Source organism: Candidatus Binataceae bacterium (genome assembly GCA_035308025.1).
Classification (GTDB): domain Bacteria; phylum Desulfobacterota; class Binatia; order Binatales; family Binataceae; genus JAJPHI01.
Map to the genome: position 1 here is coordinate 1 of DATGHL010000008.1, position 57,671 is coordinate 57,671.

Below are 57,671 nucleotides of genomic sequence, written 5' to 3' on the forward strand. Positions count from 1 at the left end.
CTCCAATTCTTTTTGCGACCGGCTCAGCTCCGTCTGGGCAATCGCCTTTCGAGAGGTAACCGCGAGCCAGTCCTTCCTGTGCGATCGATGGCGGTAGGCAGGCTCCAACCAGCTCGCCGCGCTCAACGAATACTCCGGGCACCATTCGGTAAATCCCCGCCGGCGCGGCGCTGTCGGTTAGTGAAATACGCAGTCCAAGAACCCATGCCAGCGAGACCAACAGAGCCATGGAAAAGGCTGAACCGACCATCGCCAAGACGGGTCTCCGAGCGTGCCGAAGACCCTCAAAATGCAGCCTTCGATCGGCTGGGCCTGAGGTGCTTTTCGCCGTACTGTGCAGTTGGCCGACCAGGATGCTCTCAAGTGGGGGAAAGGCCGTGAGAATGTTGGAGAAAACGCCGGATCTGCGGCACTGCACCGCAGATGCTTTATCTTGCTCTACGAACGAACGCCCTTTACCCCACTTCTTCACCCCTCCGAACACAGCACTCACAGCCCTCCGTCCGCCCGCACCAGATCTCAACAATCTGATCACAGATCTCACTCCATCCCGAACTCCGACGCACATCGCTTTACACTCCGCCCTGACCATCAGGAGCGCTGGCGGGCAGTTTCCGATCTGAATGTGCCAGCCCGTTCGTTGTTGCAGGCTTTCGAGAACGGTCTCTCCCCGCGGTCTTCCCGTTCAAGCCATCGATCTCGTCGCGCATCTGTCGCGTCAGGCGGGTGATCGACTCGCAGATTGTCGCGTTCAGATCGAAACCCGCCTCGCTTGTGCTCTCTCGCAGCCGATCGATCTCCGCCTTCACCGAAGCTGGTACACGCAACGTGATCGTCTGGGTCGGTTCTTCCTTGCGTTTCAGCACTCCCATCGACCTTCTCCTTGAAGCGGTTTTGTGTACGTTTTCATCCTCGCTCGCGCATGTGCTCCGTGTACAATTTGTGTACGTTCAGCCTTTGTAGGCCGCCGGAAACACGAGATCCTCTGTGACCATCACGTTGAACTGGTAGCCGGGCCGGATCTCGATCGTCGGTGGGCGATTCATCCCCTGGCCGATCATCTGCTGACCCACGGCGCCGAACTGTCCCGACGCAGCAGATCCGGCCGTCTGACTCGCCATCGCCCACTGGTTCGGCTGTGAGTAGCCGTAGGGTCCGTAAGTCGCGCCGGCTCCGAACGTCGCCATCTGCCCTACCATCTGGCCGGCGCTGATAAGACTCATGAGCGCCGCGGTGCCGAAGGTTCTCATGTAGTGGTTGTTCACTTCGTCGGTGAACCCCGCGTAGCCGCCCTGATCAGCTCCCGGCATCTGCGGGAGATTCATGCTCGAGGTGTTCGGGAAGATGAGCCGCTGCCATGCGATCTCGACCCGTTGCTGACCATAGGCGGAGGCGTTCTGGTATATGCCGATGAGTCTGCTGCCCTGCGGGACCAGCAGGTATTTTCCGGTGGCGCTGTCGAAGACGTTCTCGCTGACCTGGGCGAGAATCGGCCCCGGCAAGTCGGAGTTGATCCCACTTACGAGTACGGCTGGAATCACGCTTCCCGCCATCACCGAGAACGCCGATGCGGGCGGGTGGAGTGTCACGGTGGGATCAGTGGAATTGCCAGTGTTGAAGTTCGTGCTCTGTTGGCCATTCGCGTGGGCGATTTCCAGCGTGCCGCCGCCGTGAAAAACGGAGACCATCTGCGGCGCTTCAAGCGCCTTCATGTACTTCTCTTCCGCCCATTGCGCGTAACGGGTTGGCGGTCGCGGCGGTGCGTTTTGGATCGGCGCTTGCGCGGTCGCGACCACAACGGGAGGCGGTACGAAAGCCGGTGCTGCGAGTGGCTTGCCGCCGTGCGCGGCGAGGTCTGCAATCTCTCCGCTGTTTCGTGCCGATGCTCCCGGATCGTCAACCTGCTTCTGTACACCCGAGGTCCCGAAACGGGATGACTCTACGCCCAGCGCTACCACCACGCCGCTCACAATCGCGACGACGGCGAAGGTAATCAGTATGAGCCGGTTGAATCGACCGCCTCCGGGGTGCTCCTGGTCCAGCAAGCCTTCCGATTCGTCCCGAAGATCGCCCTGGCCGTCCAGTCTCATATCCTCAGTCGCCATGGTGCTCACCTCGCCGCTCCCGCGTAGCTGATCGTCACTCGGTCCTGATCGCGCCCGACTCCCGAGACGAGGATTGCGTCGGTGACTAAGCGGTCGACGACGTAGTAGTTTCCCTTGACCCTGTAGTTCACCATCTGGGTTCCGCTGCCTGCGTTAACGAGCAGCGCCGGCGCTTCACTCGACTTCATTCCCGGTGGCATCTGGATGTACACGTGCGAGCCGTCATCGAAGGCGCGAATCGGCTTCCACGGAACGTTCGCTCCGCCCACGGTGTACGCGAAGTTGAGTTGTGCCGGATTGACGTTGGCAACCTTCACGACGTTGCCGGAGTCGTCGCCCGGCGGATCGGCCGTGGTATCCTGTTGTGCCTTGGGGGCGGAGTCGGCATTTTTCATCGCCGTTATCAGCTCGTCGGGGTAGTAGAACTCGACCTCCTGCACCGCGTGGCTTCCGCGCGAGCGGAGCAGGATGTGGTAGATGTGCTTCGTTGTGTAGATCGTAAGGTTGGTCTGGATGCCCGGAGCTTGCGGCTTAACTGCGAGATGCGGCACAGGGTTTCGCGGGTCTCCCGAGGAAGCGGGCGTTGCCATCCAGCGCTCGCTGTCACCAATCGCAACGTCGGTGATCGTCTCGCCTGGCTGCAGCTGAATGTCTGAAGTTCGCAGCGGCTCGCAATCGACTGCCGGCTGGGGACCTTGGTTATACGGATAGAGCGTGTACCCCGGTGTCCTGTAGATCGCCCAATCGCCGCTCTTGTCGTGCGCTTTGACAGCCTCCTGAACCTCGGGCGGCTGCTCGGCAAGGATCTGCTCTGGAGTTGGCGGAGCTGGCGACGCCGCCGTTGCGGGTTCCGCCTCGGTTACGAGTTTGAGCGGAGGAGGTGCTGGCTGTTTCGTCGCACAGGCTCCTAAAGTTAGCGCCAGGGCGAATGCTCCTGCGATGGCGGTCCTTCTCATCGCTCTGCCTCCCTGCGGGCGTTGTTGCCGGGTTAACCTTGCTGTTCGGTCCAGCTAATCTGCGTTACGCAAAAGCCGAGAGGATTGCTGACGATCGCGTCGTCGGAACTCGGCGGTACAATTTCGGTTTGCAGCGCAGCTTCCCAATGGGACGGTGACCCGACCGCGATGCCGTTTAGGTCGCGCTGCTGCTCGGTCCAGCGCACCTGGTAGCTGCGGGTTGAGAGCCTAAGGATCGAGTCGATTTGAACCGAGACGGTCTGCTTCTCGGCGATCTTGAACGGGTTATGGGTGAAGTTGTCGGAGTGGTAGTACTCGTCGAGAAAGCGGTCCGCGGCGCCGCGTGTATGCGCGAGCAGTGCGTTGAGCGTCTGATGCTCTACCTGGGGATCGCTGGTGACCGAGCGGGCGTCGCGGATGAAGGCCGCTAGCTCGTAGCGTTCCATGCGCGCGGTTACGTCCGGCAGGGCAATCGGCGTGAGGGGTTGCGGGACCGTCAGGGCGTATCCCATCTTGTCGACTTCAACGACGTAGGGGATGTAGCGGCTGCGATTGCTGATCCAGACGATACCGCTGGCGAGAATCAGGCTCAGGAGCAGGAGGCCGCCAGCGGCGATCTGCCAGTTGCGTTTTCCGAGAACGAGGTCAGCGTATCGTTCGTCCCATTCGCGACGCGCTTCAAGATAAGGATTGCTCTCCATGCGAACGCCCTCACGGTGAAAATCTGAAACTCACACATCAAAGTGCGGCTCGCTGGCTTTTCCTATTGAGCAAGTTCCTTGCCGGAGTCTCGATCTTGGCGTCATCCGAGAGACAGTGCCCAACGAATTTAGTGCAGTACGGGAGTGCTCAGTTACGCGACGATGGAGATTTCGTCGAGCGACTCAGATGGTTAAGTCTGTCAGCCAGCGGTGTTCAGATGGTGGGGTTTCAAACTCGAGAAAGTGTCCACGAAGTGTCCAAAGTGTCCACTTATGAGACGAACTGAGCCGATCACTCGGCTCAGAAAACCCTTGATTTTCCTACGCAGTCTGATCTGAGATGATCCGAGATTACCCCTTGCGCGGGATTCCTAATCCTGGGGCCGTGGGTTCGAATCCCGCAGGGGGCGCCAGATTTCCCGCGAATAAGTTGGGCTTATAGCGCCGACCGTGGTCGTTGTCAAGCGAAGAACAAGGTGACTTTGGCTGTACTTTGGCTCGCCGGCATTATCGATATGGTTTTTGCAACAACGCGGGTCGGGCGACGCGGTCACGACTGGGGACGAACTGTCTTCGAGAAGCTGAACGAACAGGGTTGAGGGGAAAAAGAGCTGTCGATGCGGCTGCTTGGCGTCTTCAGCTTGCTAAATGCAACCGCTGTAGTCTCTTTGCGTTTTTCGCTCAATCCATTATATCTGCGGCAGTAGACTGGCTTCGTCTATACCCTTCTTTTTGGAACTGACGACGGGGGGTCCGATGGACGCCATGGGGACTCGGCGAACATCCAACCTAGAGTCGTGAGCACGGGAGGGTGCACTCTCTCTTTGGGGAGGCTTCCATCATGCCGCGTCGAAAGCCGAAGCTCCGCGTGCCCAGCGTCGATGATCGACTAATTTACTCGACGACCCTCCCTCGTTCACTCTCTTCTCGACTCAGCGAAACGGGCTGGGGCATTGGCATCCTCATTCAGCGGCTTCACCCGACACGGGTGCTTCCAGGCGAAGTCCGCGCGGCACAGCCGACTGTCTAAACAATTGTGAGTCACGGGAGACACCAGTATACGAGGGAGCCAATGGAAACCCCATTTCAGATTCGCCGTCCGCGAAGCGACGACCGTCCGTTGTGGGACGTGTACTTCGCACTCCAAGGCAGCGCCGCCATTCTCGCGGCGCATAAGCTCAAAGTGTTCGCGCTGCTGGGCGAGCGCCCGCGGAGCTTGTCGGAGGTTTGCGACGCTCTCACACTGGCGCCGCGCCCGGCAGAAGCGCTCCTTTCCATAAGCGCAGCGGCGGGATTCGTCGAACTGCGAGAGGGACGTTACCGCCTTACTTCGGTAGCGGAAGATTACCTCCTCGAATCCAGCCCAACTTACTTCGGTTCGCATTGGCAGAATATCGTCATCGACTTGGAGTCGATGTACTCGATCAGCAGCGTAGTAAAAGCTGCGCAAACCGATTCGCCCCAAGCATACGGCGGAGGGGACTGGACTAAGTCGCATGAGGAGCGCGCAGAGCTCGCTCATGCCTTCACTCTCGCGATGCACAGCTGCAGTATGGGACCGGCGCTCGCCTGGCCGGACAAGCTTGACCTCTCTGCGAATCGACAGATGCTCGACATCGGTGGTGGCTCTGGTGCGCACTGCATAGGCGCGCTCACGCGATGGCCAAACCTAAGGGCGACTGTCTTCGATATGGAGCCGGTTTGTAATGCAGCCCAAGAGATCGCCTTGCGGAACGGCCTGACGGATCGGATTGGAACTCATATCGGGGATCTTTGGCAGAGCAACTTTCCGAAAGCTGACCTGCACTTCTATTCGATGATCTATCACGACTGGCCACCCGACAGATGTAGTTTCCTGACCGAGAAAAGCTACGCGAGCCTGCCGAGCGGCGGGCGCATTGTAATACACGAGATGCTCTTTAACGATGAACGCACCGGTCCATACGCAGTCGCGGCATTCAATATAACAATGCTGCTGTGGTGCACAGGGCAGCAGTATTCAGGGGGACAGCTGATACAAATGCTGAGTCAAGCGGGTTTCGGTAAGCTCGAAGTGATACCAACCTTTGGCTACTGGAGCATCGTTACGGGTGTGAAGCTCTAACCCTTCCCAATTGCCGTCATGTATGAACGCATCGTTAAAAATTACGAAACTATCGGACGGCGAAGCGGAAGAAGCAGGGCAGACACTCGCTCGGGCTTTCCACGACGATCCGCCCTTCGTGCACTTCGTTCCGGAGGCGGCGCAACGGGTTAGGGTATTATCGTCCTTTTTCAGTCGCTTCGCCCGATACGGCATGGTATCGGGCGAGGTGCAAGGCACCGCCGACCGTAGGGGTATTGCGATCTGGCTTTCGCAGGAGCATGCAAGCTCTAAACTCGCGACGCTCGCCGGACTAGACCAGCTGTCAGTGATATTCGGCGACGTAGGGTTCGCGCGCCTATCGGCATTTCTCACTTTCATGGAGAAGCTGCATCACGATTCGATGGCCGCAACCCATTGGTACCTGGCATTCATTGGAGTTGACCCTACTCATCAGGGCAAGGGCGTTGGTACTGCTTTACTGAAACCAATGCTCGACCGGGCCGAAGCAGAGGCTCTCCCCTGCTACTTGGAGACGTTCCTGGCGAGGAACGTACCCTTCTATCGGAAGAACGGATTTAACCTGCTGTCGGAAGGTGTCGAACCATCGAGTAAATGCCAGTTCTGGACGTTTGCGCGAGACCCGAAGTCGGGCGGTTTAGGGGAGACGTCATTCCGTCGACCGCAGAGCGGCTAGCGCGAACTCTAGCAGGATGCGGAAAAAGGATCGCATTTCTGTTTGGTGAGATGTAGAGGAGTAAATAAGCGGCGGCGGAGGGTGAGGTGATGCGGGGTACGGACCACGAGCAGAGCGGGATGTTCAGTTACGTTTCGGCCGAACGGCGGGTGCCCAAGGATCATCCGTTGCGACCGTTGCGCGTGATGGTCGACGAGGCGCTGAGGGCCCTGGGGCCGCGCTTCGCTAGGCTCTACGCCACGAGCGGGCGACCTTCGATCGCGCCGGAGAAGTTGCTGCGAGCGCTGTTGCTGCAAGTGCTCTACAGCGTTCGCAAGTGAGCGCATGCTGATGGAGCAACTTGATGACAATCTGCTGTTCCGCTGGTTCGTCGGACTCAGCATGGACGACGCGGTGTGGGACGTCACGGTCTTCACCAAGAACCGGGAGCGCCTGCTCGCAGGCGAAGTGGCACAAGGCTTTTTTCAACAAGTGGTGGCGCAAGCGCGGGCTCAAGGGTTGCTCTCGGCCGAGCACTTCACGGTTGATGGCACCTTGATCGAGGCCTGGGCCGGGCACAAGAGCTTCAAGCCCAAGGACCGCTTATCGACGCCGCCGGATGAACCCGGTAATCCAAGCGTGGATTTCCGCGGCGAGCGACGCGCCAACACCACCCATCAATCGACCACCGACCCGCAAGCGCGACTGTACAAGAAGGCCAACGGGCAGGAGGCCAAACTCTGCTGCCTCGGCCACTTGCTGATGGAGAATCGCAACGGTCTGGTGGTGAACACGCGGCTGACGCAGGCGACGGGACGCGCCGAACGCGAGGCCGCGCTGGCGATGGTAGCAACGCTCCCGGCTTTGGGCGCGTGACGCTCGGCGCCGACAAGGCCTACGACGCCCAAGCGTTCGTCCGGGAGTTGCGCGATCATGCCGTCACGCCGCACGTCGCGCAAAAGCCAGCCACTGCGATCGACCGCCGCACCAGCCGCCATCTCGGTTACGCGCTCAGTCAGTGGCGGCGCAAACGGGTCGAGGAAGCCTTCGGGTGGCTCAAGACCGTCGCTTTGTTGCGCAAGACCCGGCATCGCGGCGTAGCCCGGGTCGGCTGGATGTTTACCTTCGCCGCCGCGGCCTACAACCTCGTGCGCATGCGCACCCTCTCGGTAGTTACTACTTGAATCGCAGCGCCGATGACTGCCGCGGACCCACTCGACTCTCATCCGCGCGGTAATTCAGATGATCATCGAATCTTGGAAGCTAAAGAAACTCGTGACTGCAACAGCATTTTTCCGCAGTCTGCTAGAGGCACTATCTGACCCCAACCACGAAGAACACGGCCACATGAAGAGTTGGGTCGGGCGGCCGTTCGATCCAAAACGTGCCAGCCCTCCTGTTGTTGCTGGATCGCGCGGATTTCTTTCTGGTCTTGGCGAGCGCGCCGGGCACGAAACGTGTTTTGCGCAGTCAGGTGAGCAGGCTTTTTGGTCTTTACGGTGTGGCAGGAAAGGGGCGGCGCAAATTTAAGCAGGAGCGCAGATTCCAAACATCTGCCTGCAGAAGGCAGTTGATGAAAATACCGAGGCCATCCGCTGAGAGGTAGGCTCCGCCACCCGTCAGGCGGCCAGATCCAACTTCACCAACGTCGAGCGGTCCACGACGCGGCGGTCACCTCTAACCGCATGGGCGGCAACAACGCAACCGCCATCGCCTGAACGAAGGGGTTACTATAGAGAATTTAGGGTGCTGCGCTCGAGGATTCTCGCCATCACTGTCGCCCTGCCCGGCGCGATCCTTTTGTGGTGCTGCGTCGCGCGAGCCCAACTCAGCTATGACAACGCTCAGGACACCGTTTTCCCGCACTCGCAAACCCTTCCGGTGTGGCTCTCCGGCCAGGGCAATTTCATCTTTCAATGGCATCCGCGCTTTCCAGCCCAATATAGCGGTCCCCACAGCTTCGAGCATGCCTCCGAGCAGGCGCTTTCCGAAGTAACCACGCTCTACACCGGCGTGCGGTTGGACCAGACTACTGAGGCCATTCTGGACCTCGAGAGCGCCGGTGGCAGCGGCCTCAGTCAGGCCCTCGGACTGGGAGGTTTTACCAATGCGGATGCGACCCGCAATCCACAGTTGGACGCGACGCCTTATCTGTCGCGGCTTTGGCTGCGCAAGGTGATCGCGTTGAGCGACGATACTGAGACGGTTGAGCGCACGCCACTCTCGATGCTGACGACGCTACCGGTGCGCCGGCTCGATATCCACGTGGGCAAACTCGATCTCGTCGATTTCTTCGATCTCAACAGTGTCGCGAATGATAGCCACACGGACTTTATGAACTGGACCGTGGTCAACAACGGCTCCTACGATTATGCCGCGGACACCCGTGGCTATACCTACGGAGCGATTTTCGATTACGAAGATCGCTCGTGGGGCTTTCGTTTCGGCGAGGCCTTGCTCTCAAAGCGCGCCAATGGATTGAACCTCCAAAAGAACTTGCAGGATGCTCATTCCGAGAACTACCAAGTCGAATACCGCCCGCACCTGATCAAAGGCAGGAGCAGCGTCATTCGCCTGCTCGCCTTTACCAATTTCGCCAACATGGGCAACTACCATCAGGCGATTGATCGTTTTCTGCATCACGCAACGCCGACCCCAGAGATCAGCGCGCATCCGCGTCAGACCAAGCTCAAATACGGTTTTGGTCTCAACGCCGAGCAGGCATTCACTGACTATATTCGTGGTTTCCTTCGCGTCGGATGGAATGAAGGTCAGTATGAGTCTTTCAACTATACCGAGGTGGACGCGACCGTTGCGTTTGGCGGCGACTTAAGCGGCGCGCTCTGGAGCCGCCCGCGGGACAGGTTCGGAGTCGCTTTCGTCGGCAACGCGATCTCACGGCGGCATCAGCAGTATCTCGCCTTGGGCGGACTGGGTTTTATCCTCGGCGACGGCCGCCTGACCTACGGCCCCGAGAAGATCATGGAGTGTTACTACAGTCTTCCCATACCGATTCACAGCGGCTTCTTCGCCGCACCCGATCTGCAGTACATCGACAATCCCGGCTACAATCGCGACCGCGGCCCGGTGATTGTGCCGGGCCTCCGCTTGCATATCGAACTCTGAGTATCGCCGACCCGCCCCGAGAGCGCTCTAACTCAGCCGCGCTAGTGTCGTGTAACGTAAATAACTTCTAACCATACGGCTGCAAACGTCTTGTATTTGCGACCGCCCCTTCGGGATTCCGCATGTAGATAAATAGGTTACATGACACTAGAACATCCGCGGCGGCTCGAGTCCGACGCCGAGCGTGGCCTTGAAGACCTTGAACAACTGGTCGATATCCCACGGCCCCTGATTCATCAGCACGCGGTCCGGCGCCATGTGCGTGTAGCGCGTGATCCGATAGCCTGACGCGCCAAAACACTGGCCGGTGACGTTGGCGGCTTCGTCGCTGCACAGGTAGACGATAATCGGCGGCACATTCGCTGGGTCCATCGGTGTCCCCGCGACCGACTGACTATCGCTCGGCGCATTCGGCATCCGCCCGCCCGGTATCGTGTCGGTCATTCGCGTCGCCGCTCCCGGGAAGATCGCGTTGACTGTGACGCCGTACTTTTGCATCGAATTCGCCGCGCTGTAGGTGAGCCCGAGAATGCCGGCCTTCGCCGCCGCGTAATTCGGCTGACCCGGACTGCCCTGCGCCGAGTTCGACGAGAAATTGATAATCCGCCCGAACTTCCGCTCGCGCATGTGCGCCGTCGCCGGACGCATTGTGCAGAAGTGGCCGCGCAGATGGACCCGCACGACGGCGTCCCATTCCTCGACCGTCATGTTGAAGATCATGCGGTCGCGCAGGATGCCGGCGACATTCACCAGAATGTCGAGCTGGCCGTAGTCTTTGATCGCCTGGTTGACCAGCCCTTCGCCGCCCTCGGGCGTCGAGATGTCCAGGTGATTTGCCGCCGCAAGGCCGCCTGCAGCCGTGATCTCCTTCACTACGTCGTCGGCCGGCGATGAGGTTTCTTTCTGCCCGGCGACGGTCACCCCTAGGTCGTTGATCACCACCGTTGCGCCCTGCGACGCGAGCGCTTTTGCGACTTCGCGGCCGATCCCGCGCCCACCGCCGGTTACTGCGGCGATTTTGCCTTCAAGATGACGTGCCATCATGTCTCCTTCAACGGCGCCTCGCGCCTGTCCGTGGAATTGTTGTCACGCTTATAGCGCAAAAACGCTCGATCCGCCCACTCCACCGATGGCTGACGACGATTATTGCCCCGCACCGTGCGCGGATTTCCGAAATTACCGAGTCACGCTGACGGCGTCAGCGGGCGAAGCGTTGTCCTGAGCTGAGCCTCCTCGATTCGGCGATCCAACGGATGCGCGGACGGACTCAGGAGGCCAGCCGGAGGGAAATTCGGTGAGGAATCCGGCCGTGGTCAAACGGCCGATTTTGCCGGTCGGCTCAGTGAACCACAGATTCTTGTCGGAGCCGGCAGCGATCAAGGCCGGCATCACCGAGTCGGCAAAGCGAAAGGCCGTCGCCTGGCCATCGCGTGCGACGCGGCAAACGGTGTGCGCGGCTGGAATCGTCACCCAGAGCTCACCGTCCGGCCCGGCCGCGAGCCCCATCGGCGGACCCGCCGCGGGTAGCGCGAACTCGATCATGTCGCCCGCCGGCGTCAGCCGCCCGACCTTTTGCGCGGCGACCTCGGTGAACCAGAGATTGCCGTCCGCGCTGCTAACGATCTCATTGGGTGCGCTCCCCGGATGGGGCAGCGGAAACTCCTCGAGTTGCCCGTCCAGAGAGATTCGCCCGATCCGATTGCTCGCGTTCTCCGCAAAATAGAGTTTACCGCCGCGGCCCGTCGCGATACCTGCGGGAGCGCTCGGACTCGTCAGCAAATACTCCGTCACGGTCCCAAGCGGCGTTACCCGTCCGATCCGGCCGGCAGCGTGTTCCGTAAACCAAAGATTCCCGTCCGGCCCCAGAGTGATGCCGGCCGGACCGCTGTTCTCTGTCGGCGCCAAAACGTAGGTGACCGCGCCGCTGGGGTCGATTCGACCGATTCGGTTCGACGAGGGATCGGTGAACCAGATTGCCCCGTCCGGGCCGTTAGTCATGCGCTCGGCAATTCCACCCTCCTTGACGACCGTGAGCGTCACCGTGCCGTCCGGCGCAATTCGTCCGATTTGATTGGTCAGAAACTGACCGAACCAGATCGCCTGGTCCGGTCCCGTCGTGATCGCGAAAGGCGCTGAGCCGGCGGATGCGCCCGGCCCCGCTTGATCGTCCGAGCCGGGCGTCGGAACCGGTGTCGCGTAGCCGGCAACTCTCGGCGGATCCGGCGCGGCCAGCGCGTCGCCGACGCTGTCGGAGGAGCAGCCGCTCAGCGCGATCGCGAAGCCCAGCAAAAGCGTGATCGGCAGAGGACGCGCACGGCGCGATATCGCTTTGACCCGCAACTTCACGAAGCCGCGTGCGGGTTCGCCGCCACCAGATTGTCGAGCAGAAAGACTCGCAACGGCCCATCGACCCGCGCGCCGAGATCGTGTGCGCCCTGCGGAAAATAATGGGTCTCGACCCGCGCGCCGCGATCCTTCAAAGCCTGCGCCAGTTGCTCGGCCTGCCCCACCGGCATCTTGCTGTCGCGCTCGCCGTGCAGAATCAATACGCTGCAGTCGAGCTTACCGGGCAGATTCTCGACCACGCTGCGCTCCTTCAGCAGCCGCTTGGACGGCCAGACCTGCCGCAGGATGCGCAGTTTGGTGCGCAGCGGCGCTTCGGGCCACAGCTTGAGCAGATCGTAGGCGCCCGATTCCAAAATCACCGCGCGCGGCCGCGCATCCGAGTCCATCAGCAGCCCGGCGGCGACGGCGCCGTCGGCCATCCCCCACACCGCGAGGCGCTGCGGATCGACGTCCGGCCGCGCCGCCAACAAATCGAGCGCGCGCCGCGCCGCACCTACCGCCTGCGGGCCGACGAAACGGCTCGGTCCCGACGATTTGCCGAAGCCCGGAATACTGATACAGGCGACTTGAATCCCGATCGCCGTAAAGCGCCGGGTGCTATCGATACAATGGTGCGCGTCGCCGTTTTCGCCATTCAGGACGAGCAGCGCGGGAAGCCGTCCCGGTTTATCCGGCCGCGCGATAAAACCCTCGATATGATACTGATTGCTGCCGGAAACGATCTGAAACGCAAAGGGTCGAACCGCGCTCTGCGGCGCTGGTGCGGCTACCACCTTCGGCGCCCGCCGAGTGCATCCGCTGACCACCGCCGCGAGCACAATCACTAACAGGGGCGTCAGCAAGCGCCGCTTCCCGAACTCCGTCATGAGCGCCTAATCTACGCTTCATGCGACCCTTTTAATATGCTGCCGGCCGATCCGTTGACCTCGCCGAGACGGCGTTGAATCGCGCACTCCTTTCGCCAATACTCGATAGCCCAGCAAAAAAATGAAAAAATGAAAAAATGGCTAAATCTGCAGAAATTGATTTCGACAAGAGCGGCGGCGTCATCCCGGTAGTGACGCAGGACTATGCCAGTGGGCGGCTCCTAATGGTCGCCTATATGAATCGCGAGGCCTTCGAGGAGACCGCGCGTACGGGCCGCGCCTGCTACTTCTCGCGCTCGCGCAATCGCTTATGGCGCAAGGGTGAAGAGTCCGGCAACCATCAGACGGTGCGCGAAATCCGCCTCGACTGCGATGCCGACACCATCCTCTTGCGCGTTGATCAGCACGGCGACCAGGTCGCCTGCCACGAGGGCTTCGAGTCCTGTTTCTTCCGCCGCCTCGACGGCGACGCCTGGGTCACCGTCGATACGCGCAAAGTTGATCCCTCGAAATACGGTCCCGGCTACGGTCATCAACCCAAGGCGAGCGCCTGATCCGATGCCTGACCAAAGCATTCTCAAATTCGGCATTCCCAAGGGCAGCCTCGAGGCCCAGACCCTCGAACTGATGCGCAAGTCGGGATGGCGCATTTCAGTCGGCGAGCGCTCCTACATCCCACGCTCCGACGACCCGGCCCTGAGCTGCCGCCTGCTGCGGCCGCAGGAGATGCCCCGTTACATCGCCGATGGCACCCTCGACGCCGGCATCACAGGCAGCGACTGGATCGTCGAAAACGCCGTCGATCTCGTCCAGGTCGAGAGCTTCATCTACTCGAAGGTCTCGCTGCAGCCGACCCGCTGGGTGCTCTGCGTGCCGGAGAAATCTCCGATCCAGCGCCTCGAAGATCTCGCCGGCAAGCGCGTCGCCACCGAGATGGTCGAGTTCACGCGCCGCACGTTCGCCCAGCGTAAAGTTAAAGTAGATGTTGAATTTTCTTGGGGAGTGACCGAGGCCAAAGCCGCCGACGGCCTGGTTGACGCGGTCGTCGAAGTGACCGAAACCGGCTCGTCGCTGCGCGCCAACGGATTGCGGATCGTCGAGGAGCTATTGACCTCGACGCCGGTCCTGGTAGCGAATCAAGCGGCTTGGCTGGATGACTGGAAGCAGGCGAAGATTCGCCAAATCGCCGTGCTCTTCAAGGGCGCGCTTGACGCCGAGCGGCGCGTCGGAATCAAAATGAACGTATCGCACGAGCACCTCGAAGCCGTGATCGCGTTACTGCCGTCGATCACTGCCCCAACGGTCTCACCGCTTTATCCCTCGCCCACCCTGAGAGGCAAGGCGTGGTGCGCGGTCGAGACCGTGATCGCCGAGCAGACCGTGCGCGAGCTTTTCCCACGACTGCTCGAAGCCGGCGCCGTCGGCATCGTCGAGTTTCCGCTCAACAAGATTATCGGCTAACACTGATAAAGCGCATGTAACGAGCAGCTCTTGAGGGAAGAGGTGGTCGCCTCTTCCCTCGGGTAAGCCTATGCGTTGTCAAAGGTGTGGAACCGAAAGCGCGCCCGGCAAGAAGTTCTGTGCCGAGTGTGGCAGCCCGTTATCTGCTGCAGCGGCTTCAACTCAAACCGCTGCAACGGCTCTCCAGCATAGCGACTCGTCGGAGCAGCCGGACGATTCGGCGTTGCCGGAGGGGGAGCGGAAGATTGTGACGGCGCTATTCGCGGATCTCAAGGGCTCGACCCAGTTGATGGAGGATCTCGATCCCGAGGCAGCGCACGCGATCGTCGATCCGGCCCTGCGCATCATGGCCGAGGCGGTCCAGCGCTATGGAGGCTACGTCGCGCGGACCACCGGCGACGGGATCTTTGCGCTGTTCGGCGCGCCGGCGGCCTATGAGGACCATCCGCAGCGCGCGTTGTATGCCGCGCTCCAGATGCAGCAGGAGTTACGCGCGGATGGGCAACGTCGCACCGCCAAGGGGCTGCAATCACTCGAAGCCCGCGTCGGCGTCCACACCGGTGAAGTGGTGGCGTATTCGGTCGAGACCAGCGGGAAGGTGGAGTACCGGCTGGTCGGCCATACCGCCAATCTGGCGGCGCGGCTGGAGTCGCTGGCGCCGGTCGGTTCGATCGCGACCAGCGAGTATACGCGCCAACTCTGCGAGGGCTACTTCGAGTTGCGCGAGTTGGGACCGGTCACGGTCAAAGGCCTCAGCACACCAATCGAAGTATATGAAGTGACCGGGCTCGGCCCGCTGCGATCGCATTTTCAGCTGGCGGCGCGGCGCGGGTTGACGAAGTTTGTCGGCCGTGAGCACGAGCTTGCGCAGATGCGCCGCGCGCTCGAACTCGCGATTGACGGGCAGGGGCAGATCGTCGCGGTGATGGCCGAGGCGGGGACCGGTAAGTCGCGGCTGTTCCACGAATTCAAGGCGACGATTCGGCCGACCTGCAAAGTCCTCGAAGCCTACTCAGTCTCGCACGGCAAGGCGTCGGCGTGGCTGCCGGTGCTGGAGTTGCTGCGCGGCTATTTCGGCATTCACGATACCGACGATGCGGCGGCGCGCCGCGCGAAGGTGGCGGCGGCCCTGTCTGCGCTGGACCCCGCACTGGAAGACACGGAGCCGTACTTGTTCGGTTTGCTCGGCCTCGTCGAGGGTCCCGATCCGATTGCCCAGATGGATCCGCAGATCAAGCGGCAGCGGACGCTCGACGCGATCAAGCGGATCGTCCTGAGAGAAAGCCTGCAACAACCGGTCGTCGTGATCTTCGAGGATCTGCACTGGATCGATGCGCAGACCCAAGCCTTGCTCGACCTGCTGGCCGACGGCATCGCCCGCGCGCGCGTCTTGCTGCTGGTGAACTACCGCCCCGAGTATCGGCACGAGTGGACCAACAAGAGCTACTATGCGCAGCTCCGACTGGATCCGCTGGGCGGCGCGGAGGGGGCCGCGATGCTGGCGGCGCTGCTGGGCGAGGGGGTCGAGCTGGATCCGCTCAAGCGGCTAATTGCGGAGCGCACCGGCGGGAATCCGTTCTTTATCGAAGAGATCGTGCAGGCACTGTTCGACGCGGGCGCGCTGACGCGCAACGGCGTAGTGAAGATGACACGCTCACTCTCGCAACTGCGCTTGCCGCCGACGGTGCAGGGGATGATCGCCGCGCGCATCGATCGGCTGGCAGCCGAGCAGAAAGAATTGTTGCAGACGCTCGCGGTGATCGGGCGGGAGTCGCCGCGGGGCCTGTTAAGACAGATCGCCTCGCTCGCAGATACTCAATTCGAGCGAACGCTCGCCGATTTGCAGGGGGATGAGTTCATTTACGAGCAGCCGACCACCATCGATGTCGAGTACATCTTCAAGCACGCGCTGACCCAGGAGGTCGCCTACAACTCGTTGCTGATTGAACGGCGCAAGCTGCTGCATGAGCGCGTCGGCCAGGCGATCGAGGCGCTGTTCCCCAATCAATTGGAGGACCGCGTCACCGCGCTCGCGCATCACTACAGCCACAGCGACAACGCTGACAAGGCGGTCGAGTATCTAGGGCGCGCCGGCCAGCAGGCGATGCGGCGGTCTGCGCATTTGGCGGCAATCGGCAATTTGAAGCTGGGATTGGAATTCCTGGCGACGTTGCCGGAAACACCTGAACGGGATTGGCAGGAACTCGCATTGCAAGCCGCTCTCGGACCCTCCCTGATGGAAACCAAAGGTGATTCGACACCGGAAGTGGAGGCAGTTTGTAGCCGAGTAGCAGAACTCGGCGAGCGAATTGACGAGACTCAATATGTCTTTGGGGCGCGAGGAGGCTTGTTTCTCAATCGCATGAATAGGGGGCAATTTGAGGCCGCGCACGGAATCGCAACGCAGCTTCTCAGCCTCGCGCGGGCCTCGGACGATCCGGACAAGCTGCTCGTTGCTCATACGTTCATGGGAATAATCCTGTTCTGGACAGGTGAGCTGACAAGCGCTCACGCCCATTTCGAGCAAGCCGCTGAGCGCTTCGATCCGCCGCGGCAGCGGCGTCTTATAGCGCTCTATGGAATGGACATCGCCACGGGTTGCTCCGGGTACGCCGCGTGGCCGCTCTGGATGCTCGGCCGTCCAGACCAGGCTCTCCATAGGACCCGACGAACATTGTCGCTAGCCCAGGAACGAGGCCACTTAAGCAGTTCGGCAATGGCGCTACACCATGCGGCGTTTTGCCATGTATTCCGCAGAGAACCCCGGATTGCACGCGAATTGTTGGAGGCCGGACTGGCGCTGGCAAACGAGCACGGATTTGGGTTCTGGACAGCGCTGGATAATATTCTGCTGGGTCGGGCGCTTGCACAATCCAGTCAGGAACCAGAAGGTATCGCGCACATGGAGGAGGGGCTCGAAGCTGCGCGCGCGAGAGGATTAGGTCTCGAACTGACCTACGGCGCGCTTGCTGAAGCGTATGCGAATACGGGACGAGCCGCCGAGGGTCTGAGATTGATCGGAGAGACCTTGGCGACCGTGAGCGGTATTGGGCAGAACTCGACTGAGCCGGAACTGCATCGGATAAAAGGTGAGCTCCTACTCCTGGAAGATCGCTCCGAGCTTGGGGAGGCAGAGCGTTGTTTTCGAACCGCCATCGAAAAAGCGCAGCGCATTGGCGCGAAGTCCTGGGAATTGCGTGCGACTACCAGTCTGGCGCAGCTTCTTGGGAAGCACGGCCGTCGCGCCGAGGCGCGTGCGATGCTCGCAGAGATCTACAACTGGTTCACCGAGGGCTTCGACACCCTCGATCTCATCGAAGCCAAGGCCCTGCTCGACGAACTCAACCAAGAATCTTGACGCAGCTCCAGGGGGCGGCCGAGTCCGCGAGGCGCGGTCAAAGTAAAGACTCGCCTGCTCGCTCCGCGCGGCAACTGATCCTGGCCGCGCGTCGCAGACTCCGCCGCCCCCTCGCTCCGCTAGTGCCCGAAGCCGAGCTTGGCCACGATTTCGGCGGCCGTGCGCGCGAGGATCGGAGGCTGGATACCCATCCGGCCGAAGCGCGGATCGTGGGTCTGGCCGCGCACGAAGCGCACATAAATCTGCTGGACGACGGTCGCGGTCTTCCACAGCCCAAACGCGCGATAGTACGGAGCGTCGCGCACGTCGCGGCCTGAGCGCTGCCCATAGCGCTCGACCAGCTCATCTCGAGTCATAAATCCGGGCAGCGTCGTATGCGCATGGCCCTCGCTGAGCGCGATGAGATCGGCCGGGTCATCGGCGTCGCGCCAATAATTCAACGCGACCCCCAAATCGATCAGCGGGTCGCCCAGCGTGGACATCTCCCAATCAAAGACGCCGACCACCGCGCCTGAATTATCGGGCGCGAACATCACATTGTGCAGATAGAAGTCGTTGTGCATCAGGACCGGCTTCTGCGCTGTCGGCAGGTTATCGAGGAACCACGCGCCGAGCCGGTTCATCAACGGCATCTCTTCGGTCTTGGCCTTTTCCCAGCGATCCATCCAACCCGCGATCTGGCGCTTGAGGAAACCGTCGGGACGGCCCAGTCCGGCGAGCCCGAGCTGCTCGTAATCCACCGCGTGGAGATCGGCCAGCGCGTCGATAAAGCCCTCGGACATCGCGCGGCAGGTCGCCGGATCGGTCTTGATCGCGGGGTCCAGCGGATGGCGATTCGGCATCGTAAAGCCGGCCTTGCGCTGCATCACGAAGAATGGCGCGCCGATAATCGACACATCGTCGGAGAAGAGAATCGCGCGCGGCGCCTGTTTGAAGCCCTCCCACAGCCGCGACAGCACGCGATACTCGCGCGCCATGTCGTGACCGCCGGGCGGCAGCGGTCCGAAGGGCGGGCGGCGCACAACCCATTCCTGAACGACCCCTTCGCGATCGTCGCCGAAGCGTAACAGATAGGTGAGGTTCGAGTGGCCGCCGTGAAACTGCTTCACCACCAGCGGCTGCTCGGCGCCGGGCACCCGATGCTCCCGCAGGTAGTCCACCAGCCGGCGCCAATCGAGCTGCTCTTCTTCGCGCACTTCGCCAAATTCGGGAAGCGGCTGAGTCAAGTCTTCTACGTGGTCTGCCATGCTTGAAGCAGATAGCGCCAGGTGAACTGCCGGATCAAGGCCGCCCGCTGCGACTCACTTCCACTTGCGGCATTCGCGCCGCGCGATCTGCATCCGATGGACCTCGTCGGGACCGTCGACGATCCGCATCGCACGATTCTCGCGCCAAAAGCGCGCGATCGGCGTGTCGTCGCTGACGCCAAGCGCGCCGTGCAACTGGATCGCGCGGTCGAGCACGCTCATCACCATGTTCGCCGCCTGCACCTTAATCATCGCGATCTCCTGCCGCGCCTCGCGCTTGCCCGCGGTGTCGATCTTCCACGCCGCCTGCATCACGGCCAGGCGGGTCGAATCGATCTCGATCCGCGAATCGGCGATCCATTGCTGGACGTTAGCCTTGTCGGCCAGCAGGCTGCCGTGAGTGAAGCGGGTGTTGGCGCGTTTGCACATCAGTTCGAGCGCGCGTTCGGCGACTCCGATATTGCGCATGCAGTGATGAATCCGCCCCGGGCCCAGCCGCGCCTGCGCGATCGCAAAGCCGTCGCCTTCGCGCCCGAGCAGATTGGTCACCGGCACCTTGCAATCCTGATAGAGGATCTCGCAGTGACCACCGCCCCCCGCATGACCCATCACCGAGACCGGCCGCACCAGGTTAAATCCCGGTGTGTCGGTCGGCACGATCATCATGCTGGCGCGCTTGTGCGCTTCCGCGTTGGGGTCGGTGACGACCATCGCGATCGCGAAGCCCGCGCCGATCGCCCCCGAGGTGAACCACTTATGCCCGTTGATACTGTAGTAGTCGCCCGCGCGCGTCGCCCGCGTCGCCAGATGGGTCGGGTCCGAGCCCGGCGTCTCCGGTTCGGTCATCGAGAAGCAGGTGCGCATCTCGCCTTCGAGGCAGGGCGCGAGCCATCGTTTCTTTTGCTCAGCTGTGCCGAAGTCCGCGAGGACCTCCATGTTGCCGGTATCGGGGGCCTGGCAGTTGAAGGCGCGCGAGCCGATTGGGCTGCGGCCCATGATCTCTGAGAGCGGCGCGTATTCGGCCACTTTGAGGCCGCGTCCATGCTCCTCGTCGGGCATGAAGAGATTCCACAAGCCGGCAGACTTGGCCTTGCGCCGCACCGCCTTGAGGCTCTCGGGCTCGAGATGCTCCTTGCCGTGCGTGTTCATCTCTTCCTCGACCGCCTTCTCGATCGGGTAGACATTCTCGTGCATAAAGGCGGTGACTTGCCGCTGAAAGTCTTTGACCTTGGGAGAAAGTTCAAAATCCACTATGGTTCCTCGGGAGCGCGAGCAGTCTCGCGGCACAATTACAGAAAAGCGCTTCCGCGTTCAAACTGACGCCAGCCGGCATAAGCCCGATTTGACGAGCGGACCGCAGATTGACTAGATCAGGTCTTCAATTCCCAGCGCCCTCGAGGAGCTAACAACGATGGAATTCAATCGGCCCCAGGTGGACGTCGGTATTTTCACCCAAAGAATCGACGCGATGAAGGCCTTCTATGGCGACAACCTCGGCCTGCAATTCGAATCGGTATTGCCGGTCGGCGGCGGCTTCACGCAGCATCGCTATATCGCCAACGGTTCGATCATCAAGCTGATGGAGTCGCGCGAGCCGCTGCCGCGCCGTCATCCGGGCGGCTACGAGACGCTGGTAATAGCCACTGACGGCGTTTCTCAACCGGAGGCGATTAATGACCCGGACGGCAATACGATCGAGCTCGTGCCGCGCGGTCATCCCGGCATCACTCAGCAGATCGGCGTCAGGCTAGGGGTTAGTGACGTTGATCTGTTCGATGAATTTTATTCCAAAGCCGTTGAAGCCAAGCTGCTTGGGAACCATCGCTATCAGATCGGTGAAACCATTTTTGCTACTTTCCGACATCCGCTCGCGCGTCAGACCAAGCCGGCGCCGATGGCGAACCTGCTCGACGTCGTCAAATCGATGGCCGCGCTCGGGATTCGCTACGTGACCCTGCAGGTCAAGAACTGCGACGCGGCCTTTGCGGCTCTGACCGCGGCGGGCGCCAATGTCGGCGTCGCGCCGGCTAATTTCGGCGATGTGGCGCGGGCGGCTTTCGTGCGCGATCCTGACGGCAACTACATCGAACTCGCGCAGCGCCCGATCTAGAAAGCCGCAGTCAGTCCGCGGCGCCGCGACTTACGCCCAGCGCGAGCGCGGACGGTTTCTCGTCGAGCGCCCATGGCCCGAACGAAACAACACCACCGGCTTGGGCGCGGTGATCTCAGGCTGCGTGAAGCCCTCGACGATCTCCCGTTCGAGCGTGATTCCGAGCGTGCGCTCGATCCGCCCCAGCGACAGGCGCTCCTCGGGAGTAACCAGACTGATCGCATGGCCCTCGCGGCCGGCGCGCGCCGTCCGCCCGATCCGATGGATATAATTCTCGGGCTCGTCGGGCAGATCGTAGTTGATAATGTGCGAGACTCCCGGAATATCGAGACCGCGCGCGGCCACATCCGTCGCCACCAGGATCCGATACGCCCGCCGCCGGAAGCCCGCGAGGGCTGCCGTGCGCTGGCTCTGCGATAGATCGCCGTGAATCGCGATCGCCTTGGCGCCGCTGCGCTTGAGCGCCGCCGCCACCCGATCAGTGCGGCTCTTCGTGCGCGCGAAGACAATCGCGCTCTCGACTTCGGGACGCCGCAGAAGCGCGAATAGAAGCGCCTGCTTGTCCGCCTGCGCTACCGTGCACAGCGTCTGTACGATCGCCGCCGGCGGCGCCGCCTTGTCGCCGATATTCACCCGTTGCGGCTGATGCAGGAACTCGCGCGCAATTCCGCTCGCTTCCGTCCCCATCGTCGCCGAGAACATCAGGGTCTGGCGCTTGGCCGGCGCCAGCTTCATGATTTTCCGTACCTGCGGCATAAAGCCCATGTCGAGCAGCCGGTCAGCCTCGTCGATCACCACTGCAGTCAGATGGTTGAGCTTGACGTAGCCGCGCTCGAGATGGTCAAGCAGCCGCCCCGGACAGGCAATCAGGACCTGTGCGCCGGCGTGGATTTCGTCGATCTGACGGCGCATCGATTCGCCGCCGACTATCACTGCGGCGCGCATACCGGTATGGCGTGCGAGGATTTGGAACTCGCGGCCAACCTGAGCAGCCAGCTCGCGGGTCGGTTCGATCACCAGCATCGAGGCCGGTCGGGCGCCCTCGCGATGCATTCGATCGATAAGAGGGATCAGGAACGCGGCGGTCTTGCCACTGCCGGTCTCGGCGGTAGCAATCACATCGACGCCGCTCTGGATCAGCGGAATGGCGCCGGTCTGAATCGGGGTGGCCACCGAATGGCCGCGGTCGCGAATTGAGCGATTGAGTTCGGGCGAAAGGGTAAAAGCAGTGAACGACAAGCGAATCCTTTTGGTTGGTCAGCCGGGATGCGGCGTCAGGGCTGGGTGATTTTTCGGAGTGAAGGCGGCGCAAACTGCGCCGTAATAAGTCCGGGCCATAGATGAAGTTAACCGAAGGTTATACGAACGGCGCACACCGCGCAATCCGCCCCGACGCCAAGTATCCCGAGAACCTAGGCCGATGGTTGACGCCCGGACGGAATCAGCTATAACCGTTGAAGGAATATCCGGGTTGAGGAGAGACTGCCATGGCAATCAAAGGTTCCGTTGCCGAAGTTAGCCGGCTTGCGGGTCGCGCGCCGACCGACTGGATGGGCGGCTGGCGAACGCTGTTCATCGGCTGCGCCGCTTTGCTCGCGTGCAATCTGTTTCTATGGATCTGGGATTACAAATTCGCCCTGACCGTCGGCCTCGATTCCAGCACTCACGCCTTCACGACGCACTACCGCGCGCTCTTCTGGGGCGAGCTCCTGTCGCTCGGCGCCCTTACCGGCGTCTGGTACGGATGGCTGATGCGCACCGGACGCGCCCTCGAGGGCCAGCCGATTGCCCCGGCCGAGGAAGTCCGGCGCATCGCCGTGCTCTGGGGTATCATTGGCGCAACCAGCCTCTCGTTATACATCGAGGCGAGCTTCTGGCCTGAATGGGACGGCGCCTGGCATCAGACCATGGTGCGCGATACCGCACTGACGCCGACTCACATCCCGATGTTCTACTTCTTCTTCCCGCTCTCGATCATTCTTGCCCTCGGCGCCTACCTCTACGGTACCTATCGGATCCCCGCGCTTTATGCTTGGAAGAAGGGCTTTCCGTGGTCATTCTTTCTTCTCATCACCGCCGCCGTGCTCGAGACCGTGCAGGTCGCCTTCAACGAATGGGGTCACAGCCTGTGGCTCTCCGAAGAGTTTTTCTCGGTGCCTTTTCATTGGCCATTCGTGACGTACGGATGGCTCGCCAGCGGGATGTTCGCAGTCTGGGGCGAGACTATCATCCGGTTGTTCGGCATCGAAAAAGAGGCGCGCACCGTCGAGATTCCGGCGCAAACCGCGGCTGCCGGCGGCCGTTAGACTGAACTACTACTAATCAGACTGCGACCAGCGCGAGACCGGGGAGACAGGGAAAGTATGGCGGCGACGACGACCACTGGAATGACGGCGGCGGAAAAAGCCAAGCGGCTCGAACTGCGCGATCTGCTTAACGCTAAATACCAATGGATCGATCGCACTTGGGACGCGGTTTTCTGGCTCACCGCTATCTTCGTCGTCGGCGGGGCCGCCGACATCACGAAACTGCTCTTCGCCGGCGACTGGGATTTCTGGACTGACTGGAAAGACCCGCAATGGTGGCCGGTCGTCACCGCCTTCGCCACGATCATCATTCCCTCGGCGCTGCAATGGATTCAGTGGGTGGCCTGGCGCTTCCCCACCGGAGCGACCTACACCTGCACCTGCCTGTTCCTCGCGAGCTGGATCGGGCGTTGGTTCCAGTGGCACATCGCCGAGTCCTATCCGATCAACTTTGTCTGGCCGATCTCGACCATTCCGGCAGCGATAATCCTCGATTGGCTGCTGATGAAGACGCGCAGCTTCCTCCTCACCTCGCTGATCGGCGGTCCGGTTTGGGCCGTAATGATATGGGGCTTCAACTACATACCGCTTGCCCCATACCTTCAGCCGGTGCAATTCATGCATCATGTTCTGACGGTGTCTGACGTGCAGGGCATCGCCTACATCCGCTCGCAGACCCCCGAGTACATGCGTCATATCGAGCGCGGCGCCCTGCGCAGCTTCCTCGGCGAGACTCAGTATGTCTCGCTGGTCTTTGGGGGCTCGCTCGCGATGCTCGGTTATTGGGTCGGACAGCTTATCGGGCGCTACCTCGCGGTCTGGCCCATCGGCAAATACATCAAGACTTATTGAGCACGGTCACGATTATAGAGTTCGCTGGTTAGGCCAGGTTTGAGCGCAAGTTCGGGGACAATTTTGGAGCACAATTTCTAGGACGATTCTCAAGGACAATTTCGATGTTCACCAAAAATAGAATGCTGCGCAGTCTCGTTATCGTCGCAACTTGGATTCCGCTCGCCGCCGGCGTTGCCCACGCCCACGGCGGCATGGCTGGGCCGGACGAGATGGGCCCGCCGGTCGGCACTGCGATCGCGATCGGCCTCGCCTGCTACTACCTGATTACTTTATGGCCGCGCCGCGGCGAGAACGACGGGCGTAAATCGACCACCCGCGCATCCGAACGCGGCCGATAGGCGCTGCGGGTAAATTCGCTGGGGGCTTAGAGGCTGCGGGTCAGAAACTACTCTCTCCCGCTCTATTTTAAGAGGGGCTGCGGGAAAGTCCGGCGAATCTGTCTGCCGCCAGAATTCACTTAAGGGGTCAGCGTGAGACATTCGCGTTACGCATCAATCCTGTGGCTCGCCATCTTCGCCCTCGCAAGCCTTCCGCGCGTCGCCTTTGCGCATGGCGAGGCGGCCGACGAGCCTTTCCTCAAGGATCTCACGGTTGCCTTTTACGACGTCCATATCTCCCCAACCTCGGTTAAAGTCGGCGAGCCAGTGACGATTACCGGCAAACTGACCGTGCTCGATACCTGGCCCTACACGCTCGACCCGCCGCACACTGCGTACATCACCCCGGTTGTGCCCGGACCGGTCTTTGCCCTGACCGATCGCATCGTCAATGGCGACCCTGACTTCGGCTCGATTCTCGTCGAGAAGGGCGGGACTTACGAATACAGCATGACGATGCTCGGTCGTGATCCGGGCCACTGGCACGTTCATCCGGGGATCGCCATCCAAGGCACCGGTACGCTGATTGGCCCAGGCGAGTGGGTGACGGTCGAGCCCAGCGGCAAGCCCTTTGCATTGCCGGTCACGCTGCTTTCGGGCAAGACCGTTGACCTGGAGCATCTCGGCGGCCAATTCGTCTGGTGGTGGTCTTTCGCCAGTTTCGTCATCGGGATGGCCTGGATGGTTTACTGGACGGTGCCGAAGCGCACCGTTACCCGGCTAGCGGTTACGTCGCAGCTTCCGGTCAACGACGACGCGCCGGACATCGGCCTCATCACGCCGCGCGATCATTTCTGGATGGATTTGCTGGCCGGCCTCACGATCGTGATGCTGGTCGTCGGCTGGGTCCGGATGGCGGTGAAATATCCCGTGCGCTTGCCCCAGCAGACCGATCGCTTCGAGCCGGTCTCGCTGACGCCCGACGTGCACATGGCCAAACTGCATTCGAGCGGCGCGACCTTCGACGATCACACCGATACGCTAGTGATCAACGCAGAAGTGAAAAACATCAGCGCTAATCCCATTACGCTCAAGCGTTACGTTATCGCGATGGCGTCGTTCGTTAATGGCGGACAGGAGGAACTGACCGTCGCCGGACCGGCCGATTACGTGAATGCTCTGAAAGTGGACCCGGACGGTCCCATCGCTCCCGGCGAGACGCGCAAAGTCACTTTAACCATGAGCGCTCCGATCTTCGATCAGGAACGCCTGATCCCGTTGCATGACCCGCAACAACTGATCGCCGGGCTCGTCGGCTTTACCGACAGCCAAGGCCACGGCGACATGATCAATCTGAAATCGATCCTGATACCGACGGAATTCCGCCCGCAGTATCTACCCTGACGCGCTGATCTGAGGTTAAGCAATCATGAAGGCGGCGGTCCTGAACGGCTACGATACGACCCTCAGCCGGACCGAATTCGTAACCTTGCAGGAAGTGCCGGAACCACGCATTCAGGCCCCCACTGACGTCATCGTCCGCATCGGTGGCGCGGGCGTCTGCCGCACCGACCTTCACATTATCGAGGGGCTGTGGCGCGACCGCGTGCCGGTCGCTCTTCCTTACATCATGGGGCATGAGAATGCCGGTTGGGTCGAAGCCGTCGGCAACTCGGTTGAGAGCGTCAAGGTTGGCGACCCGGTCATCTGCCATCCGCTGCTCAGCAAGGGCGAAACGCTCGCGGGACGGCGCGGCAATGATATGCATGCTGGCGGCGCGTTTCCCGGTATCGATTCCAACGGCGGCTATGCCGAACTGCTCAAGACCGCCGAGCGCGCGCTGATCAAACTACCCAAAACCCTCGCGCCGAAGGACGTCGCACCCTACGCCGATGCCGGCTTGACCGCCTACCACGTCGCGAAAAAGGCCGCGCGCCATCTGCTGCCGGGCGAGTCCGCGGTCGTGATTGGCGCGGGCGGCCTCGGCCATATCGGCATTCAGGCGCTGAAAGCACTCTGCGCCGCCAGGATCATTGTGGTTGATCGCTCCGAACTTGCGCTCAATCTGGCCATGGAATCCGGCGCCGACCACACGGTCATCGCCGACGGCAACGAGGTCGAGGTCGTCCTCGCACTAACCAACCGCAATGGCGCCGAGGCCGTCCTCGATTTCGTCGGCGAAGGCGCCGCCGTCGCCAACGGCCTCGCGATGACGCGCAACGCGGGCTATTACTACATCGTTGGCTACGGCGGCAAAGTCGAAATCGCTACGATGGAAATGATCGTCACCGAGAAAACCATCGTGGGGAACCTGGTCGGCACCTATCCCGATCTGGTCGAACTGATGGCGCTGGCTGATCGCGGCCTCGTCAATCTCGCGACCAGGGAATACAAGCTGAGCGCGGCGAATTCCGCCTTGCACGATCTCAAGAATGGCGCCGTCAAGGGTCGCGCCGTCCTGATTCCCTGACCCGCGGCGCCGGACGATTTGCTGATAACGATCATGCCTGTGCGCGCGAGTCTTTGCGGCCCCACTTTCATCGTTATCGCCTTAATGGCCCTGGCGCGGCCCGCACGTGGCCAGGCTGTCGGCGCGACTGGAGCCAGCCCTGCCGCGCGTGATCAAGCGGCGCAGATCTTCGACGAGCGCTGCTCCGCGTGTCATGGCGCCGAGGGCCGTGGCGACGGTCCCGGGGCCGCCGCGCTCAAGCCCAAACCGATCAATTTTCACAATCTGAACTGGCAGAAGTCGGTCTCGGACGCTCAGATCGCCAAGGCTATCGTGTATGGTGGAAGCGCCGTCGGACTGAGTAATCAGATGGCCGCGAATCCTGACCTCGAAGATGAACCCGATGTTGTGAATGCATTGGTCGCGCACGTGCGCGAACTCGGTAAATAGCCACAGCAAAGCCGGATACGGTGAAGAGATGAATCGACGCGAGTTTCTGAAAAAGAGCGCGATCGTTACGGCGGGCGCCGCGGCCGCGGCTTCAACCGGAGCGGCGGTAGTGGGCTACGCCGCTGACGCGGCGGCAGGCAAGCTGACTGTGCTCAATGAGCACGAGGCCACCACGATCCTCCACGTGGCGCGTCAGATCTTTCCGCACGATCACCTCGCCGACGCGGCCTATCAGCCGACCGTTGAGGATCTCGACGCAGAGGCCGCCAAGACGCCGGCGACCGCGAAAATCCTCCATGACGGGGTTGCGCAGCTCGACGGCGCGGGCTCAAAGCAATTCATCGCGATGACGCCTGACGAGCAGGTGGCGGCGCTCAAGCAGATTCAGGATTCGCCCTTCTTTCAAAAAGTACACAGTACGGAAGTCGTCTCGCTCTACAACAATCATGCGGTCTGGAAGCAGTTCGGTTATCCGGGCGCGTCATATCCGTTCGGCGGCTATATCCATCATGGGTTCAACGATCTGAACTGGCTACCCGACCCGCCGGAATTTGCCAGCCCCAAACCAGCCTAGCGAGCACAACAGGGACGCGACGTGGCGAAATACGATCTCAAGGACGACTCAGTCGTCGTCATTATCGGCTCGGGTGCAGGCGGAGGCACGCTTGCTAACGAACTCTGCCGGAAGGGCTTCAAGGTTGTCCTGCTCGAAGCCGGCAAGCGTCAGTCCTCGGCGACCTTTCACAATGACGAGTGGGCGGCTTTCAACCAGCTCGCCTGGCTCGACAAGCGCACGACCTCCGGCAGTTGGCGGATCGCGAAGGACTTTCCCAACCTGCCGGCCTGGACCTGCAAGACCGTGGGCGGCACGACCACCCATTGGGCGGGCGCCTCGTTGCGCCTGCAGGAGCACGAGTTCAAGACCAGGACGATCTATTCAGGCGTGTCCGGCGCCAACCTGCTGGACTGGCCGATTACCCTCGCCGAGCTCGAGCCTTACTACGCGCGCGCCGAAAACAAGATGGGCGTGACGCGGACCAACGACATTCCTGGGCTGCCCGGCAACAATAACTTCAAGGTAATGTACAACGGCGCAACCAAAGTCGGGTACAAGACCGTCCATACCGGGCGGATGGCGATAAACAGCCGTCCGCGCGACGATCGCTCGTCGTGTTGGCAACTGGGATTTTGTTTTCAGGGTTGTAAGTCCGGCGCGAAATGGTCAACGCTCTATACTGAGATTCCGAAAGCCGAGGCCACCGGCAAGCTCGACCTACGGCCGCAGTCGCAGGCGCTGCAAATCCTGACGGATGCGAGCGGCAAAGCTTCGGGCGTACTCTATGCCGATAAGACCGGCCGGCAGAATGTACAAAAGGCGCGGATCGTCTGCGTCGCCTGCAACTCGATCGAGACCGCGCGGCTCCTGCTCAATTCTCATTCGTCACAGTTCGCGAACGGTTTGGCTAACTCATCGGGTCAGGTCGGCAAGAACTACATGCGCCACACCACCGGATCGGTCTATGGGATTTTCAAAGACCCGGTGCATATGTATCGCGGCACGGTGATGGCCGGGATCATTCAGGACGAAGCCGGCCTCAATCCCAAGCGGGGCTTCGCGGGCGGCTTCGAGTTTGAGACTATCTCACTTGGCTTACCCTTCGCCGCGGCTTTTCTGAATCCCGGCGCATGGGGCCGCGATTATGCGCGCCAGCTCGAACGCTTCAACAATATGGCCGGGATGTGGATTGTCGGCGAAGATATGCCGCAGGCAACCAACGCCGTGACGCTCCATCCGAGCGAGAAGGATCAATTCGGACTGCCGATTCCGAACGTCCATTACGACGATCATCCGAACGACCTCGCGATGCGCACCTATGCCTACAAGCAGGGCGCCGCGATCTACGACGCGGTTGGCGCCGTCGAGACCATCGCGGTGCCGCCCTACCCCTCAACCCACAATCTCGGCACAGCGCGGATGAGTGAAAAGCCGGACGATGGCGTCTGCAACAAGTGGGGTCAGACGCACGATCACAAGAATCTGTTTATCTCCGACGGCAGCCAGTTTACGACCAGCGCCGGGGAAAATCCGACGCTTACTATCGTCACACTGGCTATCCGCCAGGCGGATCACATCGCCGCAGAGAGCACGAAAAGAAATCTGTAGTATTCAGAAAGTAGTATTCGATTTGGTTACGTATATGCACAATTTAATTCGCAAGCTTCGATGGTCCGTCGCACTGGTAATCGCCGCACTCGCACTCGGAGCGCTCACCCATTCGATGGTTTGGGCCGTCAATAGTGAGGCGCCGGTTGGCTCAACGTTTGCCCAGATCAACCGCCTGCCCAACATTCCCCTGATTGACCAGTCGGGCCATCCAACTAGCCTCGCCGCGCTGAGCGGTAAACCTGTCCTGGTCGGCTTCATCCATACCGATTGCCAGGGCCCCTGCGAGTTGATGACCGCGCGGATGAAAGCGATCGCACAGGAGCTCGAACCCGCATTCAATACGAAAGTCACGATGGTGGCCGTGACCACCGATCCGAAGGAAGACCATCCGGCGCAATTGGCCGCCTATGCCAAAGCGCAAGGCGCAGAAGGCGCGGGCTGGGTTTTCCTCACCGGCAAGCCCGACGACGTCGCTCATGTACTTAATCTCTACGGTGTGCCGCACGGCGCCGCCGACGACGAGATGGCCCACGTCTTCGAGCTCTATCTGATCGGGCGCGACGGCTGGCAACTGCATCAGTATCACGGCCCCGACATCAAAGCGGAAACGGTGGCCGCCGACATCCGCACCGCCCTCGCCCGCCGTTAGATTATCGCTATCTCAAGGCAGCGATGAATTTGCCGCGGTCAGCAGCGTCATTAGCTCCGCCCCGACGACGCTAGGTTGGAAATAGTATCGGCGCGCACCCGATCTGTGCGCTGCAATCGTTGAACGGGCATAAGGAGCTAGCCGGACTGACCCATGACTGACACAGTAGGTTACCGAACTGGTAATCTGCTGTGCAGTTAGCCCTCGAATTTATTTAAGAATTTGGTGGACGCACCAGGACTTGAACCTGGGACCCCTTGCATGTGAGGCAAGTGCTCTAACCGGGCTGAGCTATGCGTCCACCGGAGAGCGAATTATCGCGCTCATGATGGGTCGTCGCAAGAGCAGCCGACCGCGCACGCGGTCGGCTTCGTCGCGTGATCGGCTCGATAAATTCAAGCGGGTTTGCGAAGCATCATCGCGGTGCGCCGCGCCTTGACCACGGTCTCGCTGCGCTGGTTGACGCCGCGATGCTCGAAAATCACGATGCCCCATTGCGGCCGCGATTTGCTCTCGCGCACCTCGATCACTTCGGTTTCCGCCGTGATGGTATCGCCGATAAAGACCGGCTTGGGGAACTCGGTTTTGTCGAAACCGAGATTGCCGACAGTGGTGCCCAGGGTGAGCTCGCCGACCGAAAGCCCGACGACGAGGCCAAGCGTGAAGATGCTGTTGACCAGGCGCTGACCGAATTCGGTGTTCTTGGAGAACTCGGCGTCGAGATGCAGCGGTTGCGGATTCAAGGTCAAGGCCGAGAAGAGCAGATTGTCGGTTTCAGTGACGGTGCGGCCGGGCTGATGATGAAACACGTCGCCGACGCGAAATTCCTCGAAATACTTGCCTGCCATAAAATCCCCACGCGCCAAAATTTTCTAACTGATTAGCCGATTAACGCGCACAGCGCGAGCCGTCCGGCTAATCGGTGCAGGCGGGCGCGGACAATTCCTCGAGCGTCTGGCCGCGAGTTTCGGGCACCAACAGGATTGCGATGATCGCTCCGACGACCGGGCCGACGGCAAAGATCGCGGCGGCATTGCCCAGCCCACGCATCGGGGCGGACAGCACGCCGACGCCGAGCGGCGCCAGCGTCCAGCCTAACTGGCCGACGACCTGTACCGTCAGGCTGAAGCCGGTGGCGCGCGTCTCCGTCGGAAATAACTCGGCGCCAAGCGCGCAGGTCGCGGTACGCGCCGCTTGGTAGGCGAACATCGTGAGGAGCAGGGCGAGAAAAATCATCCCGTTCGACGAGCTTTGAAAGAGCACCACCGCGGCCACGCCGGCCGCCAGAAAAAACCCGGCCGTGGTGGCGCGGCGGCCGAGGCGATCGAGCAGATAGCCGCTGAGCATCGTCCCGCAGCATCCGGCCAGATACGCGCTGACGAAGGCCGTGCCGACCTGCGCCGCGGCCCAGCCGTGATCGCGGCGCGCGTAAAGGCTGAAGAAGGAAATCACCGGACCGCCCACCAGACCCACGCAATTGCACAACACCGCGATCAGAATCATGCGCCCGGCCCACGGACCGCGCAGCGGCTCGAAGCACTGGCGCAACGGCGCGAAGATCGCGGGCGGTTTCAGGCCCTCCGCCGCCCGCTCGGCGACGATCGCAGCGAAGCGCGCGGTCTCGCGCATCCGCCGCCGCAGCCACGCGATCAGCATCAGAGGCGCGATGCCGACCAGGTACATCCCGCGCCAGCCAAGACGCGATTCCGCCATGCGACCGTAAAGCAGTCCGGCCGCAGCGACGCCGAGAAAGGCCGCCATCAGCAGGATCGAGACAGCGCGCCCGCGCTGCGTGTCGGGAAACTCTTCGCTGATCATCGTAACCGCGATGCCGAATTCCGCCGCCAGAAAAATCTGCGCGGCGCTCTGAAACAGCGTGAAGCTCAGAGCGCCGTGCGAGAGCGCGGTCATTAGCGTGAGCAGGGCGTAGCAGAGAACGGTGACCGTCATCAGGGGTTTGCGGCCGAAGCGGTCCGCCAACATCACGACGAAAAACGACAGGATGCCGCCGGCACGCACCGTCGCCGCGATGACGCCGACGACGGCGTCGCTCAGATGGAAGGCGCGGGTGATGTCGGGCGTGCAGAGATGAAAAATCGTGATGTCATAGCCCTCGAAAATGGTCGCGGGCAGAAGCATCGCGAGCAGAACCCAGCGATATTCACGCGGCGCCCAGCGGGAGATCGGCGACGGCGCTGATACGCGGCGAGCTGGGGCGCGATCGACCTTGGTTAACCGGGAGTTGGAGGGCACTGCTCAAGCTCTTCCAGATTGGCAGTGCCGCCGCAACCTGATTTCACCGGGCGGCTGGCGAATTCGATGGAGATTTTTCCGGCGAGCGGCTATGCTCCTGCAATCTGCAGGAAGTGATCGCGGGCAAGCTTGCTAACGCGACACGGCGGGCCGACAAGCGAGTCAAGGGAAGCGGAGGACGCAACGCAATGGCATACGATTTACTAATTCGCGATGGAACTGTAATTGACGGCGCCGGAAAGCCGGCGTATCGCGCTGATGTCGGAATTCGCGCGGGCAAAATCGCCGCGATTGGCACGGCCACCGAGCGCGGCACCCAAGAGATCGATGCCGCCGGGCTGATTGTCAGCCCCGGCTTTATCGATCCGCATACCCATTATGACGGCCAGATTTGCTGGGACCCCACCGTCTCGGCGTCGTCGTGGCACGGCGTGACGACGGTGATGATGGGCAACTGCGGCGTCGGTCTGGCGCCCTGCCGGCCGGCCGATCGCGAGATCGCGACGTGGGATTTAGTCAACGTCGAGGGTATCCCGTTCGACGTGCTCAAGCGCGGCGTGACCTGGGACTGGGAGAGTTTTCCCCAGTTCATGGACGCTGCTGCGGCGCGCGGCTCGGCGATAAATCTGGGTTTTCTCGCGCCGCTGACGCCCTTTCGCCACTACGTGATGGGTGAGGCCTCGATGGATCGCGCGGCGACCAGCGAGGAGACCGCCTCGATCAGAACGCTGCTGAAAGAAGCGATTGCCGCGGGCGCCTTCGGCTTCACCACCAGCACGGCGCCGCAGCATATCGGCTACAAAGGGCGCCCGCTCGCCTGCCGCCAAGCCGATCGCGCGGAGCTCAAGGCCTATGCCGGCGTACTCAAGGAGTTGGGCAAGGGTACGATCGAACTTATCGCCAACCGGCGCGTCGACATGATTGCGCCGGACGAGTGCGAGCTGCTCGACCTGCTGTTGGCCGAGAGCGGACGCCGCATCACCTGGCTGGTTTTGCGCAAGTTCATCCATCAGCCGGAATCGTACAAGGAGCTGCTGCGCGCGGCCGCGGGTCAGATTGAGCGCGGCGCGATTCCGCAACTCGCGACGATGCCGCTGGTCACCGAGATGGGCCTCGCGCAGCCTTCGATCTCGTTCGCGCCCTACCCGTCGTGGAAGGGCGCCTTCAACGCCTCGCCCGAAGAGTTGCGCCGGCTCTACGGCAGCCGCGAGTTCCGTGAAGCCTTCCGCCAGGATCTGCGCGGCCCGGGGCTCTTCCACGGCCTGTGGGATCTGGTCACGGTCAACGTCGTCAAAAATCCCGCGATGCAGGACTTGTGGGGCAAGACCGTCGCGCAGATCGCGCTGGCACGCGGCAAGGACGGCCTCGACACCTTTTTCGACCTCGTGCTCGAAGACAACCTCGAAATGATCTACACGGTGATCCGGACCGAGGTGCCGACCGAGTTGCTCGGCGACGCGCGCGTGCTGATCGGCGAGTCCGACGGCGGCGCCCATGTCGATCAGTTCTGCACGGCGGGTTATTCGAGCGACATGATCGGCACCTGGGTCAGAGATAAGCAGATGCTCAGCCTTGAACGTGCGGTGCAGCGCATGACCTCGGAGGCGGCGGATTTCTTCGGCATCCGCGATCGCGGACGTCTGACGCCGGGCGCGGCGGCCGACGTGGTCGTGTTCGACTTCGATGAAATCGGCTGCCATCCGGCCGAGGCGGTCGCGGATCTGCCGGGCGGCGGACGGCGGATGATCGTGAAGCCCCGCGGCATCGAGCATGTCGTCGTCAATGGGCGGGCAATCTATGAGGGCGACCGGTACACCGGAGCGACGCCGGGCAACGTCCTGCGTTCGTAGCGCAGAGTGAGCTTGCAAAGAGGTCAAGGCGCAATGGCAAAGACGGCAAGCGTTGGGCGGCGGCCGCTCGAAGGGATTCGCGTAATCGACCTGACCAAAATCGTCGCCGGGCCCAACTGCACGCGGATGCTCGCGACGATGGGCGCGGAGGTCATCCGCGTCGAATGGCACGATAATCGCGCGCTCGATCTGTTGCGCATGGTGCGGCCCTACGCCCCCGACAGCGATCGCGAAAGCCTCAATCGCAGCGGCCTGTTCAACAATATCAATCCCGGCAAATACGGCGTGACGCTCAACTTGAGCCTGCCGCAGGGCCGCGAACTGCTCAAGCGGCTCGTCGCCAAAGCCTCCGTGCTATGCGAGAACTACAGCCCCGCGCAGATGGAGAGTTGGGAGCTGGACTATGCCGCGCTGCGGAAGATCAATCCGCAGTTGATCTATCTGCAGATCACCGGGATGGGCAAATCGGGCACCTACAACTCCTATCTCAGCGTCGGGCCGACAGCCCAGGCGCTCTCGGGCCTGACCCATATGTCGGGATTGCCCGAGCCGATGCCGCCGGCCGGATGGGGCTACTCGTATCTGGATCATTCGACCGGCTACTACGGCGCGATCCTAGTGATGGCCGCGCTGATGAAACGCCGGCGCACCGGCAACGGATGCTATATCGACGTCTCGCAGACAGAGGTCGGGATCATGACGTCGGGAACGGCGACCCTCGAAGCCCAACTGACCGGCGAGCATACGGGTCGTTACGGCAACCGCGCCCGGGGCTCCGCCTGGGCGCCGCACGGCGCCTATCGATGCCGCGGCGACGACGAGTGGATCGCGATCTCGGTCCAGAACGACACGCAGTGGAGCGCGCTCGTGGCCGCGATCGGCGCGCCGCAATGGACGCGGGATCCGCGCTTCGCGACGGGCGCGGGCCGCAAAGCCCATGAGGACGAGCTTGATCGAAGCCTTGCCGGCTCTACGCAGGATCAGGATCGTTACGATCTGATGGACCGCCTGCAGCTACGCAACGTGCCTGCCGCAGCAATTCAGACCGCCGCGGACCGCGTCGAGCGCGATCCACAACTCAAATCGCGAGGCTATTTTGTACCGCTTCCGCACAGCGAAATCGGGACCTGGCCGATTGAAGGGTTTCCCGCCAAGTTCACCTCGATGCGCGTGGAAGTGGGCGGACTCCCAGAACGCGCGGCTCCGTCGATGGGCGAGGACAACGACTATGTCTATCGCGAGCTGCTCGGGCTAAAGCCCGATGAGATCGCCACGCTTAAAGAGGAGCTGGTGATTTGAACCACGAAGCTCTGCTCGGCGCCGCCCTCGCGGGCACGACCGTGCTGGAATGCGGCGACGCGCGCGCCGAGTTCGGCGGGCTGTTGCTTGCTTCGATGGGCGCCGACGTCATCCGGCTCGAAGGGCCGCGCGGCTCGCACTCGCGCCATGTCGGCCCCTTCACTACACCCGAGCCTGACCCCGAGCACAGTCTCTGCTTCTCGCGCTACAACCTCGGCAAGCGCAGCGTCTGTCTCGATCGCGAAAGCCCCGAGGGCCGCGCAGCGTTCGAGCGCCTCGCGCGGCGCGCCGGTCTGATTCTCGATTCCGGCGAGGCGTCTGAGGTCGAATCCCGGCTTGGGTTGTATCGCGAGCTGCGTACTGCGAATCCGTCACTGATCGTCTGCACGCTCACGCCGTTTGGCCTCGACGGTCCGTGGCGTGACCTCAAGATGACCGATCTGACTCATCTCGCGCTCGGCGGTGTGATGATGTCATGTGGATACGATCCTCGGCCTGACGGCGTTTACGACACGCCGCCGATCGCGCCCGCGATGTGGCAGGCCTACCACATCGCCTGCGAACACGCCGTGATCGCAATTCTGGCCGCGCTCAATTTCCGCGAGCTTACCGGCGCCGGGGATCTGATCGACGTCTCGATTCACGAGGCGGTCAGCATCTGCACGGAAGTTGCGATTCCGACTTACATCTACAACCAGGCGTTGGTGCGGCGGCAGACCGGACGCCACGCCGCCGAGGGGGTATCGCGGCCTTGGCTGCGAGCAACAAAGGACGGACGCTACGTCAAGGCCTTCATGTTCTGGAGTGCGCGGGAGCGGCGGGTGATCGCCGAAATGATGACGGAAGCCGGCCTTGAGCATGACCTCAATTCGGACGCCTATCGCGAGTTGGCCGAGCGCGCTCCAGCGGAAGCAGCCACGCACTTCAGCACGGCGATCGACCGCCTCTGCGCGGCTCTGACTGCCGAAGAGATTTTTCATCGCGCGCAAGCCAAGGGCCTGCTCTGGGCGAGCGTGCGCTACCCTGAGGAGAATCTTGACGACCCGCATTTCCAAGCGCGCGGCACCTTCCAGCCGATTACGCATCCGGAGTTAGGCCGCGACCTTCAATACCCGGTCTCAGTCGGCACCGACGGACACGATCGCGTGACCGGTTTTACTCGCGGAGCGCCACGCTTGGGCGAGCATACCGCAGCTGTACTGGCTGAAGCTGGTCTTAGTACAGCGGAGATCGATACTCTGATCAACGCGAACGTCGCATCGAGCCGAAATCGTTAGTTGAAAGAACAGTCGATTATCTGATTGATGCGCTGAATGTCCGGTTCCTGCATCGCCGGGCTGCGCATCTCTGTCGTTTTGTCGGTAGCAAACAATCCCCGTTCGACCCCCGATTCGAACGTTGTCCACGCACCGAAAGCACCACCGAGCACAATTCCGACGGCGAATGCCGTTAATAGACCGCGTGGGCGATTGGCGTCTCGATCATGTTTCCATGTCATAAAATCTTCCCCCCGCAATTGCTTAGACGGGAGCGATCGTCGTTCCGTTTACATCCTAAGAATTCCGTTTACACGAGTTCTGTCGATTTGAGTTCACTCTGGGATGCTAGTGCTAGCCACGTGAGACCGGCGAACCTGAAGATTCGCGCCCGCGGTTCCGAACGACTCATCTTTTTACTCAAAGTTGGTGTATATATGAGGAATAATGCCCGTTCATGAGCATCACCGATACGCTGGCGGTCACGTTCATCTCAAGGTCGCGATTATCACAGCGAGCGACACGCGCACGCCTGCCGACGACGAGAGCGGCCAGATCATTCGTACCGCAGTCGAGGGCGCGGGGCATTCCGTGACGTTCTATGCAGTAATTCCGGATGATCCCGAGCGAATTCGCGCCGTTGCAATCGAGCATCTCTCGCGCGAAGACCTGCTGATCATTAATGGCGGGACAGGCATCGCGGCGCGCGACTCGACCATCGAAGCGATTCGGCCGCTTCTCAACAAGGAGCTCGAGGGTTTCGGCGAACTCTTTCGGATGCTCTCCTATCAGGAGATCGGCGCGGCCGCGTTTCTCAGCCGCGCATTGGCCGGTACCGCGCATGGCCGGATCGTCGTGGTCTTACCCGGCTCTCCGGCAGCCTGCCGGCTCGCGATGGAGAAGTTGCTCATTCCTGAACTCGGCCACATGGCGCATTTGCTCAAGTTATAACGCTCTATGAACGTCCTGACGTTGAAACTGTTCGCGACGCTGCGCGAACGCGCGCGCGTGGCGGAATTGTCGCGCGAATTTCCCGACGGCACGACCGTCGGCGAGATCTGGAACCGGCTGTTGACCGAATTCCCGGCCCTCGGCGGTCATCAGGACGGCGTCGGCTACGCGGTCAACCACGAATACGTGCAGGCCGATTATCGCCCGCGCGATCGCGACGAAGTCGCCTTCATTCCACCGGTGAGCGGCGGCTCCGGCTCGTCCGTCAAGGCGCCGTGGCTGGGACCGATCGCGATTGGACCCGAGGTGATCGACGTTGCCGCACTGGAGCGTGCGGTCGCTGATCCCGCAGCCGGCGCGATCGTCACTTTCGCCGGGACTACACGAAATGACAACGTCGGGCGGCGCGTGCTGCGTCTCGACTACGAGGCCTACGAGCCGATGGCGCTGTCGGAGATGCGGAAGTTGGCGCTGGAGGCGGGTGAGCGCTGGAAGATCGTGCGCATCGCCATCGCGCATCGAATCGGGACGGTGGCGATCGGCGAGACGTCGGTTGCGATCGCGGTCGCGGCGGCGCATCGAGCCGAGGCGTTCGAGGCTTGCCGTTTCGCCATCGATCGGCTTAAAGAGATCGTCCCGATCTGGAAGAAAGAGTATTTCGAGGGCGGCGAGGTCTGGGTCGGCTGCCAGACCTCACATCCACCAGAACTCCATCAGCATTGACCGCCGCCTCATTTCCCGGCGTCTACGCTCCCAGCTCGTCGAGCAGGGCTTTAGCTTCGTTGAAGTAAAGCGTGTCGAAGCTGCGTAAACGAATCGTCACGAAATCGCGTCTTTGTCGATCTGCATTCGGCCGCTGCGATGCCGGAAGCGCTCAACCCGTAGTCCGCCAGCTCTCAAAAGATAGGCGCGGAGGTCGCGCGAAGCGCGGCCTGGCTGGAGGCTATGAGCGTTGCCTCGAAGGCCCTCCCTCGAAAGGATTTCGGACCAGACCTACGGAACGGAAAAGCCAAATCTGATCACGGGACGATAAGGATCGATCCGGAAATCTTGATTTAAGCGCTCAAGAACTCCTTGGCATCCTTGAAGCGGTCTTGTTGTCGCGTAGGTCTGCTCGACGTGGGCGATTCGCCACGGCGGTATCAGAATCAATGTGCGGCGGCTGGCGTAAGCAGTGCTTTTCGCGGCCATTGGCCTGATACCACACCGAGTTTATCCCCCGTCGGCGAGCGGACTTCATAGCCGAGCATATAGAGCATCACCGCGGCGGTTCGAATAGCATAGCCGCGCCAGATATTTTCCTCTGGTCCTATCCCTGCCTCCAACTTGTATTTCAACTCAGGGCTAGAGAACGCCTCCGGCAGCCCATCCTCCGGCGTGGCGTCAATGGAAAGCCATGAGATCATCAGCGGGCAGGGTACACTTCGGGTCCGATCTCTTGGAGGAAAAATCACGAGGGAAGGCGCAAGTGTATCATAGGTTCTGGAATATTCTGATGGGGCGACCTGAATGTCGCGGTCAAATGGATAATTCGCCGCTCGCATTGCAAGAATACATGCCCCTCTGGATACGCCAAGCCGGAAATTGGAATTATTGCCAACGGTAATTTCTTGCGGAGAAACTCTACGCAGGACTTTGATCGCATCCTCATTGAGTAGAACGCGCTTGTCACTCGCGACCAGGGCATTCTGCGGCGTATCGTCGCGAATCAAATTAGATATTTCGCGGAGGGACGCCATTGCGAATATCTCCGGAAGATAGGGAACTGGTTTGTATCGTGGCGTGATCCAATCATAGCCTCTGGTACGGAATGCTGATTTATATTTATTTAGCTCTTCCGCGTTAGAGAGCACGAAGGCTAACCTAAACTCACTATTCACGTCGTTACACACGACCGGGGCTATTCCAATTGCCGATAGTGCTTCGCCACCAGTGTCTGACGCGTTAAACAGCGCGTATCCTCCTCCTGAAAACTCCTGGGAAATCACGGTCGTGCGGCCCTCTACGACAGCAAGTCCATCTGGGCCGTCTCCTTTTATGGGATTAAGAGGCCACCTAAGTGAGCATGAAGAAACGTCAGGGTCTGGAGTAGCATCGCAAGTGAACGAGATTTCGCCATTGCTACCATCTTTATGGCATTTTGTGGCGGCTATAATATCGCGGATCTTAGACTCCAAATAATCTAGCCGCATCGGGCCTGCTAACCCGACTTGCGCAGCAAATTCGCGGAGGTCCGGTATATCCGTCCTCGCCGTGCTCGCCGGTGTCTCCGTCCCTGCCGTGTTCGAGGGGGTCGGGGTGGCCGTCGGGTGTTCCCTCGCAGTCTCCTCCACGTGCAACTCGAAGTCGAGTTCGCTCACATCGAAAATTGCTACAAGGGACACAGCGGACAGAAGCAACGCGATAGATAGTTTTCCTCGTTTGAAGGTAATATCGATTGAGTTTACTAAGGCTCCGCTGACGACAACAACGAGCATCGCAATCAGTCCGAAGGCGCTGATAAGAAGCGCCACGACTGTCGTCACAGTTAGCTGCATTGTCCTACTCCTGTAGTTGTGCTGATAATACCCGCGAGGCCGGGACGAGCAAACTCTTGGGCCGGTGTGTCAGCCGGCCCCGTCGAGCATCATGTCCAACGCGCTCCCCCGCCGGCGACAAAGTTTGGGCCAAAGGGGCCAATCGAAGAATTTGTATTCAGCGATTGCGGGGTGCCGGAGTCGTTTGATTCTGAGGGCAGAACGGGCGGCGGCATGGGCCGTGGATCGTCGGGTGGCGGCGGCGTATCAGTCGGCATCGGCGAGCCTGACATCTGCCGCTCTCGAGACTCTCGGATTTCCTGCATGAGCCGTACAACTGAGCGCACCCTTCAAATGTGCGAAAATCACCATAGGGCTGGTGCTTGTACTGACCATCGGCAGCCTTCTGACACTCAGCTCGTTCGCGATCCCACCACTGCTGGTCACTGCCCTCCTCCGGTGGTATGCTCTTCGGAAGACTGACGGTATATGACCGTCCGGACCTGGAGTGACCACCGCCGTCGGGGTGATGATGGGCCGTTGTTTCACCGGAGAATAAAATGCGCCCTGCTTGGTGCACCAATCGGCAAAACCGCAGTCGCTTGAGTCCATCGGTGGGTTCGCCGCGCTCAAATCCGCGACCTCCTGGCAACGCTTGTGGTACTTCTCCCAAAGCTCGGCAGGCCAGCCGGAAGGCGCGGCCGTCGGCAACTTGATCGGCACGTGGATGGTGGGCGCGCCGCCCGGCGACGGTTCCTGCGCGCGCGCCAGAACGATCATCAAAAGCGCCATTCCGAGCAAAGATGCTGCCGCCAATATCCATCGCCGCATATGGCCCTCGTCGCGCGTCTCCAGGATTGCCCTGCTCTCGCGTCGAACAAAGCACGCGCGCTCCGAAACCCGACGGCCAAAACGAAACTGGCGTTATCTTGGGCCGCCTCGACTGCTTTGCAAATCACTATCGCTTCTCAACAGCAACGGCATTTTGGCGACCACCATCTAGTGTGCTGTCCCGTAAATAAGCTTGCGCAAGGAGAGCGCTCAGCGCGGGCAGCAGAAACCGGTACCGGCCTCGCTCGCCGGGCGCGCTATGCCGCGCCAATGCTCGCGAAGCTGCCCGAGATTCTTCGACTGCGTTCGCGTCGCTCACTTCGCTCAGAATGACAAAAGGGGCCTTCCCGTTGAAAGCTGCTTGCGGGACATGACACTAAGATCCGATTCAAGGCTTCGCGGGCGGGGTGGCGAAGAGATCCTGCTGGGCGGGCGCGGCAGAGTCGTCGGGCGCGTAGAGTTCGGCGGCCGGGAATAAGCCATCGCGCTCGACGAAGGGGCGGAACTTCTCGTAAAGGTCGGCGAGTTTGGCGACATAGTACTCGACGTTTTCGTCGGGTTGAGCCGGATCGTAAGCTGAGGCCATCCGGGCTGCGGTCGCGACTTTGACACGCGCACCGGTCCCGGTGACGTAATACGAGATTTGATCGCCGCTGAGATAGGGGCGTTCGGCCTTGAGCGCGAGCTCATAGGCCGCGGCGACGTTGCGGCGATTGCCGCCGCGTTTCTGCCGATAGGTTTCGGTCGAGTCCTGCAGGGTTTCGGTCTTCATCAGATCGGCGATCCCGATCGCGTGGCCGACGATGCGTGCGCTATAGGTTTCATATAGTCGCGGCACGTCGTGCGCGCGTCCCGCGAGCAGCAGCTTGAACATCTCCTCCATGAAGCGGCGCTGGAAACGTTCGAGCCCGCGTGATTTAAGCCCGGAGCCACGAATCGTCATCTCATCCTGATCATCGAGCAAGACGTAGTTCTTCATTTTGTAGCTGAACATCGCCGGATAGCGGCCGTCGATTTCGAGCCGGATGCCCGCGGGCATCGAGGCGCCGACCTCGTCGATCAGGCGCTGCGCCGCGGCTTCATCGCCAAGCGCAAAGGGCGCGACAAAGTAGATGCCGTCGGTATCGACTTCGACAACCTCGGCGCCGCGCGCCTCGAGCTCGACGATCGCACGCTGAATCAGCTCGCGTCCGCGCCGGGTGACCGTATTGGCGGCGGCGAAATCATTGAAGTGGCCGAGCGCGAAGCCGAGATAGCCATAAAAGGAATTGATCAGGATTTTGAAGGTCTGCTGGAGCGTTTCGAGATTGCGCCGCTCGATGCCGGTGAGTTCCCGCGCCGCATTCTTGGCCTGCACGCGGAAGCTGCGCAGATCCGCGAGCATGTGCAGGAAGACGCCAAGGCGGTCGTTGGCCGGCGCGTGGCCGCCCTCGAGCATCAGCGACGGATAGAGCGAGGTGACGTCGCAGTGGAGCACATTGCGCGCGACGCCGCAGCGGCGCATCTCGGTATAGCCGCCGGCGACTTCGCTCGGCTCGTTGGGGAGGGGAATCGAGTGGCGTTGATTGAGATAGGCGCGCATCAGCAGGGCGTCGATTTTGGTCGCGTTCCCGCGAATGATGACGTTCTGATACGAGTAGGGAAAAATCTGTGCCTGCACGAAATAGCTGGGCGAGAGTGTGGCGGCAAGCGCGCCGGCCTCGCGCGCGTTGTCGAGGGCGTAGGCGAGCAGCTCATCGGGTTGGTTATCGAAGTAGTGGCTGCCGCGCGCGGCGTCGAGATCGACACGGCCCGGGCGCGCGACGCCGAAGTGGCGCGCCAGCTCCATGAGGCCGAAACCCTCGAGCTCGCGGCTGGCAATATCGTAGTGCTGCGCGAGAAACCATGTATCCACTAGATTGCGGCCGTAAACGTCGAAGCGGCGGTAGGCGATGACGCGCTCGGCAATCTGCATCCGCGCGGCGCGGGCGGGGATGACGCTGCCGTCGCGGCCGAGCGCCAGCGCAACTTTATGCCGCCGCGCGCGCGTTTCGAGGTATTCGAGATCGAAACGGAACAGGTTATGACCCTCGATGATGTCGGGGTCGCGCTCGCGCACGATGCGCACCAGCTCGAGCAGCATCGCGCGCTCGTCCAGCTCGCGGGCCGACAGCACTCGCTCGAAGCCGCGCGAGTCCGTCAGCGCAATCGCGATTATGCGGTCGCCCGCGCGCGCCGCCGAGGGAAACTCAAAACCGGCGCTGACGTATGTTTCGATATCGAGCTGCATCCGATGCAAATCGCCGAACTGCATCCCCATGAAGTAAGTGCTGCCGGAGAGCATCAGGTGCTGATCGATCGGTTCGGCAAGGATCATGTACGGAGCGTCGCGCGCACCGGGCGCCTTCGCGCTGACCTGGCGGAGATGACGGCGCGCCGCTTGGAGCGCGGGCAGAGAAGGAAAGGTCGTGAGATAGCGGAGATGAAAATCGCCTGCCAGGCGAGAGGTTTTGTGCGCCACCCGCAGACCGGCAAGCAGCTCGAGATCAGCGGTCAGCGCGAAAAGGCGGATCGGCCTGACTTCGCGTTCGAGGTGGTCTCCGGGTCTGCGCTTGAAAACGGCGATCTCGCTGGGCGAAGCGACCTCGAGGGCGACGATATGCTCGTCGGCAGAGTCGCCAAAGAGCAGGCGGTTGCCGTAGAATTGGCTGGAAATAGCCGAATAACCGCCAGTCGCCGTGCTCATCGATCAGGATTCTGCGCTGCCGACAGCCGATTTAATAGTAAGCGCGAGCCGGTGTTGTGCCACGTACCAGCAAAGATCCGCGAAAATCTGATATGATCGGGGCGCCAACGCGGCCTTTTGCGATAGTGGCGATCGCGCCTGTTGCCGGACTTCATGATTATATTTGTGTTTCGGGAAGCATCTTAGTAGAAAAGGCTTGCCGCTGACCGAAGCCACGTTGAGCTTGAGCGATGTTTTGCTTATAATAGGAAGGTCGCACAGCCTTGCTGTGACATTTGCAACTTACTTACTCCCGGAAAAAGCTCCGATTCCGTCGCAAACCAGTGCAGGCTTGCGGCCGGATACTGGCCTGCCGGCTTTGTTTGACAGGCTGATGTTAGCACTGGCGTTAACTTTGCCACTCGCGCGGACGGGAACCCATTAGCATGAAGCAGAAGTACGAAGGGAAAGATCTCCAAGGGCTCGTTGATTTGGGTCGCGAGCAGGGCTACCTGACGTTCGATCAGGTGAACGACTTCCTGCCGCAGGACGTGACGTCGCCGACCGACCTCAGATCGGCACTCGAGAGCTTCGAGGACATGGATATCAAGGTCCTCGAAGATGTTCCCGTCGACGGGGCTGACGGCGAAGTCGAGACCGAGGCCAAGGAGGAACCGGAAGAGGCGGCAGAAGCCCCGGCGGTCGTGGATTCGTTGGGCGAATCCTCCGATCCGGTTCGGCTGTACCTGAAAGAAATGGGCAACTTCCAGCTCCTGTCGCGGGAGCAGGAGGTCGAAATCGCCAAGCGGATCGAGGCCGGTGAGAACGAAGTCGAAGACGAAGTTTTGGGGTCGCCGGTGACCTTGGACTTTGTCATCGAGGTGTCCGACCGGGTCGAAGCGGGCGAAGCCGACTTGCGGGATATTTTTGAGGAAAACGAGGAGCCGAGCGGTGACTCGGCGGATGAGGAACGCGGTCCGGAGGCCAACGAAAAACAGCTCAAGAAACTCCTGACCGCGGCCAAGAAGCTCAAATCCCTGCACGCCAGAATCGAAACTCTGGAGAGACAGACCAAAGAGCGTCAGCGGCCCGCCCTCAAGGGCAAGATCGACAAGTCGATTCGCCGGCTTAAAGATGGGGTGAAGCGCGAGCTTCGCACGCTCGAATTGTCGCGCCACTTCCAGGACGCGGTGATCGGCGAGATGCAGCGTCTGCTCATCGAGAGCTCGCAGGCGCGCGCGCTAATTGAACGCTACGAGGAGGCCACGGGACGCACCAAGACGCAGCTCCTGCGCGAGGCCGCCGAGGCTGAAGATCGCCGGCACGTGCTGAAGGTCAATGGGACGCGTGAGAATCTGCTTGATATCGCGGCGCGAATCAAAGATGCGCAGAAAGCGATTCGCGAAGTCGAGCGGCGGGTAAAGGCTGACGCCGAGGAATTCGCCCGCTCGCTGGAGACCGTAGCCTCGGGGCAGGATAAGAGCCGACGGGCCAAAAAAGAGTTGACTGAAGCCAATCTGCGCCTGGTGGTAAGCCTGGCCAAGCGCTACACCAATCGCGGCCTGGGTTTTCTCGATCTAATCCAGGAAGGCAATATAGGCCTGATGCGGGCGGTGGACAAGTTTGAGTATCAGCGCGGCTACAAGTTTTCGACTTATGCGACGTGGTGGATTCGGCAATCGATGTCACGCGCAATCGCTGACCAAGGCCGGACCATTCGTATCCCGGTGCATATGGTCGAGACCATAAACAAGCTCCTGCGCGTGACGCGCCTGCTCGTCCAGCGGCTGGGACGCGAACCGGGACCCGAAGAGATCGCCGAGCAGATGGAAATGCCGCTGGACAAGGTCCAGAAGGTCCTCAAGATCGTCAAGGAACCAATCTCGCTCGAAACGCCGATCGGCGACGAAGAGGAAAGCTCGCTGGGCGATTTCGTCGAAGACGAGCTGGCGCCGTCGCCGGTGGAGGCCGCGATCCAGGGCAATCTCGGCGAGCAGACGCGCAAGGTGCTGGCGACGCTGACGCCGCGCGAGGAGCAAATCCTGCGCATGCGCTTCGGCATCGGGCAAAAGACCGACTACACGCTGGAAGAAGTCGGCAAGCAGTTTGCGGTCACGCGCGAGCGCATCCGTCAGATCGAGGCCAAGGCGCTGCGCAAGCTCCGCCAAACCGGCCGTTCGCGCACCCTTGAGGGATTCATGGAGCGCGAACCCTGAGCCGCAAGCAATTATTGCGGGGTCAAGACTGAGGATGGGACGAGCGCGGGGCCGCCGTCGGGCGGCCGCCAGAAAAGTTGCATGGCGGCGTCTCCCGCGAGGTTGCGCTCGCCAGCCTCGATCCGATGAGGCCCGGCCGTGAGAAAGATCACCCCTTTGCCGCGACCCTGCGTCACATTCCCGGGATCTGCGATGACCGCGAATCCGTCGATCTTTAGCCATCCAGAATCGTCGGCTTCCAGGCCAAAGGCGTAGAGTCCGGAGCGTGGCGCGGTAAGTGTGCCGCTCCAGACGACCCGCGAGGGCGCCGGGACTCCGCCAAGCTCTGCCACGCTGTCGAAATCAATCTCTTGGTCAACACGCTCGAGATGGGGCGGGAAGCCGTTCGGTTCCAGCTCGCGATAGTAGCGGCCGAGCAGGCCGTTATGCGGTCGCGGTGTGAGTCGCGCGAGAGTGATCGCGAAGAGCGGCAAGAGGAAGATCAAAGCCAAGGCGCTGGTCCCGGCCAAGCGCCACCACCGTCTACCGCGCGGCCCCTCGCCTCCCGCGCCGAACATCCGCCACCCGGCGACGATCCAGAAGATCCCCAAGGGCCACAGTTGAAACGGTCCGGGCAAACCGCCGAGTTTGCCCAGATTGAAGGCGGTGGATTCATCGACCACCGCCGCGCCGCCAAAAAAGGCGTCGCGATCGTAAGCAAAGTCGCCGCGCAGATATCCTTGCAGAGCGAAATCGCGGAGCGGATTAGCGTACTCATAGGGGAAATGCGGCTCAACGGCAGTCGCCATCAACATCAGAAATACAGACACGACTGCCAGAACCGCGATCACCGCGTTCCAGCGACGCGGAAGGAAAGCCAGGGCCAGCACCATCAAGGGCACGGCGGCGACGATCTGGCGCGGTCCCGTCGCGGTGCCGCCACCCCACGAGACGATCGATTGGCCAAAGGAAGCGTTGAACAAGATCATCGCGACGGTGGCGAAGGCGATCAGGCAAGCTGCGGCGCGCAGGTGCCGGCGGGTCGCGGCGAAAACCAATCCGGGCACGCTGAGCAACAGCACGGGATTGCAGAAAAACAGCCCGCGCTGAGGATCAATCAGGACTTGGTAAAGGATATCTAGGCGCGGATAGGTTAATCCGACAAAACCGACGGCCTGCTCCGGAAACTGACTATTCTCGGCGGATTTGTAGGCTTCGTAACTGAGAAATAAGGGATTGCCGAAGGCCGCTTGATTATAGGCCATCAGCACCAGGCCGACTGCGATTGCGCCCCCGATAAACGCTGCAAGATGGCGGTTCAGGCCAAGTTTAAACAGTGCGTAAACGGCGAGCGGAACGGCCAGGAGGAAAGCCGGAAAATCACATAGCACCGCCCAGCCGGCAAGCACCCCCGCGACCATCATGCGGCCGGCCTCATCTTCGGGCCGTTGACTCGCAATCAGATAAAGCCCAATCAGTATACAAGCGCCTGCGATCGGTTCGCCCGTCATTTCTGTCGCATAAGGAAACATTATTGTTGCGAACGGCATAATCAGGGCGCAAGCGACGGCGCGCGCGGAGGTACCGCCGAAATGAATGATGAGGCGGTACATTGCTACGCAGGAGAACGCGACGATCAAGCTTGTCGAACAAACTATTGTCAGCCACGTCGCGAGCGCCCAGTATAGCGCCTCGTGATGCGGCATCAATGGCGAGAAGAGCGAACTGAATAGTAGCCACTGGAGCAGGCCCGAGAATGAACCACCGGGCGCCTTGACTGAGTAGTAATGACCCGCAAAGGAGATGATGTCCGCGGTGTTGTAGCCGCAATAGCCGTCGATCCAGAGTATGCGGCGTTCGACGATCGAGCGCATCAGGTCGAAACGCGCACCGGTGCTTTGGTCGGCGCCCTGATAGAAATAGGCAAAACTGAGAAACGGAATCCAGAAGAGTGCGCGCTCGAGCGCCTGAGCAGGTTGTCGTGTACTCGAAGCCGCCGGCGCGGCTAGCGTCTTACCGGCCACCGGCTTTGCTCTTATTGATTGGAGTGGTCGGCGCTTTCGCTATCCGCCTCGGCGGCTCCGATAGCAACGACCATCCCAGAACTGCAAGAGCCGCGAGCAGCATCAAGGTAGCGGCCAAAGTCCATGGACGACCTATCGGGCCCGTCACTTCCTGCTTGCGAATCGCGTCAAGATCGAAGACGTAGGGCGTGCCCGGAGCGGGTGCGGAAACTCGCTCGATGCGGGCATTGCGAAAAAAGGCTTGTCCGCGTGTGAGGTTGGCATAGCCACCCAGACGCATACAGACGTCAATATCTGCGCCCCGCGGTCCGATCTTTAGAAAGAGCCTGAGCGGGGTCCAATTGTGATCGCCTCGCAAGTCGGCTGAGGTGATGCCGTCCTCCAGAATGCTGACGTTGGCGCCGGTGAAGAAAGTCAACACCTTCACTGTCTTTACCTCGGCGCTGATGCGATACCAGCCCGGCCCGAGACTGACCGGCTGCAGCCAACGCGCGTCGTTGTCATGATGAGTGAGCAGCTCGATTTCGCCGCTTGTGCCGTTAGCAGGTCGAATCCAATGATAATCCGTGGTGTCGGGACTCTGGATCCAGGCGTCAGTCCGCCAGCCATCGACCGAATCCTCGGAACCCACGCTGAAATCGCCGTTGTGCAGGAGATTGGTCTCCGCCCGGCCGTTCCTTGCCGTGCCCAGCAGTGCAGCAACCAACGCGATCAAGGATAAAGCGACCAAGCGCCACCATACTATCCCTTCGCGCCTACTCATATCCAATTGCGTAATCCCGGCCCTTCAAACCACATGCGGGCGTAATAACCCTGCCGGGCGACCGGCGTTCCAAGCCAGATTGGCAAATAGTACAAGAACAGCAGCAGCGATGCGCCCACGAACGCGAAAAACACGAAGTGTGACGCGTTCCGGCTTTTCAGAATCAGCAGGAAATACACTGCGACCAGCACCGCAGCGACAGGAAGGCCGGCAGCTAATTGCAGGTTCCTCGGGAACCAGCCCGGATCATAAACACCACACATGTGTCCAAGGCCGACTATCGCCGCGACACAGATGGTAAAAAGGATCACAAAAGATTCCCAGAACTCGCTTTTATCAAAGTAAAGATCGGCGAGAACCGCGCCCAGCGCAAGATAGCCAATGTAGACTGACGGCATATAATGATACAGGAAAAGGATGCGGCCGATTGGAATCCAGATTACATAGTAGGCGAGAAATGCGACAACTATAAACGTTCGATCAATACTAGGACGTTCGAGTCCGCGTACAGCAGTGATCGTCATCGCCGGAATCACACCCCACCAGGTCAATGGGTTGCCCGCACCCCAGATGGTCGCGACGATGTTGCCGGTCGGCGGAAAGTCTTGCCAATAAGCCACCGGCCGCAGCATCAGCGGCCAGCTCCACCACGGCGACGCGTAAGGATGCGTCGCCGTGGAGACGCTTTTCTCGTACCAGATTATATCTTTGTAGTAGTGGAAGAGATCAGCGATCCCGCCCCACCATCCGAGTGTGTAATGCGGCGTGAAAGAGGCAATGTAAAAGATCGCGGCAATCGGGCCAAGCATGAGCGTTGCGCCGGTAACGTGGCGAAAGCGCCGAGGATTCGCAATGGCTGCGCGGCCTTCGTTCGCGGCTGCTTCCGGACGCCAGAGAGTGAAGCCGACAAATCCCGTAACGACCAAAAAAGTGATCGCGGGGACGTAGAGTTTCGCGCCAAGGCAGAGACCGAGCACTACACCGAGTGGTATAAGGAGACTGCGGCGGCATTTCAGCGTGGGCGTCTGGATGATCACAAAGAGTAGCCAGTAGGCGATCGCGGCGAGCGTAACGTAAATGATATCGATACAACCAATTCGCGAATCGACGAGAAAAAATCCGTCAAGCGCGACGAGAACCGCGCCCAGGGTTGCGGCGAGGCGCGCGCGAAACATCCGTCGCCCCAAGACATACGTCACAGCGACCAGGATAGTGCCAGTAAGGGCATTGGCTATACGCCAGCTCCAGGGATGATCACCGAAAAGCAGGATGCCGGCCGCGATACCGAGTTTGGCGAGCGGCGGATGAGGGTCGAGAAAGGGTTCGCCATGAAGGTAGTGGCGCGCCTGACCGACGAAGTGTACTTCGTCGAAAACTATTTCGGGCGGATGGCCCAGATGCCAAAAGCGGAGCCCGGCGGCGATCAGCGTAATCACTCCGACAATAAGCGTGTCGAGGCGGATCCAGGGAAATGGGGCAAAAGTCTCCGGCGGAGCCGCGCCAAAATCGAGGTGACGTGAAAACCCCGCGGCCGCCCGTGATCGTATCGCGATCGGGCGTTGAGACCACGGTCCTTCGGCCGCGAGCGTGCGTTCGGACGACAATCCATAGATTGCGGCAACCGCGAAGGCGGCGCAGTTAATGAATGAAGCGGCCATCGCCGGGCCGTCGCGAGCTTCGAAAAAGACCGTGGTGTTGAGGGTGTGTAGGACGTAGGCCAGATTGAAGAGGCCGGTCAAGGTGACCAGCCCGAAGACCAAGAGCATCGGGGTTTCCTGGATCGCGAGCGGAATCGCAAAGACAACCGCGGAATAGACATATCGCTCATGCATGCGCGGCGCGACGAGGAAGAATCCGAACAGCGCAAGGAACGCCGTGGCCAGGAGGTTGCGTTGCGTTGGATTGCGCCACAGCGGCCAGAGCAACCCCGCGTACAACGGCGCCAGCAATAGCATCCCGAGTGCAAAGTAGGAAATCCCGAAGATGGTTTCGGCGTCGTTTTGACGCAGACCGCCGAGCAGCGCCATAAGATTGAACGCATTGACGCTGGTCTCATGGTAATAGGCCGCCGTCGAAATATAAAGGTTTGGCAGCCAGTCCCACGGGTGTCCTGGTTGAAAGGGCGCGGCCCCGATGACTATCACGGCGGCAAAAGCCAGCGCTGCTCGGAGCCACTGCTGATAGGCAGTTTTGCGCAGAGTCCAGAACCCCAGCACCGGCAACAACATCAGGGCCTGCGGTTTGATCAGCAGCGCCAACGCCGCCAGACTCCAGCCCAGCTCGACTTCATCCTCGAGCATCATCGCGACGCTCAGCAGCATCGCAAGCGTAAGCACTGAGTCGCTTTGGCCCCACAGCACTGTGTCGAAGAGCAAAGCGGGATTGAAAGCAACGAATATCATCGCGAGCCACGCAGCGGAGGCACTGGCGCGCCGACGGACGATCACAAACATCAGCGCGGCGAGAAAAAAGTCGGCGGCGAGTGCGGGTGTTTCGACAATCACCCGCAACACGGGATCGGTCGCGCCGAGGAAGTGAGCAACGGCGCCGGCCACCCATAGGGCGTAGAGATAGCCGGGCGGATAATCGAGGAAGAAGCCCGAGCGGTACATACTCGAGGGGCCGTTTTGCGCGATGTCCAGCGCCCAGGCTTCGAAGGTGCCGACATCGACGCGGAAGCCGGGCGAGAAAGCGACCACCACAGATTTGACGAGCCACAAGACCGCGAGCAGGAGCATCGCACGCGCGAAGCTGCGGTCTCGTGATGTAATCAGCGGTTTCGCGGCAGTGTAGAGGGCGTAAAGGACGAGCGCGGCGAGGATCGCGCCGGCAACAACCCCCGCGAGTTTGTCGCTCAAAGACGAGACCGCCGGCAGATCGTCGGCCGCGACGTTGGGGGCGACGAGGCCGAGGATCGCAGCGCAAGCGATCGTCGCCGTCACAGCCGGGCCGATACGGCTCCACGGCAAGATTTTCGCGCCGAGCGATCGCATCAAGAGTGTGGCTCCAGCTTCCGCATCCGCGCGAGATTAACACAGCGGCGACGCGCGTGTGATATGCGAGTCAGACGGATCAGATGGCGGCTCGGCGCGGAGGGGGTTTTATTCTTGACACACCTTGCGGATTCGTCTGACGACTACGCCTTCGGCTCTGCTCGTGTATGATGCGAAGGCGTGAACAAAGGAGATCAACCGGATGAAACTCTTGCATGCGCTCTACGAACCCGCTGGGGAAGGTCCTTTCCCGACAATCCTGGCGATGCACGGCTGGGGCTCGAACGCACTGGACCTGCATGGGATCGCCCCGTTCATCAGCGACGGCCGGTTCCTGGCTATCTGTCCGCAGGGCCGCCACAACGTCGAGATCGGTGCGATCAATGGGTTCGGCTGGTATGAGACACGGCCGGGGGCCAAGCCGGATACGGAAAAGGTGGATGCGGCAGTGGACGAGCTACGCGATTTCATCAATGAGGCGTGCGGACGCTACCCGATCGAACGGAGCAAGATTGTCCTGGTGGGCTTCAGTCAGGGTGGGATGATTGCGTACAACCTCGCGATGCGCTGGCCGGACAAGTTCGCAGCGCTGGTCGGAATTTCGACCGCGTTTCCGGATTTTCTGTTCGAGCGCGCGACCAAACGCGACGCTATCGCGAAATTGCCCATAATGGTGCAACACGGACGTGCCGATGAGATGCTCGAGATGTCGCGGGCGCGCAAGTCTGTCGAGTTGCTGCGCGAGCTCGGGGCCGCGGTGACCTTTCGCGAGTATGATTGTGGTCACGAAGTGTGCGCCGACGGCGTGCGCGACCTTTCCGCCTTTCTCACAGAGAAGGTGGCCGACCGCAATCGTCCCGATTAACTACTCGGGTATCAACAGGTTTTGGGAACCCCGCGAAGAAATCGCAGCGGGGGTGGGGCTGCTGCGAATTCGACGCGCAGCTCGTTATAGCCCGTGAGATCGTCGACCGTGCGAAAGAAGCCGGCGTGGACAAAACCCATCAACTTCCGTGCAACCAGTGGCGCCAGTAGATCGCTGATCAAGCTGAAGGACGGCTTCGACGGCATCGCCGCGAGGATAGCCGGGGCGCAAATCATCACGCCGCAATACATATATGGCGTCAGCGCGAGCGCGATCTCCTCGCTCAGAGTGGCAGGATAGTCAGCGAACTCGCCGCGCGTCCGTCCCTTCAGCAGACGCATCCGGCGGATGCGTCTGGCAGCGTCGATCTCGATGCGGCTGTAGGCTTCCGGATCGCCGGCGGCGCCCAGGGCCAGCGTCGCGAGTCCGCCGAGCGTGTCATGGAACTCGATCATGCGGACAAGATCAAGGTCCATGACGGTGTCGCAGTTGACGATGATGAACGGCTCGCCCGCGAAATAGTCAGTGAGGTCAAGCAGTGGTCCGCCGGTACCACGTAACGCAGGTTCGCGTGAGTAGGTAATCGCGAGTTGGAGCGTTCGTCCATCGCCGAGGGCACTTTCGATTTGTGCGGCCATATGATGGACATTGATCGCAACCTCACGGACGCCCGCCGCACGCAACATCAGCAGGGGATAGTGAATCAGGGGCCGGCCGCCGACTTCGAGCAGCGGCTTGGGCGTCGTCTCGGTGAGCGGACGCAAACGCTCGCCATAGCCGGCGGACAACACCAGGGCTTTCATCAGGTTCCCGCAACTCGGTTATTCACGTAAGCCCGCACGCAGTACCGGGAACTCCGGGCTCTGCGCGAGCATCCGGCGGGCCTGGGCGATGGCGTCGGGGATGTAGCGTGCGTAGCCGCGCTTGCCGTTGCGCTCCAGGTAGCTAAAGCGGCCAATGACCTTGAGCGCGTGCTGGATCACGCAGAGCCGGTAGCTCACCAGGAAGTCCGCCAGCGGCATCGCGGTCGCAGCGCGGCGAATCAGCGTCGCGTGATAGTAATCGAGCACGCGCTGCTCGGTTCGCGGCGCAATGATGCGCGCGGTGTCGCGGGTGGTCAGCAGCACAGCGAGGTCCTGAGCAGCCGGCGCCATCAGGGCGTCCTGAAAATCGATCACGCGCAACCGCGAGGCGCCCTCAGATGCGAACTGCACGAACAGGTTATGGCCATGGTAATCACGATGGGAGAAAACCCGCGGCAGCCGCCCCAGCCGCGCGGCAAGCTCGTCGAGCTCCGGCATGATCGCAGCGCGCGAAACGCCCGGGGCCGCGGCGGCGCCCAATTCGAGGAATTGCTCGAGCTCCCAGCGAAAGAGGCGTTCGTCATACGCGACGCGCGCTGCGATGAAGTCGGGCTCGAGCCGGCGCGTACCCTCAAGATGGAAGCGTAGAAGTTGATCGATCGCCAGCCGGTACAAATCGGCGGCGTCGCCACGCTGCGCCGCGTCAAACAGCGCAAGCTCGCCGACATCTTCGACCAGTAACATCCGCGCGTCGAGATCGGCGGCATAAAGACGCGGCACGGCAACGCCAATGGCTTCGAGGAACCGCTGAACGCTTAACCAGGGTGGCTCTGGGAGCGGCTCCGGCAACAGGCGCAACGCATGGACGTAGAGGGGTAGATCGTCGGGACCGAGGTCGATCGCGATCGCGGTCGCCGGGACATCGTTTGTCTTTGCATCGTGAAGCCCGGTCGTCTCGATGCCGACGCGCCAGAAACGACGGCTCGAGGCGTCGCCCTTGATTGCGACCAGCGCGCGCGAGCGCGCGCCGGGCCAGCACTTGGCTACGCGAGCCGCGATCCACGACTCGGGCGACACCGCAATTGCGTCGGTCACGATTGGGAGTTTAATCGGGCGCGCAGCCACGCGCTACGCGGAGCGGAATTGGACTTCGCAACTGACCAGTTGGGCGTAAAGGCCGTCGATTTCGCGGCCGAGTCGTTCGTAACGTGCGATGAGATCGTTGGCGTCCTTGCGCGTGAGATAGAAGTTCGGATCATTCATCTCGAGCGCGAGCGCGGCGCGGTCGGTCTCTTTCTTTTCGATTTCGCTCTCGAGCTGGCCGCGCTGTTTGGCGATGCGGGCCTGCGCGCGCTGGGCTTCGCGATCGAGCTGGCGCGGCGGATGAGCGCCGTTGCGAGATTCGCCTTTGGCAACTGGAATAGCGACCGGCGGCGGAGCAGCTTCGGCGGCCGGTAGCGCAGGCTTCGGTGCAGGCGGCTTGCGGGCTTGGGCCAGCTCCTCGGCGGATTTCTTCGCCAGGTATTCGTCGTAATTGCCGAGATAGCTCGTGGTGTGGCCGTGACCGACTTCAATGACCTCGGTCACGAGCTGGTTGAGGATATGGCGGTCGTGGCTGACGATCACGACGGTTCCGGGGAAGCGGCGCAGCGCCTCGAGCAGGGCCTCCTTTGCGATGATGTCGAGATTGTTAGTCGGCTCGTCGAGCAACAGACAATTATTGCGATGGGCGAGCACCTTGGAGAGCGCAAGGCGTGCGCGCTCACCGCCGGAAAGAACGCCGACCCGCTTGTTGACGTCGTCGCCCGAGAAGAGCAATGCGCCCAGCAGGTTGCGGATCTCGGTGGTCGTCATCCCTTGCGCTGAGTGGCTCAACTCCTCGAACACGGTGCGATCATAGTCGAGCGCATCGGCAAGATTCTGGGCGAAGTAGCCAATCTGCGCGCGGTCGCCAACCTGGCGCCGGCCGGCCGTGAGGTCGTCCACTCCCGCCATCAGGCGGATCATGGTCGATTTGCCGGCGCCGTTGGGGCCGACCAATGCGATGCGCGCGCCGCGTTCAACCGTCAGGCTGACGCCGTCGTAGACCGTAAGAGCGCCGTAGCGCTTGACCACGTCGGTGAGCTCAAACACCCGACGCGCGCTGCGTTCACTCGAAGGAAAATTGATGGTCGGCGGCTTTTCGAGGCCTGCAGGTGATTCGAGACGCTCGACTTTTTCGAGTTGCTTGATACGGCTCTGGACCAGCTTGGCTTTGCTCGCCTGATAGCGGAAGCGGCTGATGAAAGCCTCCATGTGCTCGATCTCGTCGCGCTGCTTCTCATATGCGGCGATTTCCGCTGCGAAGCGGACCTCGCGCTCCTGCAGGTAGTAGGAATAGTTGCCCGCGTATTCGGTGAGCGCGCCACGCGAGACTTCGACCGTGCGGCGCGTGACGCGATCGAGAAAATAGTGATCGTGCGAAACCAGGATGATGCCGCCCTCGTAGGCGTCAAGATAGTCTTCGAGCCAGTTGCGCGCCTCGATATCCAGATGATTCGTCGGCTCATCGAGCATCATGAAGTCGGGGCGTTGCAGCAGCAATTTCGCCAGTGCGATACGCATCCGGATGCCGCCGGAAAATTCGCTGACATCGCGTTCAAGGTCGGCGGCCGTGAAGCCCAGCCCGAAGAGGACTGCGGTGGCGCGACTATCGGCCGTGTAAAAGTCGTGGCGCTCGAGTTCGTGCAGGACGTCGCCGAGCTCATCTAGCGCCGCGTCATGGATGGGCCCGGAGTGCTCGCGCGCGAGAATCAGTTCAAGCTCGACGCGGCGCGCGTCGATTGCGCGCATCTCGGCCAGCGCCGAAAGGGTCTCGTCGAGCACGGAACGCCCGGCCATCTCCGGCGCATCCTGCTGCAAGTAGCCGATTTGCGCGCGCTGCGGCCGGCTGATGCGCCCGCCGTCCGGCTCGATCACGCCGGCGATGATCTTGAGCAGGGTCGATTTGCCCGCGCCATTGAGGCCGACCAGGCTGACGCGGCCGTCATCGGGCATCGCCCAGCTCACCGCGTCAAAAATGATGCGGCCGCCGAAAAACTTGGAGATTTTGTCAACTGTCAGCACGGGAGTCCTGAAACAATCTTTAAGTTTTGCAGATGCGCGCCGCGTAGAAAAGGCCGGATCGATTATCCCGCGCTGCCGTCGCATCCTGACATCGCGATGCGTAAAATCGGGGTCAGCGCCGCTTGAAAGTCGAGAGGAAGGAAGCGCGATGCCAACGATACGGAATGGCGATCGGATGCTGATCATCGACCGCCGCCTCTTCAAGGACGACAATACGCGGCTATTCGTCGGGGTCGTCGAAGATTACGACACGGCGACGCTGCGCGTGCGCGGCTTTCCGTTCCACTTGAATCCTTACGAGGTCTCCGGCGCGGAGCGGCACGGCGAGGAGCGCGTGCGGATCGTCTCGATGACCGCGGGTGAGCCGATCTACATACTGCCGCGCGGACTCGACGTCGCGAAGCTCGAGCTGCGCCGCTCGCCGAAAAGCCTGATCCTCAGCGACGGCGCGACGTTGTCACTGGACCTCAGTGAATGGCTGGTGCGCGTCTGACTTGATCTATTGACGTACATTCATAATTATCCCCGCATCATAACCTGAAAGCCCGAATTCCAATGAGCAAAATGAGCGCAAAATGAGCAAAAGTCCGCGCGTCGGAATCCTGATGGGGAGCGCCACTGATTACGAAATCATGCGCGCCGCCGGCGACCTGCTTACCGAGCTGGGAGTCGAGCAGGAGACCCGCGTCATTTCGGCGCATCGCACGCCCGATCTGACCGTCGAATATGCGCGGCGCGCCGAGGAGCGCGGCTTGCGCGCGATTATCGCGGGCGCCGGTGGCGCCGCCGCGCTGCCTGGGATGCTCGCGGCAATCACCGCACTGCCGGTGATTGGCGTACCGATTCCCTCGACTTCGCTCGCGGGTCTCGACTCGGTCCTGTCGATTCTGCAAATGCCCAAGGGGACGCCGGTCGCGACCATGGCGATTGGCCGCCCGGGCGCGATCAACGCCGCGCTGTTTGCCGCGTCGATTATCGCGCTTGGCGACGGCGACTTGCGCCAGCGACTCAAGCAATGGCGGCAAGCGCGTGCCG

The 57,671-nt window shown here is 61.3% G+C and carries 49 protein-coding genes, 1 tRNA gene and 1 pseudogene (1 of these 51 running past the window's edge); 28 read left to right on the top strand and 23 right to left on the bottom strand.

Annotated features, from left to right (window positions below):
- The 5 genes from VKS22_01600 to VKS22_01620 form a co-directional block, all read right to left on the bottom strand.
- Positions 1–256: hypothetical protein (locus VKS22_01600; protein HLW69294.1), on the bottom strand; the 256-nt coding region annotated here is incomplete at its 3' end.
- Between the two features lie 316 nt (positions 257–572).
- Entirely contained in the window at positions 573–872 is a 300-nt protein-coding gene (locus VKS22_01605; GenBank protein HLW69295.1) for a hypothetical protein, read from the bottom strand.
- A gap of 78 nt (positions 873–950) precedes the next feature.
- Positions 951–2,090 carry a TrbI/VirB10 family protein gene (locus VKS22_01610; GenBank protein ID HLW69296.1) on the bottom strand — a complete coding sequence of 380 codons (1,140 nt, stop codon included), beginning with the start codon at positions 2,088–2,090 and terminating at the stop codon, positions 951–953.
- A gap of 20 nt (positions 2,091–2,110) precedes the next feature.
- Positions 2,111–3,061: a P-type conjugative transfer protein TrbG gene (gene trbG / locus VKS22_01615; GenBank protein HLW69297.1), complete on the bottom strand. Its 951-nt coding sequence runs from the start codon at positions 3,059–3,061 to the stop codon at positions 2,111–2,113.
- 32 nt (positions 3,062–3,093) lie between these two features.
- Positions 3,094–3,762, bottom strand: a complete 669-nt coding sequence (locus VKS22_01620; GenBank protein ID HLW69298.1) for a VirB8/TrbF family protein — start codon at positions 3,760–3,762, stop codon at positions 3,094–3,096.
- Positions 3,763–4,834: 1,072 nt separating this feature from the next.
- Here VKS22_01620 and VKS22_01625 point away from each other — a divergent pair.
- From VKS22_01625 to VKS22_01645, 5 genes and pseudogenes are all read left to right on the top strand, one after another.
- Positions 4,835–5,866, top strand: a complete 1,032-nt coding sequence (locus VKS22_01625) for a methyltransferase (protein HLW69299.1) — start codon at positions 4,835–4,837, stop codon at positions 5,864–5,866.
- A gap of 22 nt (positions 5,867–5,888) precedes the next feature.
- Positions 5,889–6,542 carry a GNAT family N-acetyltransferase gene (locus VKS22_01630; GenBank protein HLW69300.1) on the top strand — a complete coding sequence of 218 codons (654 nt, stop codon included), beginning with the start codon at positions 5,889–5,891 and terminating at the stop codon, positions 6,540–6,542.
- A gap of 89 nt (positions 6,543–6,631) precedes the next feature.
- Positions 6,632–7,705: pseudogene (locus VKS22_01635) on the top strand (IS5 family transposase).
- A 58-nt stretch (positions 7,706–7,763) separates the two neighbouring features.
- Positions 7,764–8,051 (top strand): hypothetical protein, encoded by a 288-nt coding sequence (locus tag VKS22_01640; GenBank protein HLW69301.1) that lies wholly within the window; start codon positions 7,764–7,766, stop codon positions 8,049–8,051.
- A 216-nt stretch (positions 8,052–8,267) separates the two neighbouring features.
- Positions 8,268–9,647, top strand: coding sequence for a carbohydrate porin (locus VKS22_01645; protein HLW69302.1), 1,380 nt, complete (start codon positions 8,268–8,270; stop codon positions 9,645–9,647).
- Positions 9,648–9,794: 147 nt separating this feature from the next.
- On the opposite strand, the gene VKS22_01650 is transcribed toward VKS22_01645, so the two are convergent.
- From VKS22_01650 to VKS22_01660, 3 genes are all read right to left on the bottom strand, one after another.
- Positions 9,795–10,688, bottom strand: coding sequence for an SDR family oxidoreductase (locus VKS22_01650; GenBank protein ID HLW69303.1), 894 nt, complete (start codon positions 10,686–10,688; stop codon positions 9,795–9,797).
- A gap of 135 nt (positions 10,689–10,823) precedes the next feature.
- Entirely contained in the window at positions 10,824–11,993 is a 1,170-nt protein-coding gene (locus tag VKS22_01655) for a hypothetical protein (GenBank protein ID HLW69304.1), read from the bottom strand.
- Entirely contained in the window at positions 11,990–12,859 is an 870-nt protein-coding gene (locus tag VKS22_01660; protein HLW69305.1) for a prolyl oligopeptidase family serine peptidase, read from the bottom strand. Before VKS22_01660 ends, VKS22_01655 begins: the two co-directional genes overlap by 4 nt.
- Positions 12,860–12,996: 137 nt before the next feature.
- Here VKS22_01660 and hisI point away from each other — a divergent pair, with 137 nt between their 5' ends.
- The 3 genes from hisI to VKS22_01675 all read left to right on the top strand — a co-directional run bounded on the left by hisI (position 12,997) and on the right by VKS22_01675 (position 17,678).
- On the top strand, positions 12,997–13,413 hold the full coding sequence (gene hisI / locus VKS22_01665) for a phosphoribosyl-AMP cyclohydrolase (GenBank protein ID HLW69306.1): 417 nt from the start codon (positions 12,997–12,999) through the stop codon (positions 13,411–13,413).
- A 4-nt stretch (positions 13,414–13,417) separates the two neighbouring features.
- Entirely contained in the window at positions 13,418–14,320 is a 903-nt protein-coding gene (hisG, locus tag VKS22_01670; GenBank protein HLW69307.1) for an ATP phosphoribosyltransferase, read from the top strand.
- A gap of 247 nt (positions 14,321–14,567) precedes the next feature.
- Positions 14,568–17,678, top strand: a complete 3,111-nt coding sequence (locus VKS22_01675) for an adenylate/guanylate cyclase domain-containing protein (protein HLW69308.1) — start codon at positions 14,568–14,570, stop codon at positions 17,676–17,678.
- Between the two features lie 119 nt (positions 17,679–17,797).
- Here the strand turns inward: VKS22_01675 and VKS22_01680 are convergent, their stop codons facing one another.
- Positions 17,798–18,925 carry a phosphotransferase family protein gene (locus VKS22_01680; protein HLW69309.1) on the bottom strand — a complete coding sequence of 376 codons (1,128 nt, stop codon included), beginning with the start codon at positions 18,923–18,925 and terminating at the stop codon, positions 17,798–17,800.
- 54 nt (positions 18,926–18,979) lie between these two features.
- Positions 18,980–20,176: an acyl-CoA dehydrogenase family protein gene (locus VKS22_01685; protein HLW69310.1), complete on the bottom strand. Its 1,197-nt coding sequence runs from the start codon at positions 20,174–20,176 to the stop codon at positions 18,980–18,982.
- A 160-nt stretch (positions 20,177–20,336) separates the two neighbouring features.
- Between VKS22_01685 and VKS22_01690 the strand changes: the two genes are divergently transcribed.
- The gene (locus VKS22_01690) at positions 20,337–21,035 is read left to right on the top strand and encodes a VOC family protein (GenBank protein HLW69311.1); all 699 of its coding nucleotides are present in this window, start codon (positions 20,337–20,339) and stop codon (positions 21,033–21,035) included.
- 30 nt (positions 21,036–21,065) lie between these two features.
- On the opposite strand, the gene VKS22_01695 is transcribed toward VKS22_01690, so the two are convergent.
- A complete protein-coding gene (locus VKS22_01695) occupies positions 21,066–22,274 on the bottom strand; it encodes a DEAD/DEAH box helicase (GenBank protein HLW69312.1) in 1,209 nt (402 codons plus the stop codon).
- 248 nt (positions 22,275–22,522) lie between these two features.
- Between VKS22_01695 and VKS22_01700 the strand changes: the two genes are divergently transcribed.
- The 9 genes from VKS22_01700 to VKS22_01740 all read left to right on the top strand — a co-directional run bounded on the left by VKS22_01700 (position 22,523) and on the right by VKS22_01740 (position 30,228).
- Positions 22,523–23,341 (top strand): methane monooxygenase/ammonia monooxygenase subunit C, encoded by an 819-nt coding sequence (locus tag VKS22_01700; GenBank protein HLW69313.1) that lies wholly within the window; start codon positions 22,523–22,525, stop codon positions 23,339–23,341.
- Between the two features lie 57 nt (positions 23,342–23,398).
- Positions 23,399–24,193 carry a methane monooxygenase/ammonia monooxygenase subunit A gene (locus tag VKS22_01705; GenBank protein HLW69314.1) on the top strand — a complete coding sequence of 265 codons (795 nt, stop codon included), beginning with the start codon at positions 23,399–23,401 and terminating at the stop codon, positions 24,191–24,193.
- 104 nt (positions 24,194–24,297) lie between these two features.
- Positions 24,298–24,534 carry a hypothetical protein gene (locus tag VKS22_01710; GenBank protein ID HLW69315.1) on the top strand — a complete coding sequence of 79 codons (237 nt, stop codon included), beginning with the start codon at positions 24,298–24,300 and terminating at the stop codon, positions 24,532–24,534.
- Positions 24,535–24,666: 132 nt separating this feature from the next.
- Positions 24,667–25,917: a methane monooxygenase/ammonia monooxygenase subunit B gene (locus VKS22_01715; GenBank protein ID HLW69316.1), complete on the top strand. Its 1,251-nt coding sequence runs from the start codon at positions 24,667–24,669 to the stop codon at positions 25,915–25,917.
- A gap of 25 nt (positions 25,918–25,942) precedes the next feature.
- Positions 25,943–26,983, top strand: a complete 1,041-nt coding sequence (locus VKS22_01720; protein HLW69317.1) for an NAD(P)-dependent alcohol dehydrogenase — start codon at positions 25,943–25,945, stop codon at positions 26,981–26,983.
- A gap of 33 nt (positions 26,984–27,016) precedes the next feature.
- Positions 27,017–27,412, top strand: coding sequence for a c-type cytochrome (locus VKS22_01725; GenBank protein HLW69318.1), 396 nt, complete (start codon positions 27,017–27,019; stop codon positions 27,410–27,412).
- Between the two features lie 28 nt (positions 27,413–27,440).
- A complete protein-coding gene (locus VKS22_01730; protein HLW69319.1) occupies positions 27,441–27,986 on the top strand; it encodes a hypothetical protein in 546 nt (181 codons plus the stop codon).
- A 21-nt stretch (positions 27,987–28,007) separates the two neighbouring features.
- Positions 28,008–29,576, top strand: a complete 1,569-nt coding sequence (locus tag VKS22_01735) for a GMC family oxidoreductase (protein HLW69320.1) — start codon at positions 28,008–28,010, stop codon at positions 29,574–29,576.
- A 34-nt stretch (positions 29,577–29,610) separates the two neighbouring features.
- Positions 29,611–30,228, top strand: a complete 618-nt coding sequence (locus VKS22_01740) for an SCO family protein (protein ID HLW69321.1) — start codon at positions 29,611–29,613, stop codon at positions 30,226–30,228.
- A gap of 223 nt (positions 30,229–30,451) precedes the next feature.
- Here VKS22_01740 and VKS22_01745 read toward each other — a convergent pair.
- The 3 genes from VKS22_01745 to VKS22_01755 form a co-directional block, all read right to left on the bottom strand.
- Positions 30,452–30,529: transfer RNA gene (locus tag VKS22_01745), tRNA-Val, on the bottom strand.
- 94 nt (positions 30,530–30,623) lie between these two features.
- Complete coding sequence (locus VKS22_01750; GenBank protein HLW69322.1) at positions 30,624–31,076, bottom strand: MaoC family dehydratase; 453 nt, start codon at positions 31,074–31,076, stop codon at positions 30,624–30,626.
- Positions 31,077–31,143: 67 nt separating this feature from the next.
- Positions 31,144–32,481 (bottom strand): MFS transporter, encoded by a 1,338-nt coding sequence (locus tag VKS22_01755; GenBank protein ID HLW69323.1) that lies wholly within the window; start codon positions 32,479–32,481, stop codon positions 31,144–31,146.
- Positions 32,482–32,669: 188 nt separating this feature from the next.
- Here VKS22_01755 and VKS22_01760 point away from each other — a divergent pair, with 188 nt between their 5' ends.
- From VKS22_01760 to VKS22_01770, 3 genes are read left to right on the top strand one after another with little or no spacing between them, the layout of a single operon-like run.
- On the top strand, positions 32,670–34,331 hold the full coding sequence (locus VKS22_01760; GenBank protein HLW69324.1) for an amidohydrolase family protein: 1,662 nt from the start codon (positions 32,670–32,672) through the stop codon (positions 34,329–34,331).
- A 33-nt stretch (positions 34,332–34,364) separates the two neighbouring features.
- Positions 34,365–35,630, top strand: coding sequence for a CoA transferase (locus tag VKS22_01765; GenBank protein ID HLW69325.1), 1,266 nt, complete (start codon positions 34,365–34,367; stop codon positions 35,628–35,630).
- Positions 35,627–36,907 carry a CaiB/BaiF CoA-transferase family protein gene (locus VKS22_01770; GenBank protein HLW69326.1) on the top strand — a complete coding sequence of 427 codons (1,281 nt, stop codon included), beginning with the start codon at positions 35,627–35,629 and terminating at the stop codon, positions 36,905–36,907. Before VKS22_01765 ends, VKS22_01770 begins: the two co-directional genes overlap by 4 nt.
- Here the strand turns inward: VKS22_01770 and VKS22_01775 are convergent.
- Entirely contained in the window at positions 36,904–37,128 is a 225-nt protein-coding gene (locus VKS22_01775) for a hypothetical protein (protein HLW69327.1), read from the bottom strand. The two genes, VKS22_01770 and VKS22_01775, sit on opposite strands and share 4 nt — an antisense overlap.
- Before the next feature lie 205 nt (positions 37,129–37,333).
- Between VKS22_01775 and VKS22_01780 the strand changes: the two genes are divergently transcribed.
- Positions 37,334–37,837 (top strand): molybdenum cofactor biosynthesis protein B, encoded by a 504-nt coding sequence (locus VKS22_01780; GenBank protein HLW69328.1) that lies wholly within the window; start codon positions 37,334–37,336, stop codon positions 37,835–37,837.
- A gap of 6 nt (positions 37,838–37,843) precedes the next feature.
- Positions 37,844–38,560: a molybdenum cofactor biosynthesis protein MoaE gene (locus VKS22_01785; GenBank protein HLW69329.1), complete on the top strand. Its 717-nt coding sequence runs from the start codon at positions 37,844–37,846 to the stop codon at positions 38,558–38,560.
- Positions 38,561–38,985: 425 nt separating this feature from the next.
- On the opposite strand, the gene VKS22_01790 is transcribed toward VKS22_01785, so the two are convergent.
- A complete protein-coding gene (locus tag VKS22_01790) occupies positions 38,986–40,374 on the bottom strand; it encodes a hypothetical protein (GenBank protein HLW69330.1) in 1,389 nt (462 codons plus the stop codon).
- 553 nt (positions 40,375–40,927) lie between these two features.
- On the opposite strand from VKS22_01790, the gene VKS22_01795 reads away from it, so the two are divergent.
- Positions 40,928–41,356, top strand: coding sequence for a hypothetical protein (locus VKS22_01795; protein HLW69331.1), 429 nt, complete (start codon positions 40,928–40,930; stop codon positions 41,354–41,356).
- A 216-nt stretch (positions 41,357–41,572) separates the two neighbouring features.
- On the opposite strand, the gene VKS22_01800 is transcribed toward VKS22_01795, so the two are convergent.
- Positions 41,573–43,909: a DNA polymerase domain-containing protein gene (locus VKS22_01800; GenBank protein HLW69332.1), complete on the bottom strand. Its 2,337-nt coding sequence runs from the start codon at positions 43,907–43,909 to the stop codon at positions 41,573–41,575.
- Positions 43,910–44,334: 425 nt separating this feature from the next.
- On the opposite strand from VKS22_01800, the gene rpoD reads away from it, so the two are divergent.
- Entirely contained in the window at positions 44,335–46,104 is a 1,770-nt protein-coding gene (gene rpoD / locus VKS22_01805) for an RNA polymerase sigma factor RpoD (protein HLW69333.1), read from the top strand.
- A gap of 11 nt (positions 46,105–46,115) precedes the next feature.
- Here rpoD and VKS22_01810 read toward each other — a convergent pair whose 3' ends face one another.
- From VKS22_01810 to VKS22_01820, 3 genes are read right to left on the bottom strand one after another with little or no spacing between them, the layout of a single operon-like run.
- Positions 46,116–48,107, bottom strand: a complete 1,992-nt coding sequence (locus tag VKS22_01810; protein HLW69334.1) for a PA14 domain-containing protein — start codon at positions 48,105–48,107, stop codon at positions 46,116–46,118.
- A complete protein-coding gene (locus tag VKS22_01815; protein HLW69335.1) occupies positions 48,097–48,870 on the bottom strand; it encodes a hypothetical protein in 774 nt (257 codons plus the stop codon). Before VKS22_01815 ends, VKS22_01810 begins: the two co-directional genes overlap by 11 nt.
- The gene (locus VKS22_01820) at positions 48,867–51,863 is read right to left on the bottom strand and encodes a phospholipid carrier-dependent glycosyltransferase (GenBank protein HLW69336.1); all 2,997 of its coding nucleotides are present in this window, start codon (positions 51,861–51,863) and stop codon (positions 48,867–48,869) included. Before VKS22_01820 ends, VKS22_01815 begins: the two co-directional genes overlap by 4 nt.
- Before the next feature lie 202 nt (positions 51,864–52,065).
- Between VKS22_01820 and VKS22_01825 the strand changes: the two genes are divergently transcribed.
- Entirely contained in the window at positions 52,066–52,728 is a 663-nt protein-coding gene (locus VKS22_01825; GenBank protein ID HLW69337.1) for an alpha/beta fold hydrolase, read from the top strand.
- Positions 52,729–52,739: 11 nt separating this feature from the next.
- Here VKS22_01825 and VKS22_01830 read toward each other — a convergent pair whose 3' ends face one another.
- From VKS22_01830 to VKS22_01840, 3 genes are read right to left on the bottom strand one after another with little or no spacing between them, the layout of a single operon-like run.
- Entirely contained in the window at positions 52,740–53,531 is a 792-nt protein-coding gene (locus VKS22_01830) for an NDP-sugar synthase (protein HLW69338.1), read from the bottom strand.
- An 18-nt stretch (positions 53,532–53,549) separates the two neighbouring features.
- The gene (locus VKS22_01835; GenBank protein HLW69339.1) at positions 53,550–54,626 is read right to left on the bottom strand and encodes a phosphotransferase; all 1,077 of its coding nucleotides are present in this window, start codon (positions 54,624–54,626) and stop codon (positions 53,550–53,552) included.
- Positions 54,627–54,659: 33 nt separating this feature from the next.
- A complete protein-coding gene (locus tag VKS22_01840; protein ID HLW69340.1) occupies positions 54,660–56,636 on the bottom strand; it encodes an ABC-F family ATP-binding cassette domain-containing protein in 1,977 nt (658 codons plus the stop codon).
- 148 nt (positions 56,637–56,784) lie between these two features.
- Here VKS22_01840 and VKS22_01845 point away from each other — a divergent pair, with 148 nt between their 5' ends.
- A complete protein-coding gene (locus tag VKS22_01845) occupies positions 56,785–57,129 on the top strand; it encodes a hypothetical protein (protein HLW69341.1) in 345 nt (114 codons plus the stop codon).
- Positions 57,130–57,211: 82 nt separating this feature from the next.
- Positions 57,212–57,671, top strand: partial view of a 5-(carboxyamino)imidazole ribonucleotide mutase gene (gene purE / locus VKS22_01850; GenBank protein ID HLW69342.1) — the 5' portion only. Its footprint extends 32 nt past the window's final position; the window shows 460 of its 492 coding nt (coding positions 1–460); it begins with the start codon at positions 57,212–57,214; the stop codon falls past the right edge of the window.

Coding starts and splice junctions, on each gene's coding strand:
- VKS22_01640 (HLW69301.1), top strand. CDS start 7,764: ATGATCATCGAATCTTGGAAGCTAAAGAAACTCGTGACTGCAACAGCA.
- VKS22_01785 (HLW69329.1), top strand. CDS start 37,844: ATGAACGTCCTGACGTTGAAACTGTTCGCGACGCTGCGCGAACGCGCG.
- VKS22_01740 (HLW69321.1), top strand. CDS start 29,611: ATGCACAATTTAATTCGCAAGCTTCGATGGTCCGTCGCACTGGTAATC.
- VKS22_01620 (HLW69298.1), bottom strand. CDS start 3,762: ATGGAGAGCAATCCTTATCTTGAAGCGCGTCGCGAATGGGACGAACGA.
- VKS22_01800 (HLW69332.1), bottom strand. CDS start 43,909: ATGAGCACGGCGACTGGCGGTTATTCGGCTATTTCCAGCCAATTCTAC.
- VKS22_01820 (HLW69336.1), bottom strand. CDS start 51,863: ATGCGATCGCTCGGCGCGAAAATCTTGCCGTGGAGCCGTATCGGCCCG.
- VKS22_01780 (HLW69328.1), top strand. CDS start 37,334: ATGCCCGTTCATGAGCATCACCGATACGCTGGCGGTCACGTTCATCTC.
- VKS22_01845 (HLW69341.1), top strand. CDS start 56,785: ATGCCAACGATACGGAATGGCGATCGGATGCTGATCATCGACCGCCGC.
- VKS22_01790 (HLW69330.1), bottom strand. CDS start 40,374: ATGCAGCTAACTGTGACGACAGTCGTGGCGCTTCTTATCAGCGCCTTC.
- VKS22_01610 (HLW69296.1), bottom strand. CDS start 2,090: ATGAGACTGGACGGCCAGGGCGATCTTCGGGACGAATCGGAAGGCTTG.
- VKS22_01825 (HLW69337.1), top strand. CDS start 52,066: ATGAAACTCTTGCATGCGCTCTACGAACCCGCTGGGGAAGGTCCTTTC.
- hisI (HLW69306.1), top strand. CDS start 12,997: ATGGCTAAATCTGCAGAAATTGATTTCGACAAGAGCGGCGGCGTCATC.
- VKS22_01830 (HLW69338.1), bottom strand. CDS start 53,531: ATGAAAGCCCTGGTGTTGTCCGCCGGCTATGGCGAGCGTTTGCGTCCG.
- VKS22_01625 (HLW69299.1), top strand. CDS start 4,835: ATGGAAACCCCATTTCAGATTCGCCGTCCGCGAAGCGACGACCGTCCG.
- rpoD (HLW69333.1), top strand. CDS start 44,335: ATGAAGCAGAAGTACGAAGGGAAAGATCTCCAAGGGCTCGTTGATTTG.
- VKS22_01750 (HLW69322.1), bottom strand. CDS start 31,076: ATGGCAGGCAAGTATTTCGAGGAATTTCGCGTCGGCGACGTGTTTCAT.
- trbG (HLW69297.1), bottom strand. CDS start 3,061: ATGAGAAGGACCGCCATCGCAGGAGCATTCGCCCTGGCGCTAACTTTA.
- VKS22_01720 (HLW69317.1), top strand. CDS start 25,943: ATGAAGGCGGCGGTCCTGAACGGCTACGATACGACCCTCAGCCGGACC.
- VKS22_01730 (HLW69319.1), top strand. CDS start 27,441: ATGAATCGACGCGAGTTTCTGAAAAAGAGCGCGATCGTTACGGCGGGC.
- VKS22_01760 (HLW69324.1), top strand. CDS start 32,670: ATGGCATACGATTTACTAATTCGCGATGGAACTGTAATTGACGGCGCC.
- VKS22_01765 (HLW69325.1), top strand. CDS start 34,365: ATGGCAAAGACGGCAAGCGTTGGGCGGCGGCCGCTCGAAGGGATTCGC.
- VKS22_01705 (HLW69314.1), top strand. CDS start 23,399: ATGGCGGCGACGACGACCACTGGAATGACGGCGGCGGAAAAAGCCAAG.
- VKS22_01700 (HLW69313.1), top strand. CDS start 22,523: ATGGCAATCAAAGGTTCCGTTGCCGAAGTTAGCCGGCTTGCGGGTCGC.
- VKS22_01605 (HLW69295.1), bottom strand. CDS start 872: ATGGGAGTGCTGAAACGCAAGGAAGAACCGACCCAGACGATCACGTTG.
- VKS22_01775 (HLW69327.1), bottom strand. CDS start 37,128: ATGACATGGAAACATGATCGAGACGCCAATCGCCCACGCGGTCTATTA.
- hisG (HLW69307.1), top strand. CDS start 13,418: ATGCCTGACCAAAGCATTCTCAAATTCGGCATTCCCAAGGGCAGCCTC.
- VKS22_01680 (HLW69309.1), bottom strand. CDS start 18,925: ATGGCAGACCACGTAGAAGACTTGACTCAGCCGCTTCCCGAATTTGGC.
- VKS22_01710 (HLW69315.1), top strand. CDS start 24,298: ATGTTCACCAAAAATAGAATGCTGCGCAGTCTCGTTATCGTCGCAACT.
- VKS22_01815 (HLW69335.1), bottom strand. CDS start 48,870: ATGAGTAGGCGCGAAGGGATAGTATGGTGGCGCTTGGTCGCTTTATCC.
- VKS22_01630 (HLW69300.1), top strand. CDS start 5,889: ATGAACGCATCGTTAAAAATTACGAAACTATCGGACGGCGAAGCGGAA.
- VKS22_01725 (HLW69318.1), top strand. CDS start 27,017: ATGCCTGTGCGCGCGAGTCTTTGCGGCCCCACTTTCATCGTTATCGCC.
- VKS22_01660 (HLW69305.1), bottom strand. CDS start 12,859: ATGACGGAGTTCGGGAAGCGGCGCTTGCTGACGCCCCTGTTAGTGATT.
- VKS22_01690 (HLW69311.1), top strand. CDS start 20,337: ATGGAATTCAATCGGCCCCAGGTGGACGTCGGTATTTTCACCCAAAGA.
- VKS22_01650 (HLW69303.1), bottom strand. CDS start 10,688: ATGGCACGTCATCTTGAAGGCAAAATCGCCGCAGTAACCGGCGGTGGG.